General features: G+C 46.1%; 62 protein-coding genes (2 of these 62 only partly in view). 61 read left to right on the top strand and 1 reads right to left on the bottom strand.

What is annotated here, in order from left to right; genetic code table 11:
• The 45 genes from hslU to AB4Y93_RS03840 all read left to right on the top strand — a co-directional run.
• A protein-coding gene (hslU, locus tag AB4Y93_RS04060; RefSeq protein WP_441889175.1) for an ATP-dependent protease ATPase subunit HslU crosses the window boundary here: on the top strand, nt 1-293 show its 3' portion. 1,111 nt of this gene lie to the left of the window's left edge; 293 of the gene's 1,404 nt are visible here — the last part of the coding sequence; its start codon lies off the left edge, out of view; its stop codon occupies nt 291-293.
• Nucleotides 294-331: 38 nt separating this feature from the next.
• A complete protein-coding gene (gene codY, locus AB4Y93_RS04055; RefSeq protein ID WP_441889173.1) occupies nt 332-1,102 on the top strand; it encodes a GTP-sensing pleiotropic transcriptional regulator CodY in 771 nt (256 codons plus the stop codon).
• A gap of 233 nt (nt 1,103-1,335) precedes the next feature.
• On the top strand, nt 1,336-1,743 hold the full coding sequence (gene flgB / locus AB4Y93_RS04050; RefSeq protein ID WP_441889171.1) for a flagellar basal body rod protein FlgB: 408 nt from the start codon (nt 1,336-1,338) through the stop codon (nt 1,741-1,743).
• A gap of 6 nt (nt 1,744-1,749) precedes the next feature.
• Nucleotides 1,750-2,205: a flagellar basal body rod protein FlgC gene (gene flgC / locus AB4Y93_RS04045; RefSeq protein ID WP_167280758.1), complete on the top strand. Its 456-nt coding sequence runs from the start codon at nt 1,750-1,752 to the stop codon at nt 2,203-2,205.
• 25 nt (nt 2,206-2,230) lie between these two features.
• Nucleotides 2,231-2,542 carry a flagellar hook-basal body complex protein FliE gene (gene fliE, locus AB4Y93_RS04040; protein ID WP_441889169.1) on the top strand — a complete coding sequence of 104 codons (312 nt, stop codon included), beginning with the start codon at nt 2,231-2,233 and terminating at the stop codon, nt 2,540-2,542.
• A 41-nt stretch (nt 2,543-2,583) separates the two neighbouring features.
• The gene (gene fliF, locus AB4Y93_RS04035; RefSeq protein ID WP_441889167.1) at nt 2,584-4,173 is read left to right on the top strand and encodes a flagellar basal-body MS-ring/collar protein FliF; all 1,590 of its coding nucleotides are present in this window, start codon (nt 2,584-2,586) and stop codon (nt 4,171-4,173) included.
• 11 nt (nt 4,174-4,184) lie between these two features.
• Nucleotides 4,185-5,198 carry a flagellar motor switch protein FliG gene (gene fliG, locus AB4Y93_RS04030; RefSeq protein ID WP_441889165.1) on the top strand — a complete coding sequence of 338 codons (1,014 nt, stop codon included), beginning with the start codon at nt 4,185-4,187 and terminating at the stop codon, nt 5,196-5,198.
• Entirely contained in the window at nt 5,191-6,030 is an 840-nt protein-coding gene (locus AB4Y93_RS04025) for a FliH/SctL family protein (protein ID WP_441889163.1), read from the top strand. The genes fliG and AB4Y93_RS04025 overlap by 8 nt, the downstream gene beginning before the upstream one ends.
• Nucleotides 6,017-7,342: a flagellar protein export ATPase FliI gene (gene fliI / locus AB4Y93_RS04020; protein WP_441889161.1), complete on the top strand. Its 1,326-nt coding sequence runs from the start codon at nt 6,017-6,019 to the stop codon at nt 7,340-7,342. The genes AB4Y93_RS04025 and fliI overlap by 14 nt, the downstream gene beginning before the upstream one ends.
• A 10-nt stretch (nt 7,343-7,352) precedes the next feature.
• Nucleotides 7,353-7,802 (top strand): flagellar export protein FliJ, encoded by a 450-nt coding sequence (gene fliJ, locus AB4Y93_RS04015; RefSeq protein WP_441889159.1) that lies wholly within the window; start codon nt 7,353-7,355, stop codon nt 7,800-7,802.
• A gap of 32 nt (nt 7,803-7,834) precedes the next feature.
• Entirely contained in the window at nt 7,835-8,740 is a 906-nt protein-coding gene (locus AB4Y93_RS04010) for a MotE family protein (protein ID WP_441889157.1), read from the top strand.
• 19 nt (nt 8,741-8,759) lie between these two features.
• The gene (locus tag AB4Y93_RS04005; protein WP_441889155.1) at nt 8,760-10,208 is read left to right on the top strand and encodes a flagellar hook-length control protein FliK; all 1,449 of its coding nucleotides are present in this window, start codon (nt 8,760-8,762) and stop codon (nt 10,206-10,208) included.
• Nucleotides 10,209-10,254: 46 nt separating this feature from the next.
• Nucleotides 10,255-10,806, top strand: coding sequence for a flagellar hook capping FlgD N-terminal domain-containing protein (locus AB4Y93_RS04000; protein WP_441889153.1), 552 nt, complete (start codon nt 10,255-10,257; stop codon nt 10,804-10,806).
• A complete protein-coding gene (locus AB4Y93_RS03995; protein ID WP_441889151.1) occupies nt 10,803-11,180 on the top strand; it encodes a TIGR02530 family flagellar biosynthesis protein in 378 nt (125 codons plus the stop codon). The genes AB4Y93_RS04000 and AB4Y93_RS03995 overlap by 4 nt, the downstream gene beginning before the upstream one ends.
• Nucleotides 11,181-11,262: 82 nt before the next feature.
• Entirely contained in the window at nt 11,263-12,075 is an 813-nt protein-coding gene (gene flgG, locus AB4Y93_RS03990; RefSeq protein ID WP_441889149.1) for a flagellar basal body rod protein FlgG, read from the top strand.
• Nucleotides 12,076-12,150: 75 nt separating this feature from the next.
• Nucleotides 12,151-12,372 carry a flagellar FlbD family protein gene (locus tag AB4Y93_RS03985; protein WP_441889147.1) on the top strand — a complete coding sequence of 74 codons (222 nt, stop codon included), beginning with the start codon at nt 12,151-12,153 and terminating at the stop codon, nt 12,370-12,372.
• Between the two features lie 2 nt (nt 12,373-12,374).
• Entirely contained in the window at nt 12,375-12,842 is a 468-nt protein-coding gene (locus AB4Y93_RS03980; RefSeq protein ID WP_167280745.1) for a flagellar basal body-associated FliL family protein, read from the top strand.
• A 36-nt stretch (nt 12,843-12,878) separates the two neighbouring features.
• A complete protein-coding gene (fliM, locus tag AB4Y93_RS03975) occupies nt 12,879-13,880 on the top strand; it encodes a flagellar motor switch protein FliM (protein ID WP_441889144.1) in 1,002 nt (333 codons plus the stop codon).
• On the top strand, nt 13,870-15,126 hold the full coding sequence (fliY, locus tag AB4Y93_RS03970) for a flagellar motor switch phosphatase FliY (RefSeq protein ID WP_441889142.1): 1,257 nt from the start codon (nt 13,870-13,872) through the stop codon (nt 15,124-15,126). Before fliM ends, fliY begins: the two co-directional genes overlap by 11 nt.
• Before the next feature lie 20 nt (nt 15,127-15,146).
• Nucleotides 15,147-15,509, top strand: coding sequence for a response regulator (locus AB4Y93_RS03965; protein WP_167280742.1), 363 nt, complete (start codon nt 15,147-15,149; stop codon nt 15,507-15,509).
• A gap of 33 nt (nt 15,510-15,542) precedes the next feature.
• Nucleotides 15,543-16,139 carry a flagellar biosynthetic protein FliO gene (locus AB4Y93_RS03960; RefSeq protein ID WP_441889140.1) on the top strand — a complete coding sequence of 199 codons (597 nt, stop codon included), beginning with the start codon at nt 15,543-15,545 and terminating at the stop codon, nt 16,137-16,139.
• Nucleotides 16,129-16,884, top strand: a complete 756-nt coding sequence (gene fliP / locus AB4Y93_RS03955) for a flagellar type III secretion system pore protein FliP (protein WP_441889138.1) — start codon at nt 16,129-16,131, stop codon at nt 16,882-16,884. The genes AB4Y93_RS03960 and fliP overlap by 11 nt, the downstream gene beginning before the upstream one ends.
• A 23-nt stretch (nt 16,885-16,907) precedes the next feature.
• Nucleotides 16,908-17,177, top strand: coding sequence for a flagellar biosynthesis protein FliQ (gene fliQ, locus AB4Y93_RS03950; protein ID WP_167280739.1), 270 nt, complete (start codon nt 16,908-16,910; stop codon nt 17,175-17,177).
• A gap of 16 nt (nt 17,178-17,193) precedes the next feature.
• A complete protein-coding gene (gene fliR, locus AB4Y93_RS03945; protein ID WP_441889135.1) occupies nt 17,194-17,988 on the top strand; it encodes a flagellar biosynthetic protein FliR in 795 nt (264 codons plus the stop codon).
• A gap of 13 nt (nt 17,989-18,001) precedes the next feature.
• Nucleotides 18,002-19,099: a flagellar biosynthesis protein FlhB gene (gene flhB / locus AB4Y93_RS03940; protein ID WP_441889133.1), complete on the top strand. Its 1,098-nt coding sequence runs from the start codon at nt 18,002-18,004 to the stop codon at nt 19,097-19,099.
• Between the two features lie 22 nt (nt 19,100-19,121).
• Entirely contained in the window at nt 19,122-21,155 is a 2,034-nt protein-coding gene (flhA, locus tag AB4Y93_RS03935; protein WP_167280736.1) for a flagellar biosynthesis protein FlhA, read from the top strand.
• Nucleotides 21,152-22,384 carry a flagellar biosynthesis protein FlhF gene (gene flhF, locus AB4Y93_RS03930; RefSeq protein WP_441889131.1) on the top strand — a complete coding sequence of 411 codons (1,233 nt, stop codon included), beginning with the start codon at nt 21,152-21,154 and terminating at the stop codon, nt 22,382-22,384. Before flhA ends, flhF begins: the two co-directional genes overlap by 4 nt.
• A complete protein-coding gene (locus tag AB4Y93_RS03925) occupies nt 22,377-23,249 on the top strand; it encodes a MinD/ParA family protein (protein ID WP_441889129.1) in 873 nt (290 codons plus the stop codon). The genes flhF and AB4Y93_RS03925 overlap by 8 nt, the downstream gene beginning before the upstream one ends.
• 28 nt (nt 23,250-23,277) lie before the next feature.
• Nucleotides 23,278-24,567 carry a protein-glutamate methylesterase/protein-glutamine glutaminase gene (locus AB4Y93_RS03920; RefSeq protein WP_441889127.1) on the top strand — a complete coding sequence of 430 codons (1,290 nt, stop codon included), beginning with the start codon at nt 23,278-23,280 and terminating at the stop codon, nt 24,565-24,567.
• Nucleotides 24,568-24,603: 36 nt separating this feature from the next.
• Nucleotides 24,604-26,667 (top strand): chemotaxis protein CheW, encoded by a 2,064-nt coding sequence (locus tag AB4Y93_RS03915; protein ID WP_441889125.1) that lies wholly within the window; start codon nt 24,604-24,606, stop codon nt 26,665-26,667.
• 13 nt (nt 26,668-26,680) lie between these two features.
• Entirely contained in the window at nt 26,681-27,142 is a 462-nt protein-coding gene (locus AB4Y93_RS03910) for a chemotaxis protein CheW (RefSeq protein WP_441889123.1), read from the top strand.
• 35 nt (nt 27,143-27,177) lie between these two features.
• Complete coding sequence (locus AB4Y93_RS03905; protein WP_441889257.1) at nt 27,178-27,765, top strand: chemotaxis protein CheC; 588 nt, start codon at nt 27,178-27,180, stop codon at nt 27,763-27,765.
• Nucleotides 27,762-28,256: a chemotaxis protein CheD gene (locus AB4Y93_RS03900; RefSeq protein ID WP_441889121.1), complete on the top strand. Its 495-nt coding sequence runs from the start codon at nt 27,762-27,764 to the stop codon at nt 28,254-28,256. Before AB4Y93_RS03905 ends, AB4Y93_RS03900 begins: the two co-directional genes overlap by 4 nt.
• 1 nt (nt 28,257) lies before the next feature.
• Complete coding sequence (locus tag AB4Y93_RS03895) at nt 28,258-28,689, top strand: hypothetical protein (protein WP_441889119.1); 432 nt, start codon at nt 28,258-28,260, stop codon at nt 28,687-28,689.
• Between the two features lie 5 nt (nt 28,690-28,694).
• Nucleotides 28,695-29,465 carry a FliA/WhiG family RNA polymerase sigma factor gene (locus AB4Y93_RS03890; RefSeq protein ID WP_441889117.1) on the top strand — a complete coding sequence of 257 codons (771 nt, stop codon included), beginning with the start codon at nt 28,695-28,697 and terminating at the stop codon, nt 29,463-29,465.
• Nucleotides 29,466-29,480: 15 nt separating this feature from the next.
• Nucleotides 29,481-30,887, top strand: coding sequence for a FapA family protein (locus tag AB4Y93_RS03885; protein ID WP_441889115.1), 1,407 nt, complete (start codon nt 29,481-29,483; stop codon nt 30,885-30,887).
• A gap of 61 nt (nt 30,888-30,948) precedes the next feature.
• A complete protein-coding gene (locus AB4Y93_RS03880) occupies nt 30,949-31,275 on the top strand; it encodes a hypothetical protein (RefSeq protein ID WP_441889113.1) in 327 nt (108 codons plus the stop codon).
• Between the two features lie 31 nt (nt 31,276-31,306).
• A complete protein-coding gene (locus tag AB4Y93_RS03875; protein WP_441889111.1) occupies nt 31,307-31,864 on the top strand; it encodes a DUF6115 domain-containing protein in 558 nt (185 codons plus the stop codon).
• Nucleotides 31,857-32,417 (top strand): hypothetical protein, encoded by a 561-nt coding sequence (locus AB4Y93_RS03870; RefSeq protein WP_441889109.1) that lies wholly within the window; start codon nt 31,857-31,859, stop codon nt 32,415-32,417. Before AB4Y93_RS03875 ends, AB4Y93_RS03870 begins: the two co-directional genes overlap by 8 nt.
• A 184-nt stretch (nt 32,418-32,601) precedes the next feature.
• Complete coding sequence (gene rpsB / locus AB4Y93_RS03865) at nt 32,602-33,300, top strand: 30S ribosomal protein S2 (protein WP_015844998.1); 699 nt, start codon at nt 32,602-32,604, stop codon at nt 33,298-33,300.
• Nucleotides 33,301-33,405: 105 nt separating this feature from the next.
• A complete protein-coding gene (gene tsf / locus AB4Y93_RS03860) occupies nt 33,406-34,056 on the top strand; it encodes a translation elongation factor Ts (protein ID WP_167280723.1) in 651 nt (216 codons plus the stop codon).
• Nucleotides 34,057-34,162: 106 nt separating this feature from the next.
• Nucleotides 34,163-34,891: a UMP kinase gene (gene pyrH / locus AB4Y93_RS03855; RefSeq protein WP_167280722.1), complete on the top strand. Its 729-nt coding sequence runs from the start codon at nt 34,163-34,165 to the stop codon at nt 34,889-34,891.
• Nucleotides 34,891-35,445, top strand: coding sequence for a ribosome recycling factor (frr, locus tag AB4Y93_RS03850; RefSeq protein ID WP_167280721.1), 555 nt, complete (start codon nt 34,891-34,893; stop codon nt 35,443-35,445). Before pyrH ends, frr begins: the two co-directional genes overlap by 1 nt.
• A 65-nt stretch (nt 35,446-35,510) precedes the next feature.
• Nucleotides 35,511-36,278, top strand: coding sequence for an isoprenyl transferase (locus AB4Y93_RS03845; protein WP_441889106.1), 768 nt, complete (start codon nt 35,511-35,513; stop codon nt 36,276-36,278).
• A 27-nt stretch (nt 36,279-36,305) separates the two neighbouring features.
• The gene (locus tag AB4Y93_RS03840) at nt 36,306-37,100 is read left to right on the top strand and encodes a phosphatidate cytidylyltransferase (RefSeq protein WP_441889104.1); all 795 of its coding nucleotides are present in this window, start codon (nt 36,306-36,308) and stop codon (nt 37,098-37,100) included.
• A 200-nt stretch (nt 37,101-37,300) separates the two neighbouring features.
• Here the strand turns inward: AB4Y93_RS03840 and AB4Y93_RS03835 are convergent, their stop codons facing one another.
• A complete protein-coding gene (locus AB4Y93_RS03835) occupies nt 37,301-37,429 on the bottom strand; it encodes a hypothetical protein (RefSeq protein WP_441889102.1) in 129 nt (42 codons plus the stop codon).
• On the opposite strand from AB4Y93_RS03835, the gene AB4Y93_RS03830 reads away from it, so the two are divergent.
• The 16 genes from AB4Y93_RS03830 to AB4Y93_RS03755 form a co-directional block, all read left to right on the top strand.
• Nucleotides 37,428-38,567: a 1-deoxy-D-xylulose-5-phosphate reductoisomerase gene (locus AB4Y93_RS03830; protein WP_441889100.1), complete on the top strand. Its 1,140-nt coding sequence runs from the start codon at nt 37,428-37,430 to the stop codon at nt 38,565-38,567. The two genes, AB4Y93_RS03835 and AB4Y93_RS03830, sit on opposite strands and share 2 nt — an antisense overlap.
• Nucleotides 38,568-38,653: 86 nt before the next feature.
• Nucleotides 38,654-39,919: an RIP metalloprotease RseP gene (rseP, locus tag AB4Y93_RS03825; protein ID WP_441889098.1), complete on the top strand. Its 1,266-nt coding sequence runs from the start codon at nt 38,654-38,656 to the stop codon at nt 39,917-39,919.
• Between the two features lie 7 nt (nt 39,920-39,926).
• On the top strand, nt 39,927-41,375 hold the full coding sequence (gene proS / locus AB4Y93_RS03820) for a proline--tRNA ligase (RefSeq protein WP_441889096.1): 1,449 nt from the start codon (nt 39,927-39,929) through the stop codon (nt 41,373-41,375).
• A gap of 42 nt (nt 41,376-41,417) precedes the next feature.
• A complete protein-coding gene (locus tag AB4Y93_RS03815) occupies nt 41,418-45,734 on the top strand; it encodes a PolC-type DNA polymerase III (RefSeq protein WP_441889095.1) in 4,317 nt (1,438 codons plus the stop codon).
• Between the two features lie 183 nt (nt 45,735-45,917).
• Entirely contained in the window at nt 45,918-46,379 is a 462-nt protein-coding gene (rimP, locus tag AB4Y93_RS03810; RefSeq protein ID WP_441889093.1) for a ribosome maturation factor RimP, read from the top strand.
• A 37-nt stretch (nt 46,380-46,416) separates the two neighbouring features.
• Entirely contained in the window at nt 46,417-47,520 is a 1,104-nt protein-coding gene (gene nusA, locus AB4Y93_RS03805) for a transcription termination factor NusA (protein ID WP_441889091.1), read from the top strand.
• A gap of 48 nt (nt 47,521-47,568) precedes the next feature.
• The gene (gene rnpM, locus AB4Y93_RS03800) at nt 47,569-47,883 is read left to right on the top strand and encodes an RNase P modulator RnpM (protein ID WP_441889089.1); all 315 of its coding nucleotides are present in this window, start codon (nt 47,569-47,571) and stop codon (nt 47,881-47,883) included.
• Entirely contained in the window at nt 47,876-48,226 is a 351-nt protein-coding gene (locus tag AB4Y93_RS03795) for a L7Ae/L30e/S12e/Gadd45 family ribosomal protein (protein ID WP_167280894.1), read from the top strand. Before rnpM ends, AB4Y93_RS03795 begins: the two co-directional genes overlap by 8 nt.
• Nucleotides 48,192-51,041, top strand: coding sequence for a translation initiation factor IF-2 (gene infB, locus AB4Y93_RS03790; protein ID WP_441889087.1), 2,850 nt, complete (start codon nt 48,192-48,194; stop codon nt 51,039-51,041). The genes AB4Y93_RS03795 and infB overlap by 35 nt, the downstream gene beginning before the upstream one ends.
• 15 nt (nt 51,042-51,056) lie before the next feature.
• A complete protein-coding gene (rbfA, locus tag AB4Y93_RS03785) occupies nt 51,057-51,413 on the top strand; it encodes a 30S ribosome-binding factor RbfA (protein WP_167280710.1) in 357 nt (118 codons plus the stop codon).
• The gene (locus tag AB4Y93_RS03780) at nt 51,410-52,402 is read left to right on the top strand and encodes a DHH family phosphoesterase (protein WP_441889085.1); all 993 of its coding nucleotides are present in this window, start codon (nt 51,410-51,412) and stop codon (nt 52,400-52,402) included. The genes rbfA and AB4Y93_RS03780 overlap by 4 nt, the downstream gene beginning before the upstream one ends.
• Complete coding sequence (truB, locus tag AB4Y93_RS03775; RefSeq protein WP_441889083.1) at nt 52,403-53,305, top strand: tRNA pseudouridine(55) synthase TruB; 903 nt, start codon at nt 52,403-52,405, stop codon at nt 53,303-53,305.
• 35 nt (nt 53,306-53,340) lie between these two features.
• Nucleotides 53,341-54,288 (top strand): bifunctional riboflavin kinase/FAD synthetase, encoded by a 948-nt coding sequence (locus AB4Y93_RS03770; protein ID WP_441889081.1) that lies wholly within the window; start codon nt 53,341-53,343, stop codon nt 54,286-54,288.
• A 162-nt stretch (nt 54,289-54,450) separates the two neighbouring features.
• Nucleotides 54,451-54,720: a 30S ribosomal protein S15 gene (gene rpsO / locus AB4Y93_RS03765; RefSeq protein ID WP_127495788.1), complete on the top strand. Its 270-nt coding sequence runs from the start codon at nt 54,451-54,453 to the stop codon at nt 54,718-54,720.
• Nucleotides 54,721-54,979: 259 nt separating this feature from the next.
• Entirely contained in the window at nt 54,980-57,061 is a 2,082-nt protein-coding gene (gene pnp, locus AB4Y93_RS03760) for a polyribonucleotide nucleotidyltransferase (protein ID WP_441889255.1), read from the top strand.
• A gap of 243 nt (nt 57,062-57,304) precedes the next feature.
• Nucleotides 57,305-57,671: the start of a polysaccharide deacetylase family protein gene (locus tag AB4Y93_RS03755; protein ID WP_441889079.1), read on the top strand. It continues 632 nt past the right edge of the window; only the first 367 of its 999 coding nucleotides appear in the window; its start codon is at nt 57,305-57,307; its stop codon lies off the right edge, out of view.

The raw sequence follows: 57,671 nt of genomic DNA, 5'->3' as shown, positions 1-57,671 counted from the left end.
CAAAGAATGCTTTAACTAAGCAGTATGCAGCTCTGCTTCAAACAGAAGGTATTTCGATTGAATTCTCTGACGATGCGATTAAAGAAATTGCATCAATCGCAGCAGATTTAAACCGCAATACAGAAAATATCGGTGCCCGCAGGCTTCATACGATTTTGGAGAAGCTGCTTGAGGATTTATCCTTTGAAGCACCGGATATTAGCCTGGACCATATGGTTATCACCCCTGAATATGTAAGAGATAAAGTGGGGGCCATTGCGAAAAATCGCGATTTGAGTCAATATATATTGTAGTTCAAATGTAGTTGGGATGAGTTTTGGGAGGCTTTAGCATGACTTTACTTACAAAAACAAGAACGCTGAACCGGTTGCTGCAACGAGCAGCCGGCAAAGCGCTCAATTTCAGAGAAATGGCTGAGGTACTATGCAGTACGATCCAGACGAACGTATTTGTAGTCAGCCGTAAAGGGAAGGTTCTAGGCTGTGCAGCTGTGAATCCTTATGATCACGATACACTCCGGTCGATGTCTGTTGAAGAACTGCGGTTCCCGCAAGTGAGTAACAGCCTATTTCTGGACATGCAGGAACCGATGACAAATGTGACACCGGACTCGGGGGTTTATGAGACTTTTCCTGCACTTGGCGAGCAAGAAATTATGACAGTTGTACCCATCACAGGCGGTGGAGATCGTCTAGGTACATTAGTCCTGACTCGTACGAATGGTTCGTTCGACGATGATGATCTGATACTTGCGGAGTACGGATCGACAATTGTCGGAATGGAAATTTTGCGTGAACGTGCGGAAGAAGTTGAGCAGGAGGCGCGCAGCCGTGCTGTTGTTTCAGTAGCGATTGGTTCCCTTTCTTTCAGTGAGCTGGAAGCCGTAGAGCATATTTTCGAGCAATTGGAAGGGAAAGAAGGCTTGCTTGTTGCATCTAAAATCGCAGATCGAGTAGGTATTACGAGATCCGTTATCGTTAATGCTCTTCGCAAGCTTGAAAGTGCAGGCGTTATTGAAACAAGGTCTTTAGGCATGAAGGGTACCTATATTAAAATCTTAAATCATCAATTGCTTCAGGAATTAGAGAAAATTAAAAATTAGACCTGGGAAATATATCCTATAGAAATTCATCGTAAAGTCCTATCTTGATTTTAAAGATAGGGCTTTTTTCTTATTGTAATAAATTGGACAATTGTTGAATATTAACATGTCGGCAAAACTCGACAGTTTAGTCTCATAATTTTCATAATTTAATGTCGAAGAAAGAAGGAATGGTTCAGAATCTGTTGAATACATTACTTAAGATCTTCTAACTGAAAGTGGTGACACACAACGTGAATGTACTTAATGGCACATCATTTGCGCGACTGGAAAGTGCGGTGAAATCGGCGGAAATGCGCCAAGGCGTAATCTCCAATAACATCGCAAATGTCGATACTCCTAACTTCAAACGTTCGGAAGTATTGTTTGAAGAGCTTCTCACTCAAGAAATGGGAGGCAATATGGGACTTCAGGGCAAACGAACGAATGAACGACATATTCCGATTGGCAAGTCGGGTGGGACCGTCCCAACTGCACAGGTTCAAACGGACAACTTGTCTCAAATGAATAACAATGAGAACAATGTCGATATTGATCGTGAAATGTCGTTGCTCGCTAAAAACCAACTCAGTTACAACTTTTATATTCAACAAATCAATCATGATGTGAAAATGATGACTACGGCTATTGAAGGGAGGTAATAAGAAATGAGGATTTCCAGCAGTTTTGACGCCAGTGCTTCTGCACTAACCGCACAGCGTTTACGGATGGACGTTATTTCCTCGAACATCGCGAATGCCGAGACGACTCGGGCCTCTTATGTAGATGGTCAATTTGTACCGTATAAGAGGAAAATGGTCGTACTTGAACCAACAAACCAAACCTCTTCCTTCTCCGATTTGTTAAATAAGCAGCTTGGAGGGACTTCTGAAGCACAAGGCGTGAAGGCAACCAGAATTATAGAGGATCAGTCGCCAACCAAGCTTGTCTATAATCCAACCCACCCAGACGCGGACGCAAACGGCTATGTAAATATGCCTAACGTTGATGTCGCAAAGGAAATGGTCGATATGATTTCAGCCTCCCGTTCCTATGAAGCGAACGTGACGGCTCTTAATGCTTCAAAAGCCATGTTCGTAAAGGCTTTAGAGATTGGGAAATAAAATTGAATAAGACGGAGGAACGGACATGATTCAACCGTTGCAAATGAATCCCGCACAAGCCGTTACCAAGCTGCTCGAAACAGCGAAGCCTCAGCAGCAGGCTACTCCTGCAGAGATGACGAATTCTTTTGGACAATACTTGGAACAGGCACTCAATAGCGTGGATGCGCAGGAAAAAGAAGTACATAAGCTAAACGATAAATACATGATCGGCCAGGTTGATGTTTCACAAGTTCTCATCGCTTCTGAGAAAGCAGAACTTAGCTTGCAGCTGACTTCACAAATTCGCAATAAAGTCATCGATGCCTATCAAGAAATTATGCGGATGCAAGTTTAATAGTGCTTTCGAACTAGACAGAAGTTGGGTGAGGTGACGACGTGAACGAAAGAATCGCCCTATACCGACAGAGACTCACACAGTTTTGGGGTCAAATGGGCAAAAAGCAAAAAATAGGGCTGGGGGCATCGATTGTTGCATTGTTGTTGACGATTGTGATTTTGACTTATATTTTCACACGAACAGATTATGAAGTAGCCTTTCAGAATCTAGATACGACGGATGCAGCAGCAATTATGACTTATTTGGATGGAAACGGTATCCCTTACCAACTAAGCGCGGATGGCAAGAGTATTTCGGTACCTAGTGCTGTAGCGACAAGAACCCGTGTAGACGTTGGTTCGCAAGGCCTAGTACAGAATGGTTCGATTGGCTTCGAAGCCTTTGACGGCGGCAGTGCCTTTGGACAAACGGAGAATGAATTTAACGTCAAATACATCAATGCGCTGAATGGCGAAGTTCAACAATTGCTTAATCGGATGCAAGGTGTTCAAAGTTCTAAAGTTCTCATCAACCTGCCGGAAGAATCAGTCTTCCTGTCGGCGGAAGAAAAAGAACAGGCATCAGCATCGATTATGATGAATTTCACGGCTGGATATCGTCCAAGCCAACAAGAAGTTGACGGGTATTACAATCTGGTGAAAACGGCAGTGCCAAAACTTGCGGTGAAAGATATTACGATCTCGAGTCCGCAAGGAGAGCTAGTATCTTCAGAGATTGACGGCAATAAAGTTGGTGCAGCTACAGATGCTGCCGAGACTCAGTTCCTGATTCAACGCAAATACGAAGCCGAAGTAAAAAAGAACATTCAACAATTCTTGTCCCCAATGATTGGTGACAATCTGGTCATTAGTGTTGCAAGCAGCTTCAACTTCGACAAGAAGGTATCACAAGAAAACTTGGTGAGGCCGCTTGTTGACAACAATAACAACGGCATTATCGTAAGTGAGCAGCAGGATAACAGCACATCAACGAACGGTTCGACACCAGCCGGCGGAGTAGCTGGTACTGGTGAGACAGATGTTCCTGGCTATACGGCAACGAGCAGCACAAATGGTTCATCCGAACAAAGCTCACGTGTAACGAACTATGATTATGACCGCATTAACAATCAGATCGAATCTGCACCTTATCAATTAAAAGACTTATCGATCAGCATCGGCGTAGAGCAAAGCAAATTGACGACTCAATCCCGTAAGGAACTTACAGACTTCTTGAGCTCTGTTGTTCGTGCACAGCTTGCTGATTCTGGTCAGGATTTAACTGATGACGCACTAATTGCGAAAAAAGTTACAATTCTCGGTCAAAACTTTGCTGCTAATAATGCTGGGACATCGACTAGCGGTTTATCTACCCAATGGGCGATTGGACTTGGTGCAGCAGCACTTGCTTTGATTGGCGGCCTATCCGTTATGCTCGTACGCAGACGTAGAAAGCGTGCTGAAGAAGAAGCGGCAGCAGAAGCAGAAGCAGCAGCATTGCTCGAAACTTCGGCTAAACCGGAATTCCCTACGATTGATTTTGAAAGTGTAAACAATGACAGCCAGGCTCGTAAAAATCTAGAAACACTCGCCAAACGCAAGCCAGATGAATTTGTCAACTTGCTCCGCACCTGGCTTGTGGATGAATAGAGGTGGTTCCTATGGTTAGACCGCTCAATGGATTAACCGGCCGGCAAAAGGCGGCGATTCTGCTCATTACTCTGGGACCGGAAGTTTCAGCCCAAATCTTTAAGCATTTGAGAGAAGAAGAAATCGAACAGCTCACTCTTGAAATTGCCAATGTCCGGAAAGTAGACAGCGCAGAGAGAGAACAGATTCTTAGCGATTTCCATCAAATTTGTTTAGCTCAAGAATATATTTCGCAAGGCGGCATCTCGTATGCGAAAGAGATTTTGGAGAAAGCGCTGGGTGAGCAGAAGGCAGTTGAGGTAATTAATCGCTTAACGGCAACGCTTCAGGTTAGGCCGTTTGATTTTGCACGTAAAGCTGAACCGACTCAAATCTTGAACTTTATTCAGAATGAGAATTCGCAGACGATCGCACTTGTTCTTTCTTATTTGCAATCCGAGCAATCTTCACATATCCTGTCTTCGCTTCCACAAGAGAAGCAAGCTGATGTTGCCCGCAGAATTGCTTTGATGGACAGTACCTCTCCTGAAGTTATTAGTCAGGTTGAACGTGTGCTGGAACAAAAGCTTTCGGCTACAGTAACTCAGGATTACACGAATGCAGGCGGTATTGATTCGATCGTTCAAATCTTGAATGGTGTTGACCGCGGTACGGAACGTACTATCCTGGATGCTCTCGAGATTGAAGATCCGGAATTGGCAGAAGAAATCAAGAAGCGCATGTTTGTCTTCGAAGATATCGTCAACATCGACAACCGTTCCATTCAACGTATTATCCGTGATGTTGAGAATGCCGATCTTCAGCTCGCTCTCAAAGTGGCAAGCGAAGAAGTTCGGGAAGCCATCTTCCGCAATATGTCGAAACGGATGGCCGATACATTCAAGGAAGAAATGGAATTTATGGGTCCTGTCCGGCTGCGTGATGTTGAAGAAGCTCAAACCCGTATCGTCGCTACGATTCGCAGGCTAGAAGAAGCCGGCGAGATTATCATCGCCCGCGGCGGAGGAGATGATATCATTGTCTAATTTGATAAAGTCTTCAAGCGTAATCGCACTCGACCAGCTGAAACAGCTTTACTGGCTCAACAAACATGCAGCTGCAGAGCAAGAAGAAGCGATTGAAGAGATTATTGAAGAGACAGGTCCGGATGAGGAGACAATCTCCATACGAGACCAAATCATCGCAGATGCACAAATATTCGCCGAAGAACGTATACGTGAAGCTGGTGAACATTGCGATCAAATGATAGTTGCAGCAGAAGCCAAGATCGATGCTTGGTGGCTGGAGAAACGGCTTGAAGACGAGACGGTTTCTGAAGCCTCACGTGCAGCGGGATTTGAACAGGGATATTCAGAAGGCCGCGAGCAAGCTGAACTGGCTGTTCAGAAAGAATGGGAAAGCCGGTTAGCGGAAGCAAGTACGATTCTTAAATCCGCCTATGAAATGCGTGAGCAAATCATTCAAGAAGCTGAGCCATTTCTTGTCGAGCTGAGCGTCTCCATTTCGGAGAAAGTAATCGGCAAGCAGCTTGCTGAAGCTCCAGATATGGCACTTGAGCTTATACGTAAATCCTTATCCCGAAGAAGAGAGCAAGGTGTTATTGCCCTTTGTGTCTCACCGGGTCAGCTTGCTTTTGTTCAAGCGGCTAGGGAGGAGCTTAATCTTGTGATCGATTCGCAAGCAGAGCTTCAGATTATACCAGATGCTACGGTGAAAGATTTCGGTTGTGTAATTCGTTCCGCATTCGGAAGTATAGATGCAAGAATCGATACCCAATTATCCGAAATTAAACGCGAGCTTGTACAGCTTGCCAATCAAAGCCATGAAGAACGGAGTATGGCAGATGAGCGGTATTAAACTGGACAGCTCCAAGTATGTAGATAAGCTTCGGCATCTTGATCCCATACGTGTGAATGGCAAGGTTACACAGGTAATAGGTTTAACCGTTGAATCCGAAGGTCCCGATGCGAGTATCGGAGATGTATGTTTGATCTACCCCGCAAAAGGCGCGAAGCCAATTAAAGCGGAGGTAGTAGGGTTTCGTCAGAACAAAGTCATTCTTATGCCTCTAGGTGAGCTGCATGCTATTTCGCCAGGCTGTGATGTTGTAGGTACCGGAAAACCTTTATCGGTTCAAGTAGGTTCAGAATTGCTTGGTAAAGTACTTGATGGTTTAGGTCAACCCCTGGACGGATCATTCCTTCCAAGCCGAATGCAAAATTATTCAACGCATAACGAACCTAGTAATCCACTTACCCGTCCACGTGTCACGGAGACACTAAGTATCGGTGTACGTGCCATTGACGGACTTCTTACTGTAGGCAGAGGTCAGCGCGTTGGTATTTTCGCAGGTTCCGGTGTTGGTAAAAGTACGCTGCTTGGCATGATCGCCCGGAACACTTCTGCTGACGTGAATGTCATTGCCCTAATAGGTGAACGAGGCCGTGAAGTGCTAGAGTTCATCGAGAAGGATTTGGGCCCTGAAGGGCTTGCCCGTTCGGTAGTTATTGTTGCAACTTCGGATCAGCCGGCATTAATACGGATCAAAGGTGCACTTATTGCCACTTCGATTGCGGAATATTTCCGTGACCGCGGACTAAATGTCATGCTGATGATGGACTCCGTCACCCGTTATGCGATGGCACAACGTGAAGTAGGACTTGCGATTGGCGAACCTCCTGCAACAAGAGGGTATACCCCTTCTGTATTTGCTACGCTGCCAAAGCTGTTGGAACGTGCAGGTACAGGACCAACTGGTTCGATTACTGCTTTTTACACCGTACTTGTTGACGGCGATGATATGAACGAACCAATAGCCGACGCAGTACGCGGAATATTGGATGGTCACATTGTGCTAAATCGACAACTGGCGAACAAAGGTCATTTTCCTGCCATTGATGTTTTGGCCTCTGTTAGCCGTGTCATGAAGGAAATCGTGACGGAAGAACAACAGGATGCTGCCAATTATCTTAAGAGACTACTATCTCTATATAGAGATTCGGAAGACTTAATCAATATTGGGGCGTACCAACGAGGAACAAATGAAGAAATTGATATGGCAATAGAAAATATTGATGCCATCTATCAATTTACAAAGCAAAAAACGAATGAAAAGGTCACTTTGGCTGACTCACAAGAAAGATTAATGATGGAATTCCACAGGAGATGACGATAGGTAAATGGCATCCTTTCGATACGCATATCAGAAGATCGTAGATTTGAAGTCGAGCGAGAAAACACAAGCAGAGTGGCAGCTGTCATCGGCAATAGGAGTATTGCAAGCGGAGGAGTTAAGCCTTGCTGAACTTCGTACGAAACGGACAGAGTGGGAAAGCAAACAGTATGAAAGCTCGCATGAGGCAGTTACCTTGTCCGAACTACAGCTGATGCAGCATTACTTGGAATACTTGGATTCTTGCATTGCCAACAAGTTAACCGAGGTCAAGCATGCGGAGCGAAAGGTTGAACATAACCGGTCGAACCTGGCGGAGAGAATGAAGGATGAGAAGGTTTGGCTGAAAGCGAAGGAGCATGCGGGAGACCGTTTCCGGCATGTAATGCAGATCAAGGAACAAAATGAACTAGATGAGATGGCTACCGTTCGATTCAAGGTGTCCATCCCATCATGATCTGCGGCGCAAGGTAAAGGGAGTGAATGAATATGGCGGATATGGATATAGAGAAACAAGGTTATAGCGGCTTCGAGCGGTTAATGTTTTTTATGACGCCGATCTTGTTTACGATTGTCCTGCTTGGCGCGTTATACGTTCTTTTGAATACAGAAACTCGTAATCAGATGCTCGAAATTGGCAACTCGGTGCCGTTCCTGAGGGATGTGCTTCCTGACGCTAAGACAGCTGATGGACAGCCAAACGACAATGAACTGAAATCAGCGAATTTGAGCCGTAAGATCGACGAACTTCAAGCGCAGCTGCAGGAGAAAGAAACAGCACTTGCGGAGACGACCCAACTTAAGAGCACGCAAGAAGAAGAACTAAAAAGCATGCAGGAGAAGATCGACAAGCTGACTGCTTCTAATGAAGTGAAAACAGCAGACGATCAAGCCTATCAGGCCAAAATTCAAGAACTAGCGGGTATGTACAGCAAAATTACACCAAGTAAAGCAGCACCGATTTTGCAAAGCATGACCATGGATGAAATGCTCCTCGTTCTGGATTCTATGAGACCAGATGACCGTGTTCGAATTTTGGAGAAGATGAACCCACAAACTGCAGCTGAAGCAACGATGATGCTGAAGGATACGGTGACAGCGAAGGACAGACAGATTGCAGCGCTGCAAGCGGAGCTGAAGAAAGCAAAACCGGCTGAAACAAAACAGCCATCCTCCCAGCTTAGCAGTAACCAGCTGAGTGCAACATTTGCAGCTATGGATGCGAAGAGTGCGGGCGAGCTGCTTTTGAAAATGGCGAACATTAGTCCTAGTAAAGTAATCCGAATCTTAAATACGGTTGATGATAAAACGCGTTCTGCTATTCTAGCAGAAATGTCTGGCATTAATCAGAACATCACCGCACAGCTGATGTCTAAGCTTATGGCTGGCAACTAAGAGAGGAGGTGAAAGAATAATGGAAATGACCATTCCTCAAGCAGCACCAACTGCACCAACTGCACCAGCAGCTCCTTCTTCCGGTAAAACTTCCGGTCAAGCTAAAACAGGAGGCAGCGACAAGTTCCAGAAAACACTCTCTAACCAGATGAAGAGTGATAAAGGGGCAACGGAAAAAAGTGATGCAGCTGCTTCTACGACAGTAAAAGCTGAGAATTCAGAAGATACATCAGCAACTACTGCGGCTGCAACGACAGATGCTACTGTCGATCAGACAACCACAAGCACTGTGCCAGCAACAGGTACCGTAACTACAGATCCAAGTGTTGTCTCCGATCCAGTGGCAGAATTAATGGATATCATTGATCAATTGCTTGCTGACTTGCAAGACATCAAGAGTGACTCAACAGATACAGATCAAGACCAGGATTCCAAAGAACTTAATGCTATGTTAGATCAGTTGAATGCTTTGCTTGCCCTGCTTGGTATTCCGGTACCAGTACCGCAGCAGAACCAGTCCTCTAGTTCTGTTCCAACTGATGCAGTTGAACAAGATGGTCAGCAGCTAGCAGCAATTACAAGCAAGGTACAAGACTCCTTATTACAGCTTCAAACGGCGATGCAAGAAGGTACGATGAAACAGGTTGCACTACAAGAGCCTATAACCGTAATCGGACAGCAGCTAAGTGCCATTCAGCAATTTGTACAAAAGCAAAAGGATTCTCTTGTGCGTTCTGAGAAACAGTCAGGTTCTGCTGACCAAGTTACGGTTGCAACCGTAACAACTACTACACCAGCGGTATCTGTGCATTTACAACGGTTAACTCAGCAGGCTGTTCATCCAGTTGCTCTAGCGGCATCAGCCAATCAGCAGGCCGCTGAGGAAGAGACGGAAGCCTCTCCTCAGTCAAGTGAACAAACACCAGTAACTGCAGGACCAACGTTTACGGATGTTATCCGGCAGACAGCACCATTTACAGCGAAGCTCGCACCGGTGGTTCAAGCTAATGTACCTGTAGATCAGTTTGCTGATAATATGAAAGATTTTATTCAGAAGCTGGATATCAAGCATGGCAATGGCATGTCTGAAGCGGTCATCCAACTGTTCCCTAAAGAGCTTGGGCAGGTTGATGTCAGAATTACAATGCATAACGGACAGCTGACAGCTTTATTCCACGCGGATAATGCTAATGCGAAGGATGCACTAGATAATCAGATGGCTCAATTAAGAGTAGCGCTGCAGGCACAAGGTTTGTCGGTAGACAAGCTTGAAGTCACATCAAGTCAATCAGCAGCTCAGTTAACTAACGGTCAACATGGCCAAAGTACAGGGCAGCAGGCTTTCTCTAATCAAAATAAATCCAAAGGCGACTCTTTGCAGGAGGATAGCGGATTTGAAGCAGATGTTGCCCAGCAGCAGGCGATACAAGATTTAGGCTACGGACGCGCTGTCAATGTGACAGCTTAAGCGAAGGCTCCTTAAACGGTGCGCGTGTAGGATGGAGGTGAGTGAAATGGCGACTGTATACTCGAAAGTGACATGGCCCAATTACAGCACTTCGAACGTAAAAGCAGCGGGGAAAGATACGGATAAAACAGCATTGGGCAAAGATGCTTTTCTTCAATTGCTTGTAACACAGCTGAAAAACCAGGATCCTCTGCAGCCACAGGACAATGCAGCATTTATTACACAGATGGCGCAGTTTACTTCTGTTGAACAGCTCATGAATATGTCCGATCAGCTTACTACCTTAAATCAAAACTTAGGTACAGCTTCTTCGATCATTGGGAAGACCATTTCCTGGTACGAGATGGATGAAAGCGGCGATACGAAACTGCTTTATGATAAGGTAACTTCTATCGTAAACCAAGATGGATCACTCTATGCTAAATTCGACGATAGTACGATGATCGAATTGAGTGATATTGTAACCGTTTCAGATGCGGCTCCTGCTTCGAATGAGACACAAAGCAGTGAAGAAACCCAAAGCACTGATGATACTACTGAGGAATCGACTGAACCAACAGATTCAGGTTCAAGCAAGCAGGAAGATGGTTCCGTATGAGTGACGGTGTGAAAATTAACCATCTGTTTCCCGTCGGAGCGCCACCACTTACGGGGGCGAAAAATGCATCCCAGCGTTCGCAGCAAGCTGGCGGTTTCCGGGATATGCTGGATGCGAAGGTGCTCAAGTTCAGCCAGCATGCGGAAGTGCGAATGAAGCAAAGGGGCATTCAACTGCAGCCTGAAGCACTTACAAAGATTATGAATGCGGTTGACGAAGCCGAGTCCAAAGGTGCAAAGGATTCCTTAATCGTGATGAAGGATATTGCGATGATTGTCAATGTGCCGAGCAGAACGGTTGTGACTGCCATGGACGGCAAGCAAATGCAAAGCAATGTGTTTACGAATATAGACAGTGCGGTGATTTTAAGCTAGGGCTGGACCGAGAAGGAGGCCTTTTGGCTGCCGACCGACTGAAGCAGCCAATCTCACCACGACAATAGGAGGATTTAATCATATGTTAAGATCCATGTATTCCGGTGTATCAGGTATGCGCGGTTTTCAAACGAAGCTTGATGTAATCGGCAACAACATCGCAAACGTAAACACAGTTGGTTTCAAAGGCGGACGTGTTATGTTTAGTGACATCTTGAGCCAGACGACTTCTGGCGTTACCGCATCGGTTGAGGGTGAACAAGGTGGGGTAAATGCTAAGCAAATTGGTCTTGGTGTAACAATTGCTTCCATTGATACGCTTCATACGCCAGGCAGTGCAATGACAACAAACGTTCCAACGGATCTTCGCATTGACGGCGATGGATTCTTCGCAGTCTCGGCTGGAAACGGTGCACCAACTTACCTGACTCGCGCAGGGAACTTCACGCTTGATGCCAATAGACAGCTTGTAAATGCAGATGGTATGTTCGTCCTTTCATCTGACGGTGAGCCAATCCAACTTGGTGAAGAAGTAACCTCGTACTCGATTGGTCAAGACGGTTCAATTCTTGCTGTAACGGCAGATGGAACGGAAGCTGTTGCTCAACTTGGTATCGTGAAGGTTGTTAACCCGAGCGGTCTTGAGAAAGTGGGAGGCAATCTGTACCAGGTGACAGCAAATGCCAATCCGGACGGTCAGTTCGAAATTGTAACGGCTAATGATCCGGCGCTCGGAACCGGCGCTATTATCGCTGGTCAACTTGAGATGTCAAACGTTGACTTGACGAATGAATTTACGGAGATGATCGTTGCTCAACGTGGTTTCCAAGCGAATTCCCGAATCATCACGACATCTGATGAAATATTGCAAGAGGTTGTTAACCTGAAACGTTAATAGCAGGAGGCAATAGCTAACGGATATGATCGGCGGGGGCTCTTCGCAGCCCCCGAATCAGCGAGGGGGGAGCTTATGATTACCGTAACTCGATTGAATGGCTCGAAACTGATGATTAATGCTCTTCTGATTGAAATCATAGAAGAAACTCCAGATACGATTGTTACGCTAACAACGGGCAAGAAATTTATCGTAACGGAGAGTGCATCAGAGCTACAACTCCTTATACAGGGTTACATTCGTACAATCGGCGTTTTAGCAGCGACCCAGAAGATCGAACAAACGGAGGGTCCATAGAGATGAAAAAAATGTTGCCATGGTTAGTCACTACGTTGCTAGCCATTACGCTGATCGCAATTGTGTCGATTATTTTGTACAAATCTTTCTTTAATGACTCAGATACGACAGATCCGGCTGAAAAGCCCGTTGTGGTTAAGCAGTTAAGTGCTGATGAGCTTGTTTCTGTTACATCAGAGCTGAAAGATTTCAAACGCAACTTGAAAGATTCGGATTATGTTGTTGTTCTGAGCTTTGCTTTCCAATTGGACAGTAAAAAGACGAAAACAGAGTTTGATAAGCTGCTTGAGATTGAAGTAAGACCAATTATTAATCGCACTGTGGCTGATTTAACTGCCGCGGAACTAAACGGCTCGCAAGGTGAGGATATGCTGGAATCGAAGCTTCTGAACTTGATTAATCCTATCCTGCCGGAAGATGAGAAGTTGGTAAAGGTAGAAATTACGAATTTTATCATGCAGCAATTATAAGCATGTTGCCGACATTCCTTGAAGGGGGTGAGAGAATTGGTTGATGTATTATCGCAGAATGAGATAGACGCGCTACTGGCTGCTTTATCATCAGGTGAGATGGATGCGGACGAGCTGAAGAAAGAGGAAGTCACGCGAAAAGTTCGAATCTATGATTTTAAGCGTGCTACTCGATTCTCGAAGGATCACATACGAAGCTTAACACGCATACACGAAAACTTCGCGCGATATTTGACAACCTATTTCTCAGCGCAGCTTCGCACATTCGTTCAAATCAATGTCGTACAAGTCGAACAACTTCCGTACGATGAGTTTATCCGCTCGATTCCGAAGATGACGATTCTGAACATATTTGAAGCGGAGCCGCTGGAAGGACGTATGGTGCTCGAGGTTAATCCAAACGTCGCGTATGCCATGCTGGATCGGATGTTAGGCGGACATGGCATCGCTCCATCTAAGATTAACAACTTAACGGAGATCGAAACGATCATCATGGAGCGTATTTTCGCAAGAGCATTCGAAAGCCTCCAGGAAGCATGGAAAACGATTATTGATATTTCGCCTCGTCTGGAGGCATTGGAGACGAATCCGCAGTTCATGCAGATTGTATCGCCCAATGAAACGATTGCTTTGATCTCGTTAAGCACGAAGATCGGTGATACGACGGGAATGATCAACTTATGTATTCCACATGTTGTTATTGAGCCGGTCATGCCGCGCTTGTCTGCTCATCACTGGTTTGTATCCCAGAAGAAAGAGCGGATTCCAGCGGAAGTCGAGATGCTGGAGCAACGCGTAAGCAAGGCTAAGCTTCCAATCGTTGCCGAGCTTGGTGAGTCGGTCATTACGATTAAAGAGTTTTTAGGATTAGCGATTGGAGACGTCATTTCGTTAAATAAACCGATTGATAACGGCCTTCATATTAAAGTGGGCGAAAAGCTGAAGTTCATCGGAAGCCCAGGCTCCGTCAAAGATCGGATAGCCGTGCAAGTGGATCAAGTTGTCAGCGAAGGAGCGGAAGAAGAAAATGACGAGTAAAGATTATTTATCGCAAGAAGAAATTGATGCGTTGCTTAATCAGACAGCCAGCGATTTCGCTACATCACAGTCGCCGGATCCCGTGTATCAACTGTCGGACTTCCTGTCTTCGATCGAGCAGGACGCATTAGGAGAAATCGGAAATATTACTTTCGGAAGTGCGGCAACCGCATTGTCCACCTTGCTTGGCAAGAAAGTTGATATTACGACTCCACAAGTAACCTTTATTAAACGTGAAGATTTAGCCAATGAATTTCCTAAGCCTCATGTTGCAGTAAGCGTTCAATATGTAGACGGCTTCCAAGGAATCAATTCGCTTGTGATTAAGACGAAGGATGCCCAAGTCATTGCCGACTTAATGTTAGGCGGAGAAGGCGATATCACCCTTGAGGAATTAAATGAGATTCATATCAGCGCCGTTCAGGAAGCTATGAATCAAATGATGGGTTCATCTGCAACTTCGATGTCGACCATTTTTAATCGCTTTGTCAATATCTCGCCTCCAGGCATTGACATCCTGGATGTGGATAGCGGCGGCGGAATGGGGCAATTGCCTCCAGAAGATGTCTTTATCAAAATCTCATTCCGTTTAATGATCGGGGATCTAATCGATTCAACAATTATGCAGCTGCTTCCTGTGCCTTTCGCGAAGCAAATGGTAGCCATTTTGATGGGGGATGTAGAAAGCGAAATTGATGCACCAGCACCTGCGCCAATTCCTACGCCAGAACCTGTGGCAGCACCAGCAGCAGTTGCACCAACGCCGGCTCCTCAGCAGGCCTACCAGGATCCATATCAGCCTGCACCAGCAGCAGCAGCATCGCAGTATAATCAGCCTTATAATCCTTATCAGCAAAGCGCAGGATATGATCTTCCGCTGCAGCCGCAAGGACCACAAACCTACGGACATACAGCAAGTCGGAATGTAAATGTACAGCCTGTTCAATTCGCTAACTTTAATCAAGCACCTTATGTGCATACGGATGAAACAAACCTCAATTTACTTCTCGACATACCGCTTAAAGTTACCGTAGAATTAGGGAGGACCCAAAAGCAAATTAAGGATATTCTGGAACTGTCCCAAGGTTCGATTATCGAGCTGGACAAGCTCGCTGGTGAGCCCGTAGATATCTTGGTGAATAACAAGCTTATCGCTAAGGGAGAGGTTGTCGTCATTGACGAGAACTTCGGGGTACGTGTAACAGATATCGTAAGCCAATGGGACCGCATTCAAAAATTGCAATAATACTCTAGGAGGAAAAAAAGATGGCAAACCGCATTCTAATCGTAGACGACGCAGCATTTATGCGCATGATGATTCGAGACATTCTAACTAAAAATGGCTACGAGGTCGTCGGAGAAGCGCAAGACGGCGCACAGGCGGTAGAAAAGTACAAGGAACTTAAACCTGACCTGATTACCATGGATATTACGATGCCTGAAATGGACGGAATCTCCGCGCTTAAAGAAGTGAAGAAGCTTGACCCTAATGCAAAAGTAATCATGTGTTCCGCGATGGGCCAACAAGCGATGGTTATCGATGCAATCCAAGCCGGCGCAAAAGACTTTATCGTAAAACCATTCCAAGCCGATCGAGTTATTGAAGCGATCAAGAAAACGCTTGGCTAAGAAATGCTTACATATGTTTCGAGATTAACTTCTATGATCGCGGTTGGCGTTGCTTTACAGCCCGCCTTCGCCGCGGCAGCCGGTAATGAGAATGATCAGGGGCCGATGGCCGGAACTGACAGCTACGCCGGTAGTATCATCTGGGTCATTATCTCTCTTATCATTGTTATCGGTTTAATCATCTTACTTATTAAATGGTTGTCTCAGCGTAACCGCGTATGGGGAACTAACCGAGCGGTTCGATCGCTCGGAGGGGTTGCGCTGGGTCAAAATAATTCGCTACAGGTTATTGAATTATCAGGCCGGCTATATGTCGTTGGTGTTGGCGAGAACGTAACCCTTCTCGACAAGATTGAAGATGTACAGCAGGTACAAGCAATTCTCGCTTCACTCGATCGGCAATCCAATGGCGCTGTATGGTCAACAAACACAATTACAGACTTCCTTAAGCGGTTCCGCAAGCAAGAGCCGAGCTCGGGAGAGGATCTGACTGATGAACAGTGGAATATGCAGTCGTCCTCGTTCCAGAGCTTGCTGAATCAAAACTTAAGCAAGCAAGCCGATCGCAAGCAACAGTTGGAGTCGCTTTTGAAGGAATCCAAACACGATGGGGATGACAATGAAAAATAAAAGGTGGATTTCGATCGTCACCGTGCTGCTGGGAGTTATGCTGCTGCAATCGCATGCGTTTGCGGCTGATCCTCTGCCGGATATCAGTCTTAACATTGGTGACGGAAGCGAAGAGCCGGGAACAAGCGCATTGTCGCTCCTGCTTCTTATTACTGTATTAAGCATTGCACCAGCCATACTCGTGCTCATGACGAGTTTTACCCGAATTGTAATCGTGCTTGGTTTCGTTCGGACTTCGCTAGGAACGCAGCAAATGCCACCTAACCAAGTTCTTATAGGGCTGGCAATGTTCCTAACCTTCTTCATCATGGCTCCGACATTCTCGCAAGTGAATGAAGCAGCTCTGCAGCCTTATTTAAAAGGTGAAATTACGCAGACGGTAGCATTCGAGAAAGCCGCTGATCCTATGAAGAAGTTTATGGTCTCACATACAAGGGAAAAGGACCTGCTGCTGTTTCTGAACTATACGAAGACCGACAAGCCGGCAAATTATCAAGATATTCCAATTACGGTTCTAGTACCAGCTTATGCGATTAGTGAACTCAAGACGGCTTTTCAGATGGGCTTTATGATATTCATCCCATTCCTCGTCATAGATATGATCGTATCTAGTACGCTAATGGCGATGGGGATGATGATGCTACCACCGGTCATGATATCTCTACCATTCAAACTGCTGTTATTCGTACTTGTAGATGGCTGGTATCTGATCGTCAAATCATTGCTATTAAGTTTTAACACGTAATTAAAGACAGGGAGGAACGTTCAATGAGTGCTGATTTCATCATCGGATTGGCTAGTCAAGCCATCAGTACCGTATTGAAAGCCAGCGCGCCGATGCTCGTTCTCGCTCTAGTCGTCGGATTAATCGTTAGTATTTTTCAAGCGACTACCCAAATTCAAGAGCAGACGTTAGCTTTTGTGCCTAAAATCGTAGCGGTCTTTGTATCCCTTATTATATTTGGACCTTGGATTCTGAATGTAATAGTCGATTTCACTTACAATCTGCTGAACAACTTGTATAAATACATCGGATAGGTTGTGAACGGAAATCATGGATCAGATCGTCCAGTACTTCCCTATTTTTTTGCTTATTTTTTGTCGAATGACATCGTTTTTCGTCGTGGCGCCGTTGTTTTCCATGAAGGGTGTCCCGAGTACATTTAAGATTGGCCTCGGTTTCTTTTTATCCCTAATCGTATTTATGACATACGGGCTTAAAGAAACGGTGGTTCCAATGGATGCCGAATATATCTTGTATATATTCCGTGAAGTACTGATCGGGTTAATGATGGGGTACGTCGTTTACTTATTCATGACGGTTGTGCAAACAGCAGGCGCGCTTATGGATATGCAAATCGGCTTCGCAATGTCGAACGTTATTGATCCGATGACAGGTGTCTCGGCTCCGCTGCTAGGCAACTTCAAGTATATGCTTCTCATCATGGTGTTCCTAGCGGTGAACGGTCATCATTATCTGCTTATAGCTTTAATGGACAGCTACAAATGGATGCCATTGTCCAATGAACTGTTTGCAGCTATATATAACGGAAGTATATCAGAGTTTTTGACACGGGCGGTTGGTAATGCTTTCCTGCTTGCTCTGCAGGTTGCTGCTCCGCTGGTCATTGCAATGTTCCTGACCGATGTAGGCCTTGGTTTACTGGCGAAGACAGCACCTCAATACAATGTCTTTGTTATCGGGATTCCACTGAAGCTGCTTATTGGTCTTGGATTACTGATTCTGCTGCTTCCAGGTGTTTCAGCGATATTCGAAAGATTGATTGACATTATGTTTAATAATTTAGAGAAGCTGTTTAGTATCGTTCAACAAACCGAAAGTAAATAAGGGGGCTGCAACGTTGCGAACTTACTACCTAGAGCTAGACTTGCAGCTGTTCAGTCAGGAAAAGACGGAAAAAGCAACGCCAAAGAAAACGCAGGACGCTCGAAAGAAAGGGCAGATTGCGAAATCCAATGATTTGCCAAGCTCCATGATCCTGCTCTTTACATTCGCGACTTTTGCTGCTTTGGGCAATTATTATAAGACGCGAATTATGGGTTTGTTTCGAGAGTTGTTCGAGAATTGGATGATGATGGATGTAACAGAAGAGAATGTTATGCCATTGTTTAATGAGATTGCAGTGGATATGCTCATGTTTCTTGCACCAATATTTGCAATCGTAGTCATCGTTGCCATACTCGGTAATGTCATGCAGTTTGGATTCCTGCTTACAGGCGAACCACTAAAGATGAAGTTCACGAAGCTCAATCCGATTAATGGGTTTAAGCAAATCTTTTCCATGCGTACGGTAGTTGAATTTCTAAAGAGTTTAACCAAACTCCTCGTCATCGGATTTTTGGTCTATCAGGCCATCTGGAGCGATTGGGATAAGATATTGCTGCTTTCCAGCTTATCCATTGAGCAAATCTTTCAATTTGCAGCAGGTCTAACCATTAAGCTTGGGCTTGAGACTGGAGCCGTATTAGTAGTTCTAGCTTTCGCCGATTTTATGTATCAGAAATATGAGCATGCGAAGAGTCTTCGAATGTCCAAACAGGATATTAAAGATGAATACAAGAAGTCGGAGGGTGACCCTCTTATTAAAGGAAAGATCCGTGAACGGCAGCGCCGAATGGCGATGCAGCGGATGATGCAGGATGTGCCTAAAGCAGATGTTGTAATTACGAACCCGACTCACTTTGCGATCGCCTTGCAATATGACGCTTCGAAGATGGAAGCACCACTCATTATTGCAAAAGGAATGGATCATGTTGCGCTTCGCATTCGTGAAGTTGCTAAGGAACACGGCGTTATTATGATGGAAAACAAGCCGCTCGCCAGAGCCTTGTATGAACGGGCAGATATCGGGGATTCCATTCCCGCTGATTTGTTCCAAGCTGTGGCGGAAGTATTGGCTGCTGTTTATAAAATGAAAGGCCGAGTTCGATCATCATAATTGAAAGGGAGAAGACAACATCATGAAAGTAAAAGATATTGCTATCTTAGCTGGGATTATCGGCATCGTACTCATGATGGTCATCCCTATACCTACACTGCTTCTAGATATATTGCTCATCCTGAACATTTCGATCGCGCTCATGATTCTGCTGATTGCGATGAATACGAAGGAAGCCCTTGATTTCTCGATCTTCCCGGCAATCCTGCTCGTCACGACTTTATTCCGGCTCGCACTTAACGTGTCTACGACACGTAACATCTTGCAGCATGGGCATGCCGGTGAAGTCGTTCAGACGTTTGGATCATGGGTTGGCGGTGGAGAAATCGCCATCGGCTTCGTCGTCTTCCTCATCCTGGTTGTTGTCCAGTTCATCGTTATTACGAAAGGTTCGGAACGGGTAGCGGAGGTTGCAGCCAGATTTACACTCGACGCCATGCCCGGAAAGCAAATGAGTATTGACGCCGACCTGAACGCAGGACTGATCAATGAACAGCAGGCGCGCGAGCGCCGCTCGAAAATTGAAAGAGAAGCAGATTTCTACGGCTCGATGGACGGTGCAAGTAAATTCGTCAAAGGCGATGCTATTGCATCTATTATTATCTTGATCATCAACTTGGTAGGCGGATTTATTATCGGGATGGCCATTCATGGAGATTCCTTTCAGGATGCCATTCAAACCTATTCCATTCTGACGATTGGTGATGGTCTGGTCAGCCAGATTCCTGCTTTGTTAATTTCTACGGCAGCCGGTTTAATCGTAACCCGTGCAGCATCAGATGGTAACTTTGCACAGGATGTTACGCAGCAGTTGCTTAAATATCCGAAGCTACTCTATATCGTAGCTGGAACGATCACGCTGCTCGGCGTTTTCACACCAATCGGTATTCTACGTACTATTCCTTTTGCCGGATTGCTTATATTTGGGGCATGGAAGATGCAGAAGACGATTGCGAAGCAAATGCAGCAAGAGGAACTACTGGAGGAGGAACAACAAATCGAAGAGGTTCGCAGTCCAGAAAGTGTCATCAGCTTACTGCAGGTCGATCCAATCGAATTCGAATTTGGTTATGGCCTTATCCCTCTTGCTGATACCCAGCAGGGCGGTGATTTACTCGACCGGATTATTATGATCCGCAGACAATGCGCATTAGAGCTTGGGCTTGTTGTTCCAGTCATTCGGATTCGAGATAATATTCAGCTTAAACCAAATGAATATGTGATTAAGATCAAAGGCAACATCGTTGCTCGCGGTGAGCTTCTCCTTAACCATTATCTCGCCATGAGTCCTGGGTTTGAGGATGAGTCTGTTATTGGCATCGAAACGACAGAGCCTGCTTTTGGCCTTCCGGCTATATGGATTGATGAGGCAATGAAAGAGAGAGCGGAGATATCGGGCTATACTGTCGTAGATCCACCATCCGTTGTTGCGACTCATTTAACGGAAGTGATTAAGCGTCATGCTCATGAACTGATTGGACGCCAAGAGACGAAAGCACTGGTAGAGAATGTGAAAGATGCTTATCCAGCACTTATTGAAGAACTTATTCCTTCTATTCTATCTATTGGCGATTTGCAGAAAGTATTGGCGAAGCTGCTTCGTGAGAAAGTATCTATTCGGGATCTTGTTACCATCTTCGAATCATTGGCGGACCAAGGTCATTATACGAAGGACCCGGACATTCTTACGGAATATGCTCGCCAGGCGTTATCTAGACAAATTACCCAGCAATTCACTTCTACAGGTAACATGCTGAAAGTCATTACGGTTGGACCTTCACTCGAGAAGAAAATTGCAGAATCCGTCCAGCAGACCGATCAAGGCAGTTATATTGCTCTCGATCCGGTTGCGACTCAGCAAATCTACCAAAAGCTGAATGAACAGGTATCACGCCAAATTCAATCCGGCCAACAGCCAGTAGTACTGACATCACCAACGATTCGTATGTATTTGAGACAAATCGTGGAACGGACGATGCAGGATGTACCCGTATTATCATACAGCGAGCTAGAACCTAATATTGAGGTTCAAAGCGTAGGGGTGGTGAACTTATGAGAGTAAAACGTTATGTCGTGAACGCCTTGCCTGAAGCCTTGCCGATGATCCGGAGCGAGCTTGGGAAAGACGCCGTTATTCTGAATACAAAGGAAGTACGAATCGGTGGATTTATGGGCATGTTTCGGAAGAAGAAGATGGAGGTCATCGCAGCCATTGAGTCCGGAGCACCTGCTCCGGCACCTGCTTCTCAGCCGCGTCAAGCTGCAGCGGATGTTCAGCGTGTTGTTCATGCGATCCAAGAGTCGAAGAGACAAGCTGCCACAGCAACAGCGGTCTTGGAGCCTCCTGAGTTGCAGACTCCGCCTCCTTCCATACCAACTGCACCTGTTTCTCAAACGATTAATCGAATCAATGATGATCTGCTGGAAGAAATTCGTCACATCAAGCTGTCACTGAAACAGCTGTCCACGCATAGGCCTGAGGTGGACAAACCTCTGGTGATTCAGGCCTTGTATAGCCGATTGGTCCAGCAGGAGGTTGAAGCGGAACTTATTGATCGATTAATTGACACGGTAAACGAGAAGCTTGCGGGCAATCCGGAGCTGCTAAATCCACAAGACATTTGGAGCATAGCACGTGATTTGTTGAACGAATGGCTGGCACCACAAGCCAATCACACAATCAATCATAATGCGAGAATCGTTCATTTTGTTGGTCCAACTGGGGTTGGCAAGACAACAACGATTGCCAAACTTGCTGCTGGACAATCAATCAAGTTCGGCCGCCAGATTGGTCTCATTACTTCTGATACTTATCGAATTGCAGCGGTCGATCAATTAAGAACGTATGCGAACATTTTGAACGTGCCAATGGAAGTTGTGTTCTCGCCGATGGATCTGCCGAAGGCATACAAGCAGCTTGAGGATCGAGAGCTCATCTATATGGATACAGCTGGCCGGAATTTCCGCAATGAGCTCCATGTATCGGAAGTGAACAGCTTACTGCAGTCCAATGAGCAAAGTGAAACCGTACTTGTACTGAGCTTGACCGGTAAAACGAAGGATATGATGGCTGTTGCCGACAACTTCGTGAAGTATGGTGTAAGTAAAGTGCTCTTCACCAAGCTGGATGAGACTTCGGTGTATGGCGCAATCTTTAACCTGGCATTGTTATATGAATTAAAGCCGGTGTTTGTTGCAAGCGGCCAAACGGTACCAGATGATATTGGTCCATTTGATGCCGAGCGTTATGTCGATGCGCTGCTGGGGGCTCCTGCCGATGAATGATCAAGCTGAGGCGCTGCGCAACATGGTGAAGATGAGGATGGGACAAGATAACGCCCGCCCAACCCGTATCGTGACGATCACGAGCGGGAAGGGAGGAGTAGGAAAATCGAATTTCAGCTTGAACTTTGCCATCACGCTTCAACGCCTGGGGAAAAAAGTACTCGTATTTGATGCCGATATCGGCATGGCAAATATCGATGTGCTAATGGGGGTCAGCTCCCCCTATCATCTCTTCCATTTATTTAAACAGGATAAAACAATTTGGGATATCATCCAGATAGGGCCTTCGGGAGTCCATTTTATCGCAGGTGGCTCAGGGTTTCAGGATTTGCTTGAACTCTCGTCAGAACAACTGGATTGGTTTGCTGAACAGATTAGCAAGCTGCAAGGCGAATATGATTTCATCTTATTTGATACAGGAGCAGGGTTATCTAAGGAGACACTTAAGTTTATATCGGCGGCGGAGGAAACAATTGTTGTTACAACGCCTGAGCCTACTGCGATCACAGATGCTTATGCCCTTGTGAAGATGGTTAAATCAATGGGCGTTAACGCTTCATTCAAGCTCATCATTAATCGAGCAGTGGATCGGAGAGAAGGCATTCAGACAGCGGACAAAATCAATCTTGTTGCAAAAAGGTTCCTGCAAGCAGAGCTCCCGACATTGGGAGTTATATTGGATGATCCGAATGTTACAAAGGCAGTGAAACGACAAACGCCGTTTACAGTTGCCTATCCTGGAAGCGATGCATCTAGGGGTATTGAGGAGATAGCTCGCCGGTATCTGGAGATGTCTTCACCCGAGCCTGTTGCTGCAACTGGTGTTAAAGGTTTTATACATAAAATGTTCAAGCTGTCGCGGTAGTTATTTGTACATAAGAGGGGGGAACAGAATGGTTCCTTATCGCGTGCTTGTCGTGGATGATTCGCCTTTCATGAGGAAAATATTTAGCGATTTGATCGTTCAAGACCCCCAATTTACGATTGTGGCAACTGCTTCTAATGGACTCGAAGCGATAGAGGCTGTGAAGAAGTGGAAGCCCGATGCGGTAACGCTCGATCTTGAAATGCCTGAGCTGAATGGGATTGATGCATTGCAGCGCATTATGAATGAACAGCCGACTCCAATTATCATGCTGTCGGGTATTAGCGAAGAGAACACAAGAGAGACGATCAAAGCACTCCAGTTTGGGGCATTTGACTTTATTCGTAAGCCTATGGGAGCCTTCTCTAATGACATCGTTCGAGTTGGAGAGCTGTTGCTGGAAAAACTAAGAATCGCTGTTTTGATGAAAAGGTATTCTTCTGTTAATGGGATAGAGGACACGCCTGCTCTTCCAAAGGCAAAGATAGAACGATTGCAGCCAGTTAAGAGGGCAAAGCCTTTAGAAGAAGAGAGCAGCAGCAAGAAAAGGCTGCTGCAGCCCGAACAGCAGGCGGAAGCTCGTGAGGTGGCTGCGCCAGAGGTTAAGGCTTCGAGTCTTATGAAGAATCTGACTAAACTCTCAAATGAGGAGATAATTTCGCTTGTACCTGTAGCGGCAGCGCTAGAGGATAGCATGACTCGGAAGCAGTCGAAGAAGAGATTAACAGCTGCTGATCAATTCGACCATGTTATTGCAATCGGGACCTCTACTGGTGGACCACGTGCACTACATGAAGTGATTTGCTCTCTACCAGCAGAGCTTGCTGCGCCGGTCTTGATTGTTCAGCATATGCCTCCCAAGTTTACAAAATCGCTTGCGCAGCGGCTGGATAGCTTCAGTGATCTGAAAGTCGTTGAAGCGGCACAGGGAGATCGGCTGAAGGCGGGGGTAGTCTACGTCGCGCCAGGCGGCCATCATATGGAACTGGCAAAAGACCATGCTGGCTATTATGTGCAGCTTACACAGAAGCCGCCTCGAAACGGGCATCGCCCTTCGGTGGATGTGTTGTTCGAATCATTAACTCCGTTTGATGAATTACGGCGCCATGCAGTCATAATGACAGGAATGGGCAGCGACGGAGCAAAAGGAATGAAAGCTCTGGTCGACAGCGGGGCAGAATCGGCAATTGCCGAATCGGAACAAACCTGCGTTGTGTACGGAATGCCGCGCAGTGCCATTGAAAATGGCTGTGTGAAGACGGTATTGCCTTTGCAGCAGATTGCTGCAGAGCTGCAGCAAGCAGTATTGAAAGGATAATAGACGATATAAAGTCCTATCAGGAGGTGCGACAAAATGGATATGAACGCTTACTTGTCAATGTTTATCGACGAGTCCAATGATCACCTGCAATCTTTGAACGAAAATCTGCTACGCCTCGAAAGCGAACCGGAGGATCTGTCGATCGTCCAATCGATTTTCCGTTCAGCCCATACGCTTAAGGGTATGTCTGCTACGATGGGGTACGAAGACCTTGCTTCTCTGACACATGAGATGGAGAATGTCCTCGATCTTGTACGTAATAGTAAGCTTAAGATGGACAGCTTCATCTTTGATACGCTGTTTAAAGGGCTTGATGCTCTGGAAGCAATGGTCCAGGATATCGTAGGAGGAGGCACGGGTAAAGCGGATGTAACTTCGCTAGTAGCTTCCCTTCAGTCGATTGTAAAAGGGGATTACAAAACTTCAGGGGCTTCTGCAGCAGCTTCGTCGGCAGCCACTAATGGCACGCAGACAACTGGACCTGCATTACTTGACGAATTCCAAACCTCTGTTATTCAGCAATCTATCGATAGCGGACATAACGTTTACTTTATTGAAGTCGAGGTCCGTGAGGATTGTGTATTGAAAGCGGTCCGTGCTTACATGGTATTCGACCTGCTGGGCAAGAACGGCGATATTATAAAATCAGAACCGCCTGTAACGGATTTAGAGCAGGATAAGTTCGACCGTTCCTTCACGGTGTTTACCATCTCGACCTTATCTCAGCAAGAACTTGAAACACAACTTTCAGCTATTTCGGAGATTGAGAAGGTTTCGGTTGCTCTGCTGGATCTCGAATCGTTAGCCATATTGAATAATGCTGCCAAAGAGCAATCTCCTGCAGCTGCTCCAGTTCAAGTGGGAGCGGTAGCGAAAGAAGAGGCTAGCAAGCAGGTTACGACAGCGCGCTCGCAGGCAGCTGCTGCTTCTGCAGCACCAGCAGCCGTATCAAAAACGATTCGTGTTGATATTGACCGGCTTGATGCATTGATGAATCTATTCAGTGAGCTGTTGATAGATCGAGTAAGACTAGAGCAGCTTTCCAGTGAGATCCGTCGTAATGATCTAACAGAGACAGTAGAGCATATGACTCGTGTAAGCTCAGATCTGCAAAATATCGTATTGAAATTGAGAATGGTCCCAGTAGATTCGGTATTCAACCGATTCCCGCGTATGATTCGGGATCTGGCCAAATCGCTTGATAAGAAGATTGATCTGGTCATTACTGGTGCAGATACAGAGCTTGACCGGACCGTCATCGATGAGATTGGTGATCCGCTCGTTCATTTGCTTCGTAACTCGGTCGACCACGGTATTGAGACGGTTGGAGAACGGATTGCGGCGGGTAAATCCGAGACAGGTACTATCAATCTACGTGCTTACCATAGCGGCAATCATGTATTCATCGAAGTAGAAGAAGATGGACGTGGCGTTAACCAAGAGAAAGTGCTTCAGACGGCCATTAAGAATGGAGTAGTAACAGAGGAACAATCCAAGCAGCTGACGAGCGAGGATATCAACATGTTGATATTCGCACCGGGCTTCAGTACGGCTGACAAAATCTCGGATATTTCTGGACGTGGAGTTGGTCTTGATGTAGTAAAATCGAAGATCACTTCACTTGGCGGCAACGTTACAATTGACTCTGTTCAAGGACGAGGAACAAAGTTTGCCGTGCAGTTGCCTCTAACGCTATCTATCATTTCGGCAATGCTGATTAAGCTAGGTTCAGAGAAATATGCCATTCCTCTTACTTCAATAGTAGAGACAGGTATTATTCAAAAAGAGCAGATTTTGAACGTTCATGGTAATCGAATGATTCATTTCCGCAACGCGGTTATTCCTTTAGTTTCCCTTAGTAAAGTGCTCGAATCTCCGGATTTTAACGAGCATAACGAATCAGAAACAGAGATTGTTGTTATTCGTAAAGGCGATAAGTGGGCGGCTGTCACGGTGGATGAGTTTATCGGACAGAGCGAGATTGTTCTGAAGACGCTCGGCAAATATTTGACCAATATCGAGGCAATTTCAGGTGCAACAATTCTTGGCGATGGCCAAGTGGCACTCATCATTGATCCTAACGCGTTAATCAAATAGGGAGGGCTTACCGATGGGAGAAGAATTAAAAGTAATCGTATTTACACTGGCACATGAGGAATATGGCATTGAGGTGGATAAAGTTCGTACGATCGAACGTCTAGCCCCAATTACTCGGGTTCCGAAAACTCCTTCCTTCATTAAAGGTGTTATCAATCTGCGCGGTATTGTTGTTCCTGTCATTGATTTGCGCGGACGTTTTGGTCTTGCGGAATCAACAACAACGGAGAACAGCCGGATTATCGTAGTGGCGGCTGCTGATATGGAAGTTGGCTTTATCGTAGATTCTGCGAATGATGTAGTTGATATCGATACCGATACCATTGATTTACCGCCGGAGATTGTCGGAGGAATTAAAGCGAAATATTTAAGAGGGATTGCTAAGTTCGGTGACAACCGCTTGCTTATTATGCTGAACTTGTCCGAAGTACTAAATAAGAGCGAAATTATTCAACTCGAACAGTTAGAGGTGTAGATGTGGACGCCTTTAATCGATTCAAAGCGTTTGAGATGGATGTTCTGAAGGAAGTAGGCAACATTGGAGCGGGTAATGCAGCTACTGCATTATCCCGCCTTCTGGACAAGCCGGTAGATATGGCAGTGCCTAAGGTCAGCCTGCTGCCGTTTGAAGAAGTTGCTGATCGTGTGGGAGGCTCCGAACAAGTTGTCATCGCGGTTTTTCTCCGGGTAGAAGGGGAAGCGCCAGGCAATATGTTCTTTATTATTCAAGAAGAGGCAGCCAAGCGACTGCTCGGACAACTGCTATCTCTTGAAAGCGAAGCACTTGACAATTATTCCGAAATGGAGATGTCTGCGCTTTGCGAGATCGGTAATATTTTGGCGGGCTCCTATTTATCATCCCTAGCTGATTTTACAAATTTGTCTATGGCACCTTCGGTTCCGGCAGTAGCTAGAGATATGGCAGGTCCTATTCTCAGCTACGGACTTATGCAATACGGTGAAATGGGAGATTCCGCCTTACTTATTGAAACAACGTTTCTCGAAGACAAAGAGGAGCTGGAGGGACATTTCTTCCTCATTCCTGATCCGGATTCCTTTTCTAAAATATTTCAATCCTTGGGAGTACTGACCGAATGATCCAACAAGATGTGATCAAGGTCGGCATGGCAGATTTAAAATGGGCTGCGGGCGGAGCACATCTACGGACAACAGGACTAGGCTCTTGTGTCGGTCTGACGTTATACGATCCTGTTGCACGAATTGCAGGAATGGCGCATGTTATGCTGCCATCTTCAGAAATTGCCAGAGAGTCGACAATGAATATTGCCAAATATGCGGATACGGCAATTCCAGAGCTTATTGGGCAAATGAAAACATTAGGGGCGGTAGTCAACCGCCTTGTGGCAAAAATGGCCGGTGGAGCACAAATGTTCGCCTTTTCAGGCCAGTCCGATTCGATGCGAATCGGACCACGTAATGTAGAATCCTGTTTGGGAATTCTCGCTAACTATTCTATACCTGTCCTCGGGCAGGATACAGGCGGGAATTATGGCCGCACGATTGAAATTGACAGCATGAGTGGAGTATTGACGATAAGAAGCGTGCAGTTTGGGATAAAGGAGATTTGAAATGGTTGGAAATTGGCGATGGAATGTCGGCTTGGGGATTATTGGCGCGGTACTAACCTTATTGTTTTCGATTGGTAAAAACCCGCTGTCTGTCATGCTGATGCGCAGCATGTATGCTTTCATCGCCTTTGTAGCGATTGCATTTGTAATGCGGATTGCACTGGCCTTTATACTTACCCCGCCAGTGATGCATCAAGAAGAGACAGCACAAGAGGATGGCAAAGGCACGCAGCTTGATCTGCAGACTCCTGATGAGAGTGAAGACCTCAATCAGCTGCTTCGATCACAGCTTGATAGCACTCATACGCAAGAAGCAGAACAGTCGGAGCAATCGAAGCAGTTTAAACCACTAACACCGCCTAAGCTAGTTTCGACCCAGAATAAAGAGCCTGAGGAATTGGCTAAAGCCATTCGTCATATGACAGGAGGGTAAGTGACATGATCGCAACTGCAAATTTAGAAATGTGGCGAGCGTGGAAAGAAGAAGGCGATCTGGAAGCCAAGAAACGTCTAATTGAGCAGTTCTTGCCTTTGGTCGATTATGTAACGAACCGAATGGCGATTGGACTGCCGAAAAATGTGTTAAAGGATGACCTCGCCAGCAATGGTGTGATGGGACTCATTGATGCTATCGAGAAATTCGATTATTGCCGAGGTTTGCAATTTGAGACATATGCGTCCTGGCGTATCCGCGGGTCGATTATTGATGGTCTGCGTCAAGGGGACTGGGTACCGCGCTCTGTAAGAGAAAAGGCGAAAAGAATTGAGGAAGCTTATCAAAACTTGGAGCAAAAATATTTGCGTTCAGTAACAGATGCAGAAATAAGCCAGCATTTGAACGTAAGTGAAAAAGAGTTTACGAATATGCTCCATGAAATCGCTATCACGACGGTTTGCTCATTGGAAGACCCGATCAGAGAAGAAGAGTCAGAGACAAGGCTGTCGCTGCTCATTGATGAAAGGGCGAAAAATCCGGATCATAAAGCACATGAGTTTTTCTTGAAGGACTCTCTGATCAGCGGAATTGAGAAATTAACGGAGAAGGAAAGAACCGTTATCTCTCTCTTCTATTATGAAGAATTATCGTTAAGCGAGATTGCGGAAGTGATGTCACTTTCCCCCTCACGTATATCCCAGTTGCATTCGAAAGCAATCTTAAGGCTTCGTGGTGCCCTGGCGAAAAATAAAGAACAATTATTGCAGCATTAGAAGGGAGTGGGCAAGGTGGATGACCATTTATTAGAGTCTTACTTGCGTATCCAGATATCTGCTGATAAGCTGTCTGCCTTCCTGACCTTTAACCGGATCACCGAAGATTTCGACTGCACTCCCGGTCAATTGGAACGATTTGTACACAGCAAAGGTGTTGTATTTGGAATACGCACAAGTTTGGTACATGAGATTTGCACGAATACACTTGCTTATTGTAAAGAGCAAACGTTAATTGCAATGGGTAATCCGGCAACCCAAGGCAAGGACGGTTCGATCCGTTTTGCCTATGATATGAAGGAGCAATCCCAACGTCCAGCTGAGCTGGAGGACGGTAAAGTTGATTTCAAAGAAGTTTCGCGTCTGAAAAATGTGAAGCGAGGTCAATTAATTGCAGAGCGGGTTGATGCTTTATTTGGTGCCCCCGGAATGATGGTAACTGGTGAAGAAATTCCAGCTAAGCAAGGCAGACAAGCCAGGTTTAAAGTAGGGAAAAACGTTGTCGTGAATGAGAATCAAACGGCGATGTATGCCTTAATTGACGGCCTTATCACGATTACTGACAAAGAGAAAGTAAACGTTTTCCCAGTATATGAAGTGAATGGGGACGTTGATTATAGAGTTGGCAATATCGATTTTGTCGGTACGGTTGTCATACGTGGTAACGTACTAAGCGGATTCCGAGTGAAAGCTTCCGGTGATATTCGTGTTATTGGCGGAGTAGAAGGAGCCGAACTGGAATCTGAAGCCTCCATCGAGATTACTGGCGGTATTATGGCAGGTAATAAGGGCTACATCAAAGCACAAAAGAATGTTAAAAGCTCCTTCATCCAAGATTGTAACGTCATTGCTGGTGAGGATGTGCTCGTATCGCAAAGTATCATGCACTCGAATGTCCGGGCAGGCAGAAACGTTATTTGCCAGGGGTCGAAGGGACTAATTGTGGGTGGTTCGATTCAAGCGGTGGAGCAGGTCTCTGCACGAGTTGTTGGCAATACGATGTCGACAGCCACTTCTATTGAAGTAGGGGTAAGACCAGAGTTTCGTTCAGAGCTCCAAGAGCTGCGATTAAAGCTTAGGCAGAACATGGATGCGATGGATAAGACGGAGAAAGCGCTTGCTATTCTTGATCAGCAGGCTGCCTTAGATCAGCTTAATGATCAGAAGATGGCGATGCGCATTAAACTAGGTGCTACTAGACGTCAGACTACCGCTGAGAGTGATCAGATTAGAGAGCGTATTCTTGAAATTGAGAAATCACTGGAAGATACGGACAAATCCAAGGTAGACATCAGCCATACCGTATATGGCGGCATTAAAATTGTAATTGGCCGATATACCCGTTTTATCAAGGATCCCGTACAGCGTGTTTCATTCCGTTACTCGGAAGGTGATATTGTACAGTATCCTTTGTTTACGTAATCTCATTGTTTTCTTTTAATGAAGAAATGTAGACTGTGCTGTTATGAGAGGAGCTGAGCGAATGCCTTTTAAGCCTATTGATTTGCAATGGTCGATTCCACGGACACTTGAAGCAAGTGGGACACAAAGTCAGACTAACCATAAGCCTATTGCGGAACAGACAAGAATGGCAGAGCTGGCATCCAAACAAACGGAGCAGTTGCGAAGTAAAAATACCGGTGTTGAGCATACTGGTGGACCAAATGTACGTAATGAGCGGGATCGGCAGGGCGGCAATCCCTATTTGGCAAAGAGGAAACGTAAGCCGGAGGAATCCCAGGACATGCCTGAAGGAGGCCGCCAGGCCGAGCATCCCTATAAAGGGCATCATGTGGATATATCGTTATAGCATCAGTAATGCTTTGTAGAGGGTGTGTATTATGTCTAACTGGTCTTATATTGTACTTCTTGGTGCTGTTGTAGTCGTAGCCTCGCTATTCCTTCCACGGAAACGGCAGCAGTCGCAAGAGTCTAAAGATACTCGTAATATGGAAATTGCTTTGGAGCAGTTTATGGAGAATACGGAGCTCGACCATCAAGAGCTTGTTAAGCTTGTAACCGTTCTTCGAGAAGAAGGAAAAACACAAACCGAGCTAAGTAAACAGCGTTTGATGGAACTCGAGAACAAATGTTCGCTATTGGAGCAACAGCTAGGTTTTCTACAGCAGCAGCGTCAGAACGACTTGGTGGTTGCTCAGGCCTATTCTGCACCGGTACAGGCGGCACCACCTTTCCAAGCAGCGACGGTTGAATCTACTGTTGAAGTTCCTGAACCTCAACAAGTGGTATCAGGCATTCAATCGCGCTATGCCGATTTATTTGAGCTGTACAATCAAGGAAAATCAATTGAGGTTATCGCCAAAAAATTGAGTATGAATAAAGGGGAAGTGCAACTGATCTTGCAGCTAGCCAAGCAGGAGGAGAAGGTCTATGTTTAAGAACCGCTCCTTTGTAGCTGGACTAGGTGCAGGGATCATAGCTGGCGCTATTCTTCTGCAGATTATGCAGATTGGGGACGAGAGTCAGCAGAAGCTTTCTGATGGATTTAAGGATGGTGAGCCTAAGCTCTACACGCAAGAGGAATTAGATGATAGGATTGCTGAGGAGCGTGCTAAGGCTGCTGATGTGGATGCCGTTGAATCAGCCAAGCCATCGGCAGTGAAGCCAACGGAGACTCCAAATGATGAAGCTGCAGCCACGCCAGCAACTGAGAATAATGACACCAAGGCAGAAGAGCAAGCAGCAGCCACAGAGAAGGCAGAATCAAAGCGTAAAATCCATATTACAGGCGGTATGAATTTAACAGATACGGCAGAGCTGTTGAAGGAGCAGAAGCTGATTGCAGATAAATCTGCTTTTATCGCTAAGATGAAGAAGAAGCCTGTTCGCGCAGGTTATTTCTTGTTTGTAGGCAATCCAACCGTAGGAGAAGTCATTCAGATTATTACAAGCCAGCCCGTTTCGAAGGCAGAATTTGATCAGCAGAACTAAGCACCGGAAATTTTCGACAAACTTCTGTTGCACCGTGTTGTCATATATGTTATATTAATTGTCGGTGTTAAAAACACACGCCTATTAATTCCGTTAATGGTGCTTCCGGTCGCCGGAAGTTTTAGCGGAAGATGCGATGGGCGGAGGTAATTACTCAAAAACCATAACAGGAGGTGTGTTGAATATGGCGGTTATTTCCATGAAACAACTTCTCGAAGCTGGTGTGCATTTCGGTCACCAAACTCGTCGTTGGAACCCTAAGATGGATCGTTATATCTTCACAGAAAGAAACGGAATTTACATTATCGACCTGCAAAAAACAGTTAAGAAAGTCGAAGAAGCTTACAACTTCGTACGTTCTGTAGCTGCTGAAGGCGGCACTATGCTGTTCGTAGGTACGAAAAAACAAGCTCAAGATTCAGTTAAAGAAGAAGCTGAGCGTTGTGGCAACTTCTACATCAACCAACGTTGGTTGGGTGGTACGTTGACTAACTTCCAAACGATCCAAAAACGTATTGACCGTCTGCGTCAACTCGAAAAATGGTCGGAAGACGGAACTTTCGAAGTTCTGCCTAAAAAAGAAGTTATCATTCTTAACAAAGAAAAAGACCGTCTGGAAAAATTCCTTGGCGGCATCAAAGGCATGAAAGGTCTGCCTAGCGCTTTGTTCATCATCGATCCTCGTAAAGAGCGTATCGCTGTTGCTGAAGCACGCAAACTCGGTATCCCAATCGTAGGTATCGTTGATACTAACTGCGATCCGGACGAAATCGATTATGTAATCCCAGGCAATGACGACGCGATTCGCGCAGTTAAATTGCTGACGTCCAAAATGGCTGACGCTATCGTTGAAGCTAACCAAGGCGAGCAAACAACTGCTTAATCCGAAATAAATTGCTACAACAAAGGGTGGTCAGAAGGTGAAAGCCTCTCACCGCCCTTTTTTTGAACGTAAAAACTAAAAATGGAATTTCCAGGAGGGCTTATTATGGCAGTATCCGCTAGTGCAGTTAAAGAGCTTCGTGAAAGAACTGGAGCAGGTATGCTCGATTGCAAGAAAGCATTGGACGAAACAAATGGTGATATCACAAAAGCAATCGAATTGCTTCGTGAAAAAGGTCTGTCCGCAGCTGCAAACAAAGCTGGCCGTATTGCAACTGAAGGCGTTGTTGAATCGTATATCCATGCAGGAGGCCGTATCGGCGTACTTGTAGAAATCAACTGCGAAACTGACTTCGTTGCGAAAACAGATCAATTCCGTACTTTCGCACGTGACATCGCTATGCACATCGCTGCAGCTAACCCTAAATTCGTTCGTCGCGAAGAAGTTCCTGGTGACGAAATCGAAAAAGAGCGCGAGATTCTGAAAGCTCAAGCGCTGAACGAAGGCAAACCAGAAAAAATCGTTGAGAAAATGGTTGATGGCCGTATCTCCAAATACTACGAAGAATACTGCTTGATGGAGCAATCCTTCGTTAAAGACCCAGACAAAACTGTCTCGGCTCTTCTGAACGAAAAAATCAGCGCTATCGGTGAAAACATCTCGATCCGTCGCTTTGTTCGTTATGAACTGGGCGAAGGCTTGGAGAAAAAAGTGGATAACTTCGTTGAAGAAGTTATGGCTCAAGCAAAACTGTAAACCGAACGCACAGGCGGGGCGGGGCGTTCGCCCCGTCCCTTTTTCTAAATAAAGATCATTATAGGATGTTACCTCGCCCGCGAGGTACAAGATGGAGGTAGGGACGATGGGACAGCCTGTTTTCAAAAGAATAGTTCTGAAAGTAAGCGGTGAATCTTTGTCAGGAGATCAAGGCTACGGCATTGAAGCTTCGGTCATTTCGGAAATCGCTGATCAAGTTAAAGAAGTAGTTGCACTTGGCGTTGAAGTCGCTATCGTTGTAGGCGGCGGCAACATCTGGCGTGGTATCGCCGGTACGGCGAAAGGTATTGATCGTGCTACTGCTGACTACATGGGCATGCTGGCAACCGTTATGAACTCACTTGCACTGCAAGACGCACTTGAGCAAATTGAAGTGCCAACTCGCGTTCAAACTTCGATTGCTATGCAGCAAATTGCGGAGCCTTACATAAGACGCCGCGCAATTCGTCACCTTGAGAAAGGCCGCGTTGTTATTTTCGCAGCTGGTACGGGTAACCCGTTCTTCTCGACAGATACAACTGCAGCACTTCGTGCGGCTGAGATTGAAGCAGAAGTTATTCTGATGGCTAAAAACAAAGTAGATGGCGTATACTCTGCTGATCCATTCAAAGATGCAACAGCTGAGAAATACGAAGAATTAACGTATATGGAAGTACTGAACAAGAACCTTGGTGTTATGGATTCAACGGCATCATCGCTTTGCATGGATAACAATATTCCGCTCGTCGTGTTCGCGATTACTGAAAAAGGGAATATTAAGAGAGTCGTGCTTGGTGAGAAGATTGGTACTATTGTGAGAGGAAGTGCGAAATAATGCCGCAAACCGTTAAAAAGAATGCAGAAGATCGTATGGAGAAAGCAATTCTAGCTTTGAAACGTGATCTGGCTACACTTCGTGCAGGACGGGCAACGCCTGCTTTGCTCGATCGTGTTCAAGTTGAATATTATGGGGCACCTACGCCCGTTGCGCAATTAGCGAATATTAATACACCGGACTCCCGTACGCTGTTTATTCAGCCTTGGGATAAAACATCGATCGCAGCAATTGAGAAAGCAATTATGAAATCAGATCTTGGCCTTACACCATCCAATGATGGCTCGGCTATCCGTATTACACTGCCTCCTCTGACGGAAGAGCGTCGTAATGACCTTGTAAAAACAACGAAGAAATTCGGTGAAGATGCTAAGGTTGCGATCCGTAACATCCGTCGTGATGCGAATGATGATATTAAAAAGATGGAGAAAACGACTGTTTCTGAAGATGAGTCGCGTCGCCATCAAGAAGACATTCAAAAGGCAACTGATCGCTTCATTGCGGAAGTAGATAAAGTACTTGTTGCAAAAGAGAAAGAGATTCTGGAAGTATAATTGCACCTACAGCCCCTCCGTAAGGTGGGGTTTGGTTTTTTGAAATCCGGGTGGGAGGAACAAGCATGATCAGTCGAATTTTGGCCAAACTTGGCAAATCGTCCTCGAAAGAGGCTGAACCGTTTTTGGCAACTGACAATGTTCCGAAGCATATCGCCATCATTATGGATGGTAACGGACGTTGGGCGAGGAAACGTGGACTTCCACGGATCGCCGGCCATCATACTGGTATGAAGACGGTGAAGCGAATCGTGATGGAAGCAGATCGTCTTGGTGTTAAGTATTTGACATTATACGCTTTTTCCACAGAAAACTGGAAGAGGCCCAAGGACGAAGTTGATTTCCTAATGAAGCTTCCTCAGCAATTTTTGGAAATTGAGCTGGAAGAGCTTGTTGAAAAAAACGTTCAGGTACGCATGATGGGGCACAAAGAAAACCTCCCTTCGTTTACCTTGAATGCCGTTGAAGAAGCGATTACGAAGACAGCTAATAATACGGGACTCGTACTTAATTTTGCTCTTAATTATGGCGGTCGTAGGGAAATGCTGGAGGCTATTAAAGAAATTGCTGTCGATGTACAGGATGGACGATTAGCTACGGAACAGATTGATGAACAGCTGTTATCCAGCCGTTTGTTAAGCGGGAATATTCCGGATCCGGACTTATTGATTCGTACAAGTGGCGAATTAAGGCTTAGTAATTTCATGCTGTGGCAGCTTGCCTATAGCGAAATGTGGTTTACGGACGTGTACTGGCCAGAATTCAATGAGACACATCTGCAAGAAGCAATACAAGAGTACCAGCGCCGTGCTAGGCGTTATGGCGGTTTATAAGCATCGATATCGGAGTGTGACCATCACTTGAAACAAAGAATCATTTGGGGACTTCTAGCCGGTGCGGCCTTTGTCGCATTACTTCTTGCCGGCGGATGGTTGTATGCAGCTACGCTTGTATTGCTGGCTTTACTCGGCTTTAACGAGTATACGAAGATGAATGGGCACACATGGAATGAACCAGCTTCTTTGCTGGGTTATGCAGGTGTGCTGTTGTTCGTGCTTCCGTGGCAGCTTATGGGCGTAGATTCACCCTCTGCGATTACCGTTCTTTGGACATTGGCATTCTTGCTCTTAGCTGTCACGGTATTCACCAAAAACAAAATAACCATCGACGGCGCCTCGCTCATGTTGTTAGGCGCTTTATATGTAGGTTACGGCTTCAGTTCGATGAATGCAGTAAGGGATCTCGATCACCACGGCATCTTCTGGTCGTTTCTTATTATAGCTTGTAACGTTGCATCCGATGCGGGAGCTTACTTCGTCGGACGAGCAATCGGCAAGAATAAGTTATGGCCGTCTATAAGCCCTAACAAGACAATTGAAGGGGCTGTCGGCGGGATCGTGCTGTCGGTCATTACTGCTTTTGTGTTCGCTATCTGTGCGCCACATATCATAGAGATCACTAATGCATTACTTATTGGTCTCATTGTAGCGGTAGCCGGACAACTAGGGGACCTTATTCAATCCGCTTACAAACGCGTCCGCAACATCAAAGACTCTGGCTCGATCTTACCAGGCCACGGTGGTGTTCTCGATCGTTTCGACAGTTGGATTATCGTATTCCCGTTGTTAATCCTTACAGATCTTCTACCTACATAAAAAATTGAAAGTATGCTGGTGTGGAAAAACGTAAACATGGAAATAATGACATGTTCATAATGTTTACACTGCTCTCCATCATTTATTTCTTGGCATCTCCGACTTGGAAGGAGTGTCAAGAAGGCTAGACTCTGCTCGGGAATGAGCGGAGTAAAAGTGTCATGGTTGAGAAGCGAAGCGCTCGCCTTTGTCTATGAATTTCAACCGCTTAGCGGATTGAGATCAAGAAATTCAGAGACAACAGCGATCGAAGCAATGACACTTTTGCGCAGCGTATGTAATCCGAGCAATTGGTTCAACTTCTTGTTCGACTTCCAGGAGGAATCCATGAAAAAAATCACCATCTTAGGCTCCACCGGCTCCATCGGCACACAGACGCTAGATGTTATCGCTAATGATCAGGAGCGTTATCAAGTCGTTGGCTTATCAGCAGGCAATAACTTGCCCTTGTTAATTGAGCAGGCGAAGCAATTTCGTCCTTCCGTTGTATGCCTATCCACTAAAGAATTAGCGGAGCAGGCTAAGGCTGAGTTGCCATCTGGCATTCAGGTGCTGTATGGCGAAGAAGGGCTTGTAGAGATTGCTGCGAATAATGATGCGGATGTTGTTGTTACGGCTATAGTTGGAAGCCGCGGATTACCGGCAACACTTGCAGCGATTGAAGCAGGCAAAACAATTGGTCTAGCGAATAAAGAAACGCTTGTAACGGCCGGTCATATTGTAATGGAACGTGCCAAGCAGAAAGGTGTTTCCATTATTCCGGTCGATAGCGAGCATTCGGCAATATTCCAATGCTTAAATGGTGAAGACCGTAAAGCTTTACAACAGCTTACTCTCACGGCTTCAGGCGGTTCATTCCGTGACCGTTCACGGGAACAGTTGGCTGGTGTAACGGTTGAGGAAGCGCTGAATCATCCGAACTGGTCAATGGGAGCTAAGATAACAATTGATTCCGCGACAATGGTGAACAAAGGTCTTGAGGTAATCGAAGCGAGATGGCTGTTCGATGTGACGTACGATCAGATTAACGTGCTCATCCATCCGGAGAGTATTGTCCATTCGTATGTTGAATTCAGTGATAACAGCGTCATAGCACAGCTTGGATTACCGGATATGCGGGTTCCTATTCAATATGCGCTAACCTATCCGGAACGTTATCCAACACCTACAGGCAAGCTGGATCTTGCTGCCATAGGAAAGCTTCATTTCCGTGAGATGGACTTTGCGAGATATCCTTGTTTGAGGCTCGCATTTGATTGCGGAAGAGCAGGGCTGTCAGCTCCAACGGTCTTCAATGCTGCGAATGAAGTTGCTGTAGCTCGTTTTTTAGATGGAAAAATTGATTTCTTAGGCATTGAACGAGTGCTGGAACGCGTATTGGAGCGACATTCCGTAACAGCAGTAAATGATTTGCAGGCGATTGCAGAAGTGGATGAATGGGCTCGTAAAGAAGCAACAGTCATCTAGCTTTAGCTGTAACCTGCGGTTCTCTTGTGTCGTACGGGAGAATAATGATAATCTATGTACAGGCCGTTACGAACAGGAGGCTCGTTATGGAGATGATTCGGGTCGTTTTTATGACCGTGCTCGTATTTTTTGTCATTGTAACCATTCATGAATGGGGACATTACTATTTCGCCAAACGCGCTGGAATACTAGTTCGGGAATTTGCAATTGGCTTTGGTCCAAAGCTGTTCTCAATTAAGCGTGGTGAAACCAGATTTACGCTAAGACTCGTACCGGCCGGTGGCTTCGTCCGAATGGCAGGAGAGGATCCAGAGATTGTTGATGTTACTGTCGGACAGACGATTGCTCTTCGTGTAAAGAACAATCAGGTTACGCGGATTTATCTCGATCGACTGGATGAACGCAGTGGTGTTGTTCGCGGGGAAGTAACTGCGATTGATCTCGAGAAAGATTTGTTCGTTACCCTTGATGTAGAAGGGGATCAAGAACGGTTCGCCGTTCATCCAACCGCGCTTCTTATTTCAAGAGGGAAAGACACGCAAATCGCTCCGATCGACCGTCAATTCGGAAGTAAATCGGTTGGCGCACGTGCGTTGTCGATCTTCGCCGGTCCACTGATGAACTTTGTGCTTGCGTTTATTTTGTTCATGGTATACATACAGATGGCAGGCACGCCGCAAGGTTTGCTCGTTGATAAAGTAACCAAAGGGATGCCGGCTGACCAAGCTCAGCTGCAGCAGGGAGACTTAATTGATACCGTTAATGGAGTCAAGATCGGTACCGATTATGACAAAATGATTGATATCATCGGGGCATCTCCCGGCAAAGCTATTCAGCTTAATGTAATCCGCGATGGAGCTCTTCAACCCATTAAATTGACTCCGGTAGCGGATGATCAAGGTGTCGGTAAGGTAGGTATAACGGCAGCTTATCAATTCCGAAGTGCAACGGTTGGCGAGACCATTACAGGTGCAGCCAAGCTGATGAAGACCATGACGGTTAGTATTTTTGAAGGCTTCAAGAAGATTATTATCGGAGACTTCAAGCTGGACGATCTGGGCGGCCCAGTCCGCACAGCGGAAATGACTAGTGAAATTGCTCGCAAAGGTATTACAGATTTAACGTCATGGACGGCTTTATTAAGCCTGTACCTTGGCATTTTCAACTTGCTGCCCATTCCCGCGCTTGATGGAAGCAGGCTTATATTCCTTGGTCTCGAGGCGGTACGCGGACGTCCGGTTAATCCAAACCGGGAGAGCATGGTCCACTTCATCGGCTTTGCACTAATTATGCTGCTGATGCTTGTTGTGACTTACAACGATATTTTGCGATTGGTACGAGGGGAGCCATAAGTCGGTTATGTCTAAGGATAAACAGTTTGTTACCGAAATTACGCCGCAAGGCGAGGATTTTTCAAGATGGTATCTAGATGTTATTAAAAAAGCAGAGCTCATGGATTATTCGCCGGTGCGGGGTTGTATTGTTTTCCGTCCAGAAGGCTATGAGTTGTGGGAAAATATTCAACGCGATCTGGATCGTCGCTTCAAAGAAACCGGTCATCGCAATGCATACTTCCCGCTCTTTATTCCGGAAAGCTTCTTCCAAAAGGAGAAAGAGCATGTCGAGGGCTTTAATCCTGAGCTGCCGTGGGTAACGGAAGCTGCTGGTGAGAAGCTGGAAGAACGTCTTGCTATTCGTCCAACTTCAGAAACGATGTTTGGACACATGTATTCGAAATGGATCCAATCGTATCGCGATTTGCCGCTCTTGATTAACCAATGGGCGAATGTTGTACGTTGGGAAAAACGTACACTGCCATTCCTTCGTACAAGCGAATTCTTATGGCAAGAGGGCCATACGGCTCATGAGACAGAAGAAGAAGCTCGCGAAGAAACAATGAAGATGCTTAGTGTGTACCGTGAGTTCGTTGAGGAGTTCCTTGCTATTCCGGTAATTGAAGGGGAGAAAACTCCTTCCGAACGTTTTGCAGGTGCGGTAAATACCTATTCGATCGAAGCGATGATGAAAGATGGTAAAGCGGTTCAGGCCGGTACTTCCCATTATCTTGGTACCAAATTTGCAGTAGCTTTTGACATCAAATATTTGGATCGTGAGAACACGCTTCAATTCGCTCATACCACATCTTGGGGCGTGAGTACACGTCTGATTGGTGCTATGATTATGGTTCATGGTGACGACCGTGGCCTGGCTTTGCCGCCTAAGGTTGCGCCAACTCAAGTCATTATGATTCCAATTGGTCCGGCCAAAACCCGTGATCAAGTCGTTGGCCGTGTTGACGAACTGTTTGCTGAGCTTAAGAAAGCTGGCATCCGTACACGTGTAGACGACCGTTCGGACGTCAGCCCAGGCTGGAAATTCAATGAATACGAAATGCGCGGTATTCCGCTTCGCCTTGAACTTGGACCTCGCGATATGGAAAATGGCCAAGTCGTTCTTGTATCACGGATTAGTGGGGAAAAGAGAATCGTTCGCCAGGACAATCTAATTGTCGAAGTTGAAACGATGCTCGCTGATATTCAACGTGAAATGTATGAGAAAGCGAAGAAATTCCGTGAAGATAATTTCTATGATGTAGATACACTTGACGAGATGAAAGCTTCGATGGAAGAGAAACGTGGATTTGTATTAGCTGGCTGGTGTGGTTCTGGAGCTTGCGAGAAGCAAGTCAAGGAAGAAACAGGCGCAACAAGCCGTAACATTCCTTTTGAACCGGAGAAGAAGAAGAGCAAATGTCTCGTCTGCGGAGAACATGCAGAGCACACGGTCGTATTTGCACGTGCATACTAATAGCTTCGATCGGATTGGATCGTACAGGAGTGATTGATTGCCATGAGCCAAACCGGAGACAAACGGCAGCGCTTTGAATTGCTGATGCAGCAAGCGGGACTGCCTCAAGAAATAATAAATTCCTATTACAAGGACGGTTACATTGAGCAAGTTCTTGTAGGAAAAAGCAATAGAAAGTGGACGTTTTGCATTCGCAAAACGTCCTTAATTCCTTATAAGGCCTTTATGGCGCTGACCCAAGCCGTAAACATGAAGTTTTCGCATATTGCTGAAACTTCTTTTCAGCTTCAATACGAACCAACGGTTCCTTCTGTAGAGATTGCCCGTGAATATTGGCCAATGTTCCTAGAGTGGGTTCAACAAGAGAACGCTTCAGTTAACGGCTGGCTGAGTAAAGCAGGAATGGAACCAACGGATGAGATGATCACCGTATCGCTGCTCGATGGTATGGGCCTGGAGTTAGCCAAGAAGAAGAAGATTGATGAAGCGATCAGCAGCTTCTATGAGCGTAACTTTGACCGGACTTATCGTGTGAAGATGGAAGTCGGCGAACAGGCTAGACCGGAAGTTTATGAAGAGTTCCAACAGAAGCGAGAACAAGCGGAGCGGGAAGCGGTCATTCAGATCATGGAAAGCGTCGCTACGGAAGCCTCTGAGGGCGAAGGCGATGAAGCACCGACCAAATTGGCGATGGGCTATGATATTCGTGATGAGCCTACTCCACTTATGAACATCCGTGAAGAAGAAAAGAAAATTACAGTACAAGGCGCTGTATTTGGCCTCGAAGTGAAAGAGCTTCGTAACGGTATGACCTTGTTTACGTTTAACGTAACCGACTTCTCCGATTCGATGGCGATGAAAATGTTTGCCAAGAACAAAGAAGACGTGAAGATGCTTAGCCTATTGTCGAATGGCAAATGGGTGAAAGCACGTGGTAAGGTCGATTATGACCGCTTCATGCAGGAGCCAGAACTGGTCATGATACCAAATGATCTCCAAGAAATATCTTCGCCGCCTGACCGTAAGGACAATGCCGAGGAGAAACGTGTTGAGTTCCACCTCCATTCCACAATGAGTGCGATGGACGCGGTTACTCCTATTGGTGAATATGTAAAGATGGCTGCTAAATGGGGTCATAAAGCGATAGCTATTACCGATCACAGCAATATTCACTGTTATCCAGAGGCTTTCAAAGCAGCGAAGAAGAATGGGATCCAAGTTTTATTCGGCCTTGAAGCCAATGTTGTGAATGATGCAGTGCCGATGGTGCTGAATTCAAGGGAAGAACAGCTGGCCTCTGCCGAATATGTTGTATTTGATATCGAGACGACGGGCTTATCTATTATAAATAATAAAATTATCGAGCTTGCAGGCGTTAAGATGGTGAACGGTAAGGAAATCGACAGATTCTCCACCTTCATTAATCCGCATGAGAAAATTCCTTATCATATTCAACAGCTGACGAATATCAATGATGAGATGGTACAGGATGCCCCTGAACTCGAACCTAAGCTGCGTGAATTTATTACTTTTATTGGCGATGCCATTCTCGTAGCACATAATGCAAGATTCGATATGGGATTCATGCAAGCAAATTTGAAGTCTTTGGGACTTCCTGAGCTTACAAATCCCGTACTGGATACACTGGAGCTCGCAAGATTCCTACATCCGTCTATGAAGAACCATCGACTTAATACATTATCTGCAAAATATAAGATTTCTCTCGATAACCATCACCGCGCCGTAGACGACTCGGTTGCCCTTGGTGGTGTATTATACGGACTCATAAATGATGCATCTGAACGCAATATTACCGGACTTCATCAATTAAATGATTATGTTGGTCTCGATATTTCGAACTCCCGGCCATTCCATTGCAATATTTACGCGCTAAATGCGGCTGGCAAGAAAAACCTGTTTAAAATGGTGTCGATCTCGCATACGGAGCATTTTAAACGTGTTGCTTGTATTCCGAAAAGCAAACTTGTCGACATGCGTGAAGGTATTCTTGTCATTTCCGGCTGTGAAAAGGGAGAGTTCTTCGAGACAGTGCTTAACAAATCATACGAAGAAGCGCTTGAAATCGCTCGATTCTATGATGCGCTCGAGATTCAACCGATTGACTTCTACATGCACCTTGTTGATAAAGGATTTGTTGGCAGCCGTGCTGAAATTGAACAGGCAATCCGACGTATTTGCGAAATTGGTGATGAGCTCGGCAAGCCGGTTATCGCTACCGGTAACGTCCATTATTTGAATCCACGGGATAAGCTGTATCGCGATATCGCCATCCACGGGATAACTGGTTTCAGTCCGCTAAAAGATTTGCGTAAGCCGGATGCGCATCTGCGTACAACCGAAGAAATGCTTCGGGAGTTTGCCTTCTTAGGTGAAGCAAGGGCTTATGAGGTTGTCGTGAAGAACACTGTGGAGCTTGCTGATCGGTTCGAGCCGTTCGAAATGTTCCCGGATAAATTATTCACACCAATTATCGAAGGGGCGGAAGAAGAAATCCGGAATACATGCTATGACACTGCGAAATCCATGTACGGCGATGATCTCCCACAGGTTGTAATTGACCGTCTGGAAAAAGAGCTTGTACCGATTATCAAATTCGGCTTCTCAGCCAACTATTTGATCTCGGAAAAGCTCGTTAAGAAGTCCAATGCTGATGGATATCTCGTAGGTTCACGGGGTTCGGTAGGTTCTTCTGTCGTTGCGACATTCCTTGGCATATCCGAGGTTAATCCGCTGCCTGCACATTATTTATGTATCAATTCGGAATGCCGCCATAGCGAATGGTTCCTTGATGGCAGTGTCCCAAGTGGATTTGACTTGCCAGATAAGAACTGTCCGAATTGCGGCAAGCCAATGAAGGGTGAAGGTCAGGATATCCCGTTTGAGACTTTCCTTGGTTTCAAGGGCGATAAAGTTCCCGATATCGATCTAAACTTCTCTGGTGAATATCAGCCAACGGCGCATAATTTTACTAAAATTATGTTCGGCGACAAGTGCGTTTTCCGTGCGGGCACGATTGGTACGGTAGCTGAGAAGACAGGATATGGCTTTGCTAGAAAATATGCTGAAGATCATAATAAAACTTGGCGTGGTGCAGAGCTTAACAGGCTAGCTTCTGGTGTAACCGGCGTTAAGCGGAGTACAGGTCAGCATCCGGGCGGTATAGTTGTTGTTCCGAATTATATGGAAGTCGAAGACATTACTCCGGTGCAATATCCGGCGGATGATGTGAATGCAGAATGGAAGACCACGCATTTCGATTATCACGCTTTTGAAGCGAACTTGCTGAAGCTTGATATACTGGGTCATGATGACCCGACGATGATGCGGATGCTTCAGGATTTGACGGGTGTTGATCCAACGACGATTCCGATGAATGATCCGAAGGTTATGAGTATGTTCAACTCGACGAAGGCGCTTGAAGTGTCGCCTGAGAAGATCCGCACACCAGTTGCTACTTATGGCGTGCCGGAGATGGGGACGAAATTCGTTCGCCAGATGCTTCAAGAGACACAGCCATCTTCGTTTGCCGACTTACTTCAGATTTCAGGATTATCCCATGGTACAGGGGTATGGCTGGGCAACGCACAAGAGCTGATCAAGAAGGGTACTTGTAACATTAAGACGGTTATCGGCTGTCGTGATGATATTATGTTATACTTGATATATAAAGCGGGAATGGATGCTGGACTCGCATTCAAGATTACAGAAAGTGTTCGTAAGGGGAAGGGCCTAACGCCGGAATGGATCGAAGAGATGAAGCGTTGTAAAGTACCAGCATGGTACATCGATTCTTGTCTTCGTATCGAGTACATGTTCCCGAAGGCGCATGCTGCGGCTTATGTTATTTCCGCGGTACGGACCGCTTATTTCAAATTGTATTATCCAATTGCATATTATGCGACTTACTTTACAGTACGGGCTGAGGACTTTGATCTGGATCTGCTCTGCCAAGGCTATGATGCGATTCAGAAGAAGCTAATCGAGATTGAGGATAAGGGCTTTAATGCAACAACGAAAGAGAAGAACAGTATTTCATTGCTCGAGATGGCTCTTGAGATGACAGCCCGCGGCTTCTCGTTCAAGCCGATTGATCTCTATCGTTCGGATGCAACAAAGTTTATTATTGACGGCGACTCGCTCATTCCTCCTTATGCGGCTATTGCGGGTATCGGGGAGAATGCAGCAAGGAATATCGCAGCCTCACGTGATCAAGGTGAGTTCCTGTCGATTGAAGATTTCCAGCAAAAATCGAAGGCCAGCAAGACGATTATTGAGGTGTTAACGGGCATGGGCTGCTTCCGCGGACTGCCGGAATCCAACCAGTTGTCATTGTTTTAAACGCCCAATGCAAGAAAACATTTCTTGTCACCCCTATGCGGTTATGATATAATTTTTGTGGCAATGATGTGGATAGAGACTTGAAGCAGAGAGTGGGGAAACCCACTCTTTACGTTTTGTAAACGGCTTTTTTCAAATACGAAATCCCGTTTACATGTATGAAGAAACAGGAGGTTACACCGATTGAGCACATCCAAAATCAAAACCGTTGTTGAAGAAATGGTAACACCTTTCCTCAACAGCAATGGATTTGAACTTGTTGATATTGAGTACGTCAAGGAAGGCAGCAACTATTTCCTTCGTGTGTTCGTAGACAAGGAAGGCGGCATTGATATTGACGAATGCGGCAAAGTCAGCGAATTTTTGAGTGAAGAATTGGATAAGAACGATCCGGTATCCGACGCTTACTTCTTAGAGGTTTCATCTCCGGGTGCGGAACGCCCGCTTAAGAAACCAGAAGATGTTCGTAAAGCGGTGGGTAAGCATGTTTATATATCGACTTACGAGCCGATTGACGGTTCTAAGGAATTTGAAGGACAGCTTACTGCATTTGATGGCGAACAAGCTACGGTGAAAATCGGTAAGAAAGAGCATGTAATTCCATATGCCAAGATCGCAGGCGCACGCCTTGCGATTGTGTTTTAAATAGCGGTTTATTTTTGAAAGGGGGAACTCCATTCCAATGAGCATGGATTTTATTGAAGCATTGTCGGAAATCGAGAGGGATAAAGGGATTGCCAAAGAAGTGCTGTTAGAAGCGATTGAAGCGGCTTTGATATCGAGCTACAAGCGCAACTTCAACACTGCACAGAATGTACGCGTAGACATTAACCGCCATAGCGGCGTTATTAAAGTATACGCTCGTAAAACAGTTGTAGACGAAGTACTCGACCCTCGTCTTGAAATTACAGTTGATGCATCGCGTGAGATCAACCCTCACTATCAGTTGGATGATATCGCCGATATCGAGGTTACACCTCGTGATTTTGGCCGTATTGCTGCACAAACAGCGAAACAAGTCGTTACTCAACGTATTCGTGAAGCTGAGCGCGGACTGATCTATAATGCCTTTATCGATAAAGAAGAAGATATCGTTAATGGTATTGTACAGCGTCAAGATACTCGTAATTTGTTCGTAGATCTGGGTAAAGTCGAAGCAGTGCTTCCACTTACAGAATTGATGCCTACGGATAAATTCAAGCACGGCGACCGCGTTAAGTCGTATATTACAAAGGTTGAGAATACAACCAAAGGACCTCAAATTATTTTGTCCCGTACTCATCCCGGTCTCCTGAAGCGTCTGTTTGAGCTTGAAGTGCCTGAGATCTATGACGGCGTTGTTGAGATTCGCTCGGTTGCCCGCGAAGCAGGTTTTCGTTCAAAGATTGCCGTATACTCCCGTAACGAGGAAGTAGATCCGGTTGGATCCTGCGTTGGTCCAAAAGGGATGCGTGTACAAACAATCGTAAACGAGCTTACTGGCGAGAAGATCGACATCGTTCGCTGGTCGGAGAGCGTTGAGGAATATGTAGCGAATGCGCTCAGCCCATCGAAAGTGCTTGAGGTTATCGTATTCGAACAAGAGAAAATGGCTCGCGTAATTGTTCCTGATTACCAACTGTCTCTTGCGATCGGTATCAAAGGTCAGAATGCACGCCTTGCTGCGAAGCTTACTGGCTGGAAAATTGATATTAAGAGCGAGACGCAAGCGGAGCAGGAATACGGTCGTCCGAAAACGACGACAGGTACGATGCACCAGGACTCTGTTTCCATCGATCAGATGTAGGGCAGGCTTTCATCTTGGGTCCATTTACGGGCAAAGGAGGGGTGAACGGTGAGACCGAGAAAAGTGCCGCTTCGCAAGTGCGTTGCATGCCAAGAAATGAAGCCAAAGAGAGAACTGATCCGCGTTGTTCGGACACCAGACGAAGAAGTGCTAATTGACCTGACGGGGAAAAAAGCCGGTCGCGGCGCCTACTTGTGCGGGCAGGTAAGCTGCTTTAAGCTAGCCAAGAAGTCAAAGGCGCTTGATCGGGCATTAAAGCAGGCAGTTAACGCATCGATTTACGACCAGCTTGAACAGGATTTCATAGCAGTAGAAGACGAGTTTCTGGCAGGCAAGGAGCGGGAAAACGATGGAAATGAATAAATTCTTGTCCTCGCTCGGCATGGCCATGAGAGCTGGCAAACTCATTACTGGTGATGAAATTGTGCTCAAGGCGGTTCGTAAAGGGGAAGCTCAGCTCGTTATTATTGCGGGCGACGCTTCGCCAAACACGAAGAAGAAATTTCGCGACAAATGCAGCACCTACGGGGTACAACTCGCCGAAGCATTTGACCGCGATCAGCTTGGAAAGGCCATAGGAAAGCCGGAACGAGTCGTACTGGCGGTAACTGACGCAAAGTTCGGAAAAATGATTGCAGGTCATCTGAGTCAAAATTCGGAGGTGGATCATATTGAGCAAACAACAGGACAACAGCAAGGACAATAAAGATAAAACGCGTGTATACGAATACGCGAAATCGCTAAACATGAGCAGTAAAGAAATTATAACGATTCTTAAGCGGCTTAACTTGCCTGTTAACAATCATATGAGTGTTATGGAAAACGAAATGGTTCATAAAGTGGAAGGCTTCTTCCGCGATATTAAAGCAAATGCTGCAGCGAAGCGTGCTCAAGAATCAGGCAACGCGACGGTATCTGCCACGCCTCAGCCACAAGCTCAGGCGGCAAGCAAGCCGCAGCAGACGCAAGCACCACAAGCAAACAAAAATTTATCTCAGGACAGACAGGGGCCTATGAATTCTATTAAAACGACATCCGAAACTAACCAATCGCAACAAGAACAACGTCCGGCACAAAGTCAGCAGGAAAGCGCACCTACCACTAATACAAGCACGACTAATGCAGGCGCAAGCACGAACAGCGCTAGCTCAAATAGCTCCAGCAATTCCAGCAACAATAGACCGCAGCACAGCGGTAACCGTCAGGGTGGTTCGTCATACCAAGGCAATCGTCCGCAAGGTCAAGGCAGCGGCCAAGGCAGCAGTCGTCCACAAGGCGGAGGCGGGTACAACCGTCCACAAGGTCAAGGTGGCGGTCAAGGCGGCAGTCGTCCACAAGGTCAAGGCGGTGGGTTTAACCGTCCGCAAGGTCAAGGTGGCGGCCAAGGCGGCAGTCGTCCGCAAGGTCAAGGCGGCGGATTCAACCGTCCACAAGGTCAAGGCGGCGGCCAAGGCGGTGGATTCAACCGTCCACAAGGCGGCGGTGCTCCAGGTGGCAATCGTCCACAAGGCCAAGGTGGCGGAGGCGGCGGCCAAGCGCGTTCATTCGAATCGCGTCCAGCTCCAACATCACGTGGTACTGCAGCAGCAGAAACGAATCGCAAAAGCAATAACGTAAACAATAAAGCGAAGTCAAATACGAACAATGGCAGCCAAAAGCGTTTTGACGATGGCAAACCAAACTATAGAACGAACCCGAATAATCGCGGCAGAGGCGGAAGAAATAACCGTAACCATTCGCAACAGCCTCCACGTGAGAAAATTGACAACACGCCTAAGAAAATTATTGTACGCGGTACAATGACAGTAGGCGATTTGGCTAAACTGCTTCATAAAGATGCATCTGAAGTTATTAAGAAGCTTATTACTCTTGGTGTAATGGCTACAATCAACCAAGAGCTTGATATGGATACGATCCTTCTGATTGCTTCTGAATTTGGTGTTGAAGTTGAAGTGAAAATCCCTGTTGAAGAAGATACTTTCGAAACAGTGGAAGAGGTTGATGACGAAGCGGATCTGTCTACTCGTCCTCCAGTTGTAACTATTATGGGTCACGTTGACCATGGTAAAACAACGCTTCTTGACGCTATCCGTCATACAAACGTAACTGGCGGCGAAGCAGGCGGTATCACGCAGCATATTGGTGCATACCAAGTTGAAGTTAATCAGAAGAAAATTACGTTCCTCGATACACCAGGTCACGAAGCGTTTACGCTTATGCGTGCACGTGGTGCTCAAGTAACGGATATTACGATTATCGTAGTAGCAGCCGATGACGGCGTTATGCCTCAGACGGTTGAAGCAGTTAACCATGCGAAAGCGGCTGGCGTGCCAATTATCGTAGCGGTTAACAAAATCGATAAACCTGATGCGGATCCTGATAAAATCAAACAAGCTTTGACAGAATATGAACTGGTACCAGAAGAGTGGGGCGGCGACACGATCTTCGTTAACGTATCCGCTAAGCAGCGTCTGGGTCTTGAAGAATTGCTTGAAATGATTCTGCTCGTAGCTGAAGTGAATGATTACAAAGCGAATTCAGACAAACGTGCACGTGGTACGGTCATTGAAGCCGAGCTGGATAAAGGTAAAGGTCCAGTAGCACGCGTCCTTGTACAGCATGGTTCGCTTAAGATCGGTGATGCTTTCGTTGCCGGCAACTGCTTCGGTCGTGTCCGTGCAATGGTCAACGACAAGGGCCGCCGTATCAAAGAAGCTGGTCCATCTACACCAGTAGAGATCACAGGCTTAACAGAAGTACCTCTTGCTGGCGATCCGTTCATGGTATTCGAAGACGAGCGTAAAGCAAGAGCGATTGCAGATCGTCGTTCGATCAAGCAACGTCAATCGGAACTGGGTGCAAACTCCCGTGTTACTCTTGACGATCTGTTCAAGCATATCCAAGAAGGCGAGATCAAAGATCTCAACATTATTGTTAAGTCTGACGTTCAAGGCTCAACAGAGGCGCTTAAAGGCTCCCTTGCGAAAATTGAAATCGAAGGCGTTCGTATCAAAATTATTCATAGCGGTGTAGGTGCTATTACCGAGTCCGATATTAACTTGGCTGCGGCATCTAATGCAATCGTAATCGGCTTTAACGTTCGTCCTGAACCACAAGCTGATCTGGCTGCACAACAAGAAAAAGTTGATGTTCGTCTGCATCGCGTTATCTATAACGTGATTGAAGAGATCGAGCAAGCAATGAAAGGTATGCTGGATCCAATCTTCAAAGAGGCTGTACAAGGCCAAGCTGAAGTCCGCAACGTCTTCAAACTTAGCAAAGTTGGCGCTATCGCTGGTTGTATGGTTATTAGCGGTAAAATTATTCGTAACTCCGAAGTTCGCGTCATCCGCGGCGGTATCGTTGTATTCGAAGGTAAAATGGATACAGTGAAACGTTTCAAAGACGATGTGAAGGAAGTCGCGCAAGGTTACGAATGTGGTATTACGATCGAGCGGTTTAGCGACTTCAAAGAAGGAGATATTATTGAATCCTTCATCATGGAATCGGTAGAGCGGTAGAGAGGAAAATAACACATGGCTAAAATTCGTGTAGGACGGGTCGGCGAACAGATTAAAAAAGAGCTGAGCCTCATTATTCAATCAGAGCTTAAAGATCCTCGTATCGGTTTTATTACCGTCACAGGTGTTGAAGCGACAAGCGACCTGTCTCAGGCGCGTGTCTACCTCAGCGTACTCGGCAGCGAGGAACAAAAGGAAGAAACCCTAAAAGCGCTTGGCAAAGCGAATGGATACCTCCGTTCGGAGCTTGGCAAGCGGATGCGTCTCCGTCATACACCAGAGCTGCTGTTCAAGTTCGATAGCAGCATCGAGTATGGCAGCCGCATCGAAGGGCTGCTTGAAGAAATTAACCGCGGAAGCAAAGGTCAATGACGGCCGGCGCGACATACGGGCAACAGCTAGAAGCTGCACTTGCATTTATGCAGGATGGAGACGACTTTTTAGTCGTCTCCCATGTGCAGCCCGATGGAGATGCGATCAGCTCCACATCGGTAATTGGCTGGCTGCTTGATCAACTAGGCAAATCCAAAACACTGATTAATGAAGGGGAATCACCTTCACGACTCAGCTACTTAAAAGGCTATGATCAAATCGTTAATTATCGCAAGGATAAACCGGTGCAGACGTACACGCATGTGATTGCGGTCGATTGCGCCGATTTTCGGCGTATTGGCGAGGTTTCAGCCTTGTTTGCGCAGGATGTGAAATTGCTTAATATTGATCATCATCCTACCAATAACGGGTTTGGTACCGTTAATGTTATTCTTCCAGAAGCTGCAGCAACGGTTGAAATTTTATTCGATCTCATTGAAAAGTCTGGTTGTGCAATAGATGTTGAGTGTGCAACGGCTATCTATACAGGTTTGCTGACGGATACGGGAGGTTTCCGCTATTCGAATACAAGCCCTAAGGTTATGGATGTTGCATCACGTATGCTAGCATTAGGGGCACCAGGTCATAAACTTGCCGATCATTTGCTGGAAAAGATGACAATGGCCAAGCTGAAGCTGCTCCAACGCAGCCTAGCTAGACTGACTTTTACCGAGGATCAGCAAATTGGCTGGCTCTATATTGCCAAAGACGATATGAAGGACACCGGAGCTGTATCCGATGACATGGAAGGGATCGTCAACTACGCCCTTAATATAGATGGTGTTGAAGTTGGCATTCTCTTCAAGGAAACGGAAGATGGCGGCGTCAAAGCCAGTCTTCGATCCGCTGGCAAGGCAGATGTGGCGGCTATTGCACAATCCTTCGGCGGAGGCGGCCATATCCGTGCAGCTGGTTGCCGCATGCAAGGGACGCTAACAGAAACGATTGAAGAGCTTGTTGAAGCGGTTAGAAAGGCGTTGAATGGATAGATGGACGGAATTATTGCCGTATGGAAGCCTGCTGGATGGACCTCTCATGATGTAGTGGCGAAGGTACGGCGAATCGTTCGGATGAAACGTATTGGGCATGCGGGCACGCTTGATCCAATGGTTACTGGCGTACTACCATTATGCCTAGGGCGATCGACACGGGTTGTGGAATACTTGCAGGAACGGCCGAAAGCCTATGAAGCAGTCATTCAGCTCGGTATTGCAACGGACACAGAGGATTTGACGGGTACAGTGCTTGAAGAACAGTCGGACATTAAAGTCACGCAAGAGCAGGTTTTGCAAGTGCTGCAAAGCTTTGTTGGCGAGATTGACCAAGTTCCACCGATGTATTCGGCTGTAAAGGTGGATGGCAAACGACTGTATGAACTAGCTCGTGAAGGCAAGACGGTTGAGCGGAAATCGCGTAAGGTGACCATTCACCAAATCGATTTGCTTTCATGTGATCTAGAGTCAGACCGTCCTCGATTCTCCTTCTCGGTGATTTGCTCGAAGGGTACATATATTCGTACATTATGTGTGGATATCGGGCGAGCGCTTGGTGTACCTGCTGCTATGGCTGAATTGATACGAACGATGTCCGGCGGTATTACAAGAGAGCAATGTGTAACACTTGAAGAGCTTGAGGAGCTTCAGGCGGCTGGCCGTTTAGAAGAGCGTATGCTGCCGGCTGAAATCGCGATTGAACATCTCGCTCGAGTTCAAGCAGATGCTCCTGTTACAGAAATGGCGCTTCGAGGGCAGAAAATACCGTATAATCGGATTACCGATTCCTTCGATTCCAGCAGTCTCGTACGCCTATATGGCGAGAATGATGCTTTTATCGGGATATACAAGGCCGATGACGAAGCATTGGCACTTAAACCGGTCAAAGTATTCTCCTAACCGGGACTATATAGAGGAATTGCAGGTGTATCAGCATGGAAATTATATCACTTACTTACCCTTTGAATGATTGCTCAGACTTGCTTCAGAATAAGAAGCTAGCCGTAGCGATCGGGCACTTTGATGGGGTACATCGCGGTCATCAGAATGTGATTCGCCAAGCGGTACAAATTGCGAAGCAATCAGGATCACTATCTGCTGTGATGACTTTTCTGCCACATCCAAAAGAAGTGCTTGGCCATGGGGATCACTATTACAGCTGTTTAACTCCACCTGAAGAGAAGCAGACTTTATTTGCTGAACTAGGTGTAGACATTATGCTCGTTGTGAAGTTTGACCTGAATTTTGCTTCAATCAGCCCACAGCAGTTTGTGGATGAAGTGCTGCGACCGCTTCAAGCGGAGCATGTAATTGTCGGGTTTGACTTTACATTCGGCTCCAAAGGAAGAGGGAATGCTGAAATGATGAGAAGTTTGGGTAATCCTGATATTAAAGTGGATATTGTTGAGCCGCTTTATGAGAACGGGGAAAAGGTGAGCAGCACTGCAATTCGAGCAGCATTGGAAAAAGGCGACATCGCCCTTGCAACTACGCTACTTGGACATCCATATGAAATGGATGGTATCGTTGTTCACGGGGATGCGCGTGGCAGAACAATTGGGTTTCCAACGGCAAACGTTGAATTGTCTAAGCCGTATGTTTCTCCTTGCTTAGGAGTATTTGCTGTAAAAGTAACGGTTGCCGGCAAGACATTTTGTGGGGTATTAAACCATGGGATGAAGCCAACCTTTAATAAGGAAGAGATTCGTCCAGTACTCGAAGCTCATTTGTTTGATTTCCACCAAGATATTTATGGGGAGCCAATTACAATTGAGTTCCATTCTTTTATCCGTTCGGAGAAGCGGTTTGGATCTATTGATGAATTGATTCAACAGATTGGTGCTGACGCTGTAGAGGCGAAGCAATTCTTTGGTATTGCCTAGGCGTTGGCATTTACTTGCCTAATCAATTATGGTATACTAGACAACGTTGTGAGCGAGTATGGCTTGTCCGTTCAGCGCACAATCGAACCTTAGCTTGGATCTCTGCTCTCACCGGCGATTTCGAGGCTAATGGCGATTAACTGAAATAGGAGGTGAACGAGGATGGCAATTACACAAGATCGTAAAACACAACTGATCGAGACTCACAAAACACACGCGAGCGACACGGGTTCCCCGGAAGTTCAAGTGGCTATCCTGACGGAAAACATCGTGAACTTGACGCAACATTTGCGGGAGCACAAGAAAGATCATCATTCCCGCCGTGGACTGCTCAAGATGGTTGGTCAACGCCGTAAGCTGTTGGCATACCTGAAAAACAAAGATGTTAAACGTTATAGCGCATTGATCGAAAAACTCGGCCTTCGCCGCTAGAACATGTTTCATGAAAAGCAACCTGGTTGTCTTGCCGTCCGGGCTACCGGAGCCGGCAGAATCGGGTTGCTTTTTGTAATATCACAAGATTCAGCAGGATATACCATTGCTGCCCACGAATGGTATGGAAAGCAATGGCTACATAGAAGCGCATGCTTATGAAGCATGATTTGCTTCACAATTCTTTAGGTATATGCTTACGAAGCAAGAATTGCTTCACAATTCTTTTTAGGAGGGAATACGTTTGCAACGAGTAGAGATGTTATTAGGCGGCAGAAAGCTTGTGCTGGAAACAGGCCGTTTGGCTAAACAGGCTAATGCTGCAGTAACGGTTACTTACGGGGATACAGTTGTCCTTTGTACGGTTACAGCTTCCACTGGACCGAAAGATTTGGACTTTTTCCCATTAACCGTGAACTATGAAGAACGTTTATATGCTGTAGGCAAAATCCCTGGTGGATTTATAAAACGTGAAGGACGTCCTAGCGAAAAAGCGATTTTGTCCAGCCGTTTGACAGACCGTCCGATTCGTCCACTATTCCCGGAAGGTTTCCGTAATGACGTTCAAGTGGCGAATATCGTAATGAGCGTGGATCAAGATTGCACGCCAGAAATCGCAGCAATGATCGGTACTTCTGCAGCGCTGAGTATCTCTGATGTACCGTTTAACGGTCCTATCGGTGGCGTGAATGTAGGTCGTATTAATGGTCAATTTATCATTAACCCGACTGCAGAGCAAGCACAGGAGACAGAAATCTTCCTTACGGTTGCAGGCACGAAAGATGCGATCATGATGGTAGAAGCAGAAGGCAATGAAGTGCCGGAAGACGTGATGCTCGAAGCAATCATGTTTGGCCATGACGAGATTAAGAAAATCGTCGCAACCATCGAAGAACTTCAAGCTGTGTCTGGCAAACCGAAGATGGAAGTGAAGCTTCATGCCGTTAACGCTGAAGTGAACGCTGCTGTTCGCGCATTTGCTTCGGAGAAGCTGGTTGAAGCGATTCGTATCCCTGAGAAACATGCACGCCAAGAAGCTATTGACGCTGCTAATAGTGAGACTGTTGCTCATTTTGAAGAAATGTATGCAGAGACACCTGAGCTTCTGAGCGATGTAAAAGAAGTTTTGTATGACATCGTGAAAGAAGAAGTTCGCCGCTTGATCACGCATGACAAAGTACGTCCTGACGGACGTGGACTTGACGAGATTCGTCCGATTGAATGTGACGTAGCTCTGCTTCCGCGTACACACGGCTCTGGCTTGTTCACACGTGGACAAACACAAGCACTTAGTATTTGTACACTTGGTGCACTAGGCGATGTTCAAATCTTGGATGGAATCAGCCCTGAAGAAACCAAACGCTTCATGCATCATTACAACTTCCCGCCATTCAGCGTGGGTGAAGCTCGTCCACTTCGTCCTCCGGGCCGCCGTGAGATTGGCCATGGTGCACTTGGTGAACGTGCCTTGTCGAAGGTAATTCCTAATGAGACAGAATTCCCTTACACGATCCGTCTTGTATCCGAAGTACTTGAATCGAACGGTTCGACATCCCAGGCTAGTATTTGCGCGAGTACACTTGCGATGATGGATGCTGGTGTTCCGATTAAAGCACCTGTAGCGGGTATTGCAATGGGTCTGATCAAAGACGGTGAGCATTTCTCGATTTTATCTGATATTCAAGGGATGGAAGATCATCTTGGCGATATGGACTTTAAAGTTGCTGGTACAGCGCAAGGTGTAACGGCTATTCAAATGGATATCAAAATTAACGGTATTGACCGTGCGATCTTATCGCAAGCACTGGAACAAGCACGCATCGGCCGTATGCACATTCTCGGCAAAATGACGGCAGTAATGTCCGAATCACGTACGAACTTGTCGAAATACGCTCCGAAAATTTTGACACTCCGCATTAACCCTGATAAAATCCGTGATGTTATTGGTTCCGGCGGTAAAATCATCAATAAAATTATTGAAGAAACCGGCGTAAAAATCGATATCGAACAGGATGGCATGGTCTTCATCGCTTCTTCGAACGAGGAAATGAACCAGAAGGCGAAAGCAATTATCGAGGGCATCGTGAAAGAAGTCGTAATTGGCGAGGTTTACCTCGGAACGGTTAAACGGATCGAGAAATTCGGCGCATTTGTTGAAATTTTGCCGAACAAAGACGGTCTTGTGCATATCTCACAGCTGTCTACTGAGCGCGTAGCGAAGGTAGAAGACGTTGTTGCGATTGGTGACCAAATTACGGTAAAAGTAACTGAAATCGATCAGCAGGGTCGTATTAATTTGTCCCGTAAAGCTGTTCTGACACCAGAAGTACCAGCGCAGTAAACAACTGCGCTTCTATAGAAATGAAGCAAAGAGCCAGAGAAGATCTGTCTCTTTTTGTTTTGTCTGCGCCAAAAGAGACAGATCGGTACTGTCTTCTTTTTGTTTTGTCTGCGTCTTTTTTGTTTTGTCCACCTATCCCGGAATAATCTCGTCCAAGCGTTCATACCTATTAGACAAGCGCAGGAGTATGCTGCGTTTGCCAAGCCATTATTGAGTGGCGTATACCGATAGGTAGGAGCTGGAATGATGCGGATGCGGAACAAGATCATTGCTCTATGTGCTTCCTTTCTTGTACTTTTTGTTTTTATCCGACTGAATGTCGGGGGCGTTATGAATTATATTGAATCTGTCAAAGGGCAGGAATCTGTTGAGGCGGGCACGGAAGCCGGATTATCAGATCAAGATAAGGCCACACTACGCGAGACAATAGAAGCAGAAGCTCAGCAACATTATATTGAGCCTATTGATGCACGTATTGATCGCGTGTGGAAGGCGATCCCGGGCTATAATGGCCTTGAAGTAGATGTAGAGAAGACCTATCAGCAAACGATCGCAAGCGGCAAAACCTCTCCAATTCAATTTGTGTACAAGGAGATTCCGCCAAAAATCT

The sequence above is a fragment of the Paenibacillus sp. YAF4_2 genome (assembly GCF_052113225.1).
Classification (GTDB): domain Bacteria; phylum Bacillota; class Bacilli; order Paenibacillales; family Paenibacillaceae; genus Pristimantibacillus.
Note: the sequence above shows the minus strand (reverse complement) of the source record. Positions and strands in the feature narration are given on the sequence as shown.

Coding starts and splice junctions, on each gene's coding strand:
- codY (WP_441889173.1), top strand. CDS start 332: ATGACTTTACTTACAAAAACAAGAACGCTGAACCGGTTGCTGCAACGA.
- flgC (WP_167280758.1), top strand. CDS start 1,750: ATGAGGATTTCCAGCAGTTTTGACGCCAGTGCTTCTGCACTAACCGCA.
- fliE (WP_441889169.1), top strand. CDS start 2,231: ATGATTCAACCGTTGCAAATGAATCCCGCACAAGCCGTTACCAAGCTG.
- fliG (WP_441889165.1), top strand. CDS start 4,185: ATGGTTAGACCGCTCAATGGATTAACCGGCCGGCAAAAGGCGGCGATT.
- fliI (WP_441889161.1), top strand. CDS start 6,017: ATGAGCGGTATTAAACTGGACAGCTCCAAGTATGTAGATAAGCTTCGG.
- fliJ (WP_441889159.1), top strand. CDS start 7,353: ATGGCATCCTTTCGATACGCATATCAGAAGATCGTAGATTTGAAGTCG.
- AB4Y93_RS04010 (WP_441889157.1), top strand. CDS start 7,835: ATGGCGGATATGGATATAGAGAAACAAGGTTATAGCGGCTTCGAGCGG.
- AB4Y93_RS04005 (WP_441889155.1), top strand. CDS start 8,760: ATGGAAATGACCATTCCTCAAGCAGCACCAACTGCACCAACTGCACCA.
- AB4Y93_RS04000 (WP_441889153.1), top strand. CDS start 10,255: ATGGCGACTGTATACTCGAAAGTGACATGGCCCAATTACAGCACTTCG.
- AB4Y93_RS03995 (WP_441889151.1), top strand. CDS start 10,803: ATGAGTGACGGTGTGAAAATTAACCATCTGTTTCCCGTCGGAGCGCCA.
- flgG (WP_441889149.1), top strand. CDS start 11,263: ATGTTAAGATCCATGTATTCCGGTGTATCAGGTATGCGCGGTTTTCAA.
- AB4Y93_RS03985 (WP_441889147.1), top strand. CDS start 12,151: ATGATTACCGTAACTCGATTGAATGGCTCGAAACTGATGATTAATGCT.
- AB4Y93_RS03980 (WP_167280745.1), top strand. CDS start 12,375: ATGAAAAAAATGTTGCCATGGTTAGTCACTACGTTGCTAGCCATTACG.
- fliY (WP_441889142.1), top strand. CDS start 13,870: ATGACGAGTAAAGATTATTTATCGCAAGAAGAAATTGATGCGTTGCTT.
- AB4Y93_RS03965 (WP_167280742.1), top strand. CDS start 15,147: ATGGCAAACCGCATTCTAATCGTAGACGACGCAGCATTTATGCGCATG.
- AB4Y93_RS03960 (WP_441889140.1), top strand. CDS start 15,543: ATGATCGCGGTTGGCGTTGCTTTACAGCCCGCCTTCGCCGCGGCAGCC.
- fliP (WP_441889138.1), top strand. CDS start 16,129: ATGAAAAATAAAAGGTGGATTTCGATCGTCACCGTGCTGCTGGGAGTT.
- fliQ (WP_167280739.1), top strand. CDS start 16,908: ATGAGTGCTGATTTCATCATCGGATTGGCTAGTCAAGCCATCAGTACC.
- fliR (WP_441889135.1), top strand. CDS start 17,194: ATGGATCAGATCGTCCAGTACTTCCCTATTTTTTTGCTTATTTTTTGT.
- flhA (WP_167280736.1), top strand. CDS start 19,122: ATGAAAGTAAAAGATATTGCTATCTTAGCTGGGATTATCGGCATCGTA.
- flhF (WP_441889131.1), top strand. CDS start 21,152: ATGAGAGTAAAACGTTATGTCGTGAACGCCTTGCCTGAAGCCTTGCCG.
- AB4Y93_RS03925 (WP_441889129.1), top strand. CDS start 22,377: ATGAATGATCAAGCTGAGGCGCTGCGCAACATGGTGAAGATGAGGATG.
- AB4Y93_RS03920 (WP_441889127.1), top strand. CDS start 23,278: ATGGTTCCTTATCGCGTGCTTGTCGTGGATGATTCGCCTTTCATGAGG.
- AB4Y93_RS03915 (WP_441889125.1), top strand. CDS start 24,604: ATGGATATGAACGCTTACTTGTCAATGTTTATCGACGAGTCCAATGAT.
- AB4Y93_RS03910 (WP_441889123.1), top strand. CDS start 26,681: ATGGGAGAAGAATTAAAAGTAATCGTATTTACACTGGCACATGAGGAA.
- AB4Y93_RS03905 (WP_441889257.1), top strand. CDS start 27,178: ATGGATGTTCTGAAGGAAGTAGGCAACATTGGAGCGGGTAATGCAGCT.
- AB4Y93_RS03900 (WP_441889121.1), top strand. CDS start 27,762: ATGATCCAACAAGATGTGATCAAGGTCGGCATGGCAGATTTAAAATGG.
- AB4Y93_RS03895 (WP_441889119.1), top strand. CDS start 28,258: ATGGTTGGAAATTGGCGATGGAATGTCGGCTTGGGGATTATTGGCGCG.
- AB4Y93_RS03890 (WP_441889117.1), top strand. CDS start 28,695: ATGATCGCAACTGCAAATTTAGAAATGTGGCGAGCGTGGAAAGAAGAA.
- AB4Y93_RS03880 (WP_441889113.1), top strand. CDS start 30,949: ATGCCTTTTAAGCCTATTGATTTGCAATGGTCGATTCCACGGACACTT.
- AB4Y93_RS03875 (WP_441889111.1), top strand. CDS start 31,307: ATGTCTAACTGGTCTTATATTGTACTTCTTGGTGCTGTTGTAGTCGTA.
- AB4Y93_RS03870 (WP_441889109.1), top strand. CDS start 31,857: ATGTTTAAGAACCGCTCCTTTGTAGCTGGACTAGGTGCAGGGATCATA.
- rpsB (WP_015844998.1), top strand. CDS start 32,602: ATGGCGGTTATTTCCATGAAACAACTTCTCGAAGCTGGTGTGCATTTC.
- tsf (WP_167280723.1), top strand. CDS start 33,406: ATGGCAGTATCCGCTAGTGCAGTTAAAGAGCTTCGTGAAAGAACTGGA.
- pyrH (WP_167280722.1), top strand. CDS start 34,163: ATGGGACAGCCTGTTTTCAAAAGAATAGTTCTGAAAGTAAGCGGTGAA.
- frr (WP_167280721.1), top strand. CDS start 34,891: ATGCCGCAAACCGTTAAAAAGAATGCAGAAGATCGTATGGAGAAAGCA.
- AB4Y93_RS03845 (WP_441889106.1), top strand. CDS start 35,511: ATGATCAGTCGAATTTTGGCCAAACTTGGCAAATCGTCCTCGAAAGAG.
- AB4Y93_RS03830 (WP_441889100.1), top strand. CDS start 37,428: ATGAAAAAAATCACCATCTTAGGCTCCACCGGCTCCATCGGCACACAG.
- AB4Y93_RS03835 (WP_441889102.1), bottom strand. CDS start 37,429: ATGGATTCCTCCTGGAAGTCGAACAAGAAGTTGAACCAATTGCTCGGA.
- rseP (WP_441889098.1), top strand. CDS start 38,654: ATGGAGATGATTCGGGTCGTTTTTATGACCGTGCTCGTATTTTTTGTC.
- proS (WP_441889096.1), top strand. CDS start 39,927: ATGTCTAAGGATAAACAGTTTGTTACCGAAATTACGCCGCAAGGCGAG.
- AB4Y93_RS03815 (WP_441889095.1), top strand. CDS start 41,418: ATGAGCCAAACCGGAGACAAACGGCAGCGCTTTGAATTGCTGATGCAG.
- nusA (WP_441889091.1), top strand. CDS start 46,417: ATGAGCATGGATTTTATTGAAGCATTGTCGGAAATCGAGAGGGATAAA.
- AB4Y93_RS03795 (WP_167280894.1), top strand. CDS start 47,876: ATGAATAAATTCTTGTCCTCGCTCGGCATGGCCATGAGAGCTGGCAAA.
- rbfA (WP_167280710.1), top strand. CDS start 51,057: ATGGCTAAAATTCGTGTAGGACGGGTCGGCGAACAGATTAAAAAAGAG.
- AB4Y93_RS03780 (WP_441889085.1), top strand. CDS start 51,410: ATGACGGCCGGCGCGACATACGGGCAACAGCTAGAAGCTGCACTTGCA.
- truB (WP_441889083.1), top strand. CDS start 52,403: ATGGACGGAATTATTGCCGTATGGAAGCCTGCTGGATGGACCTCTCAT.
- AB4Y93_RS03770 (WP_441889081.1), top strand. CDS start 53,341: ATGGAAATTATATCACTTACTTACCCTTTGAATGATTGCTCAGACTTG.
- rpsO (WP_127495788.1), top strand. CDS start 54,451: ATGGCAATTACACAAGATCGTAAAACACAACTGATCGAGACTCACAAA.
- pnp (WP_441889255.1), top strand. CDS start 54,980: ATGTTATTAGGCGGCAGAAAGCTTGTGCTGGAAACAGGCCGTTTGGCT.